Source organism: Aestuariivirga sp., assembly GCF_046294715.1.
Classification (GTDB): Bacteria; Pseudomonadota; Alphaproteobacteria; order Rhizobiales; family Aestuariivirgaceae; genus Aestuariivirga.
This window is the reverse complement of the sequence record NZ_JBKBKI010000004.1, coordinates 1-54,526: the sequence shown is the minus strand read 5'-3', so window position 1 is coordinate 54,526 and position 54,526 is coordinate 1. Positions and strand designations below refer to the sequence as shown.

55 protein-coding genes, 1 tRNA gene and 1 riboswitch (1 of these 57 cut by a window edge) are annotated in these 54,526 nt (G+C 65.7%); of the genes, 25 read left to right on the top strand and 31 right to left on the bottom strand.

What is annotated here, in order from left to right; translation table 11 throughout:
* Positions 1–707: the 5' portion of a thiamine ABC transporter substrate binding subunit gene (gene thiB, locus ACK4HL_RS04275; RefSeq protein ID WP_409756805.1), read on the bottom strand. The gene continues 289 nt to the left of window position 1, outside the view; 707 of the gene's 996 nt are visible here — the first part of the coding sequence; its start codon is at positions 705–707; its stop codon lies off the left edge, out of view.
* 43 nt (positions 708–750) lie between these two features.
* A riboswitch (TPP riboswitch) is annotated at positions 751–857 on the bottom strand.
* A gap of 59 nt (positions 858–916) precedes the next feature.
* Between thiB and ACK4HL_RS04270 the strand changes: the two genes are divergently transcribed.
* The 4 genes from ACK4HL_RS04270 (at position 917) to ACK4HL_RS04255 (ending at position 4,584) form a co-directional block, all read left to right on the top strand.
* A complete protein-coding gene (locus tag ACK4HL_RS04270) occupies positions 917–1,558 on the top strand; it encodes a thiamine diphosphokinase (protein ID WP_409756804.1) in 642 nt (213 codons plus the stop codon).
* The gene (locus ACK4HL_RS04265) at positions 1,551–2,768 is read left to right on the top strand and encodes a class I SAM-dependent RNA methyltransferase (RefSeq protein ID WP_409756803.1); all 1,218 of its coding nucleotides are present in this window, start codon (positions 1,551–1,553) and stop codon (positions 2,766–2,768) included. The genes ACK4HL_RS04270 and ACK4HL_RS04265 overlap by 8 nt, the downstream gene beginning before the upstream one ends.
* Before the next feature lie 313 nt (positions 2,769–3,081).
* On the top strand, positions 3,082–3,276 hold the full coding sequence (locus ACK4HL_RS04260) for a hypothetical protein (RefSeq protein WP_409756802.1): 195 nt from the start codon (positions 3,082–3,084) through the stop codon (positions 3,274–3,276).
* 24 nt (positions 3,277–3,300) lie between these two features.
* Complete coding sequence (locus tag ACK4HL_RS04255; protein ID WP_409756801.1) at positions 3,301–4,584, top strand: flavin monoamine oxidase family protein; 1,284 nt, start codon at positions 3,301–3,303, stop codon at positions 4,582–4,584.
* Here the strand turns inward: ACK4HL_RS04255 and ACK4HL_RS04250 are convergent.
* The 5 genes from ACK4HL_RS04250 to ACK4HL_RS04230 are packed head-to-tail and all read right to left on the bottom strand — an operon-like array spanning position 4,577 to position 9,122.
* Entirely contained in the window at positions 4,577–5,509 is a 933-nt protein-coding gene (locus ACK4HL_RS04250) for a threonine/serine dehydratase (protein ID WP_409756800.1), read from the bottom strand. The genes ACK4HL_RS04255 and ACK4HL_RS04250 overlap by 8 nt on opposite strands.
* The gene (locus tag ACK4HL_RS04245) at positions 5,506–6,444 is read right to left on the bottom strand and encodes a bifunctional 5,10-methylenetetrahydrofolate dehydrogenase/5,10-methenyltetrahydrofolate cyclohydrolase (protein ID WP_409756799.1); all 939 of its coding nucleotides are present in this window, start codon (positions 6,442–6,444) and stop codon (positions 5,506–5,508) included. Before ACK4HL_RS04245 ends, ACK4HL_RS04250 begins: the two co-directional genes overlap by 4 nt.
* Positions 6,445–6,478: 34 nt before the next feature.
* Positions 6,479–7,183, bottom strand: a complete 705-nt coding sequence (locus ACK4HL_RS04240) for a DUF429 domain-containing protein (RefSeq protein ID WP_409756798.1) — start codon at positions 7,181–7,183, stop codon at positions 6,479–6,481.
* Complete coding sequence (locus tag ACK4HL_RS04235) at positions 7,180–7,950, bottom strand: bifunctional hydroxymethylpyrimidine kinase/phosphomethylpyrimidine kinase (protein ID WP_409756797.1); 771 nt, start codon at positions 7,948–7,950, stop codon at positions 7,180–7,182. Before ACK4HL_RS04235 ends, ACK4HL_RS04240 begins: the two co-directional genes overlap by 4 nt.
* Positions 7,950–9,122: an NAD(P)/FAD-dependent oxidoreductase gene (locus ACK4HL_RS04230; protein WP_409756796.1), complete on the bottom strand. Its 1,173-nt coding sequence runs from the start codon at positions 9,120–9,122 to the stop codon at positions 7,950–7,952. The genes ACK4HL_RS04235 and ACK4HL_RS04230 overlap by 1 nt, the downstream gene beginning before the upstream one ends.
* A gap of 126 nt (positions 9,123–9,248) precedes the next feature.
* Between ACK4HL_RS04230 and ACK4HL_RS04225 the strand changes: the two genes are divergently transcribed.
* On the top strand, positions 9,249–10,112 hold the full coding sequence (locus tag ACK4HL_RS04225) for an HpcH/HpaI aldolase/citrate lyase family protein (RefSeq protein WP_409756795.1): 864 nt from the start codon (positions 9,249–9,251) through the stop codon (positions 10,110–10,112).
* Between the two features lie 2 nt (positions 10,113–10,114).
* Positions 10,115–11,161: a MaoC family dehydratase gene (locus tag ACK4HL_RS04220; RefSeq protein WP_409756938.1), complete on the top strand. Its 1,047-nt coding sequence runs from the start codon at positions 10,115–10,117 to the stop codon at positions 11,159–11,161.
* A 4-nt stretch (positions 11,162–11,165) separates the two neighbouring features.
* Here the strand turns inward: ACK4HL_RS04220 and ACK4HL_RS04215 are convergent, their stop codons facing one another.
* Both ACK4HL_RS04215 and epmA read right to left on the bottom strand, forming a co-directional pair.
* Positions 11,166–12,242, bottom strand: coding sequence for a Gfo/Idh/MocA family protein (locus ACK4HL_RS04215; RefSeq protein ID WP_409756794.1), 1,077 nt, complete (start codon positions 12,240–12,242; stop codon positions 11,166–11,168).
* A gap of 66 nt (positions 12,243–12,308) precedes the next feature.
* Positions 12,309–13,343, bottom strand: coding sequence for an EF-P lysine aminoacylase EpmA (epmA, locus tag ACK4HL_RS04210; RefSeq protein WP_409756793.1), 1,035 nt, complete (start codon positions 13,341–13,343; stop codon positions 12,309–12,311).
* A gap of 95 nt (positions 13,344–13,438) precedes the next feature.
* On the opposite strand from epmA, the gene efp reads away from it, so the two are divergent.
* Entirely contained in the window at positions 13,439–14,011 is a 573-nt protein-coding gene (gene efp / locus ACK4HL_RS04205) for an elongation factor P (protein WP_409756792.1), read from the top strand.
* A gap of 63 nt (positions 14,012–14,074) precedes the next feature.
* On the opposite strand, the gene htpG is transcribed toward efp, so the two are convergent.
* Entirely contained in the window at positions 14,075–15,964 is a 1,890-nt protein-coding gene (htpG, locus tag ACK4HL_RS04200) for a molecular chaperone HtpG (protein ID WP_409756791.1), read from the bottom strand.
* A 367-nt stretch (positions 15,965–16,331) separates the two neighbouring features.
* Between htpG and ACK4HL_RS04195 the strand changes: the two genes are divergently transcribed.
* Positions 16,332–16,736 (top strand): DUF2794 domain-containing protein, encoded by a 405-nt coding sequence (locus ACK4HL_RS04195; protein ID WP_409756790.1) that lies wholly within the window; start codon positions 16,332–16,334, stop codon positions 16,734–16,736.
* A gap of 67 nt (positions 16,737–16,803) precedes the next feature.
* On the opposite strand, the gene ACK4HL_RS04190 is transcribed toward ACK4HL_RS04195, so the two are convergent.
* From ACK4HL_RS04190 to ACK4HL_RS04175, 4 genes are all read right to left on the bottom strand, one after another.
* A complete protein-coding gene (locus ACK4HL_RS04190; protein ID WP_409756789.1) occupies positions 16,804–17,526 on the bottom strand; it encodes a Bax inhibitor-1 family protein in 723 nt (240 codons plus the stop codon).
* An 88-nt stretch (positions 17,527–17,614) separates the two neighbouring features.
* On the bottom strand, positions 17,615–17,911 hold the full coding sequence (locus ACK4HL_RS04185; RefSeq protein WP_409756788.1) for a 4a-hydroxytetrahydrobiopterin dehydratase: 297 nt from the start codon (positions 17,909–17,911) through the stop codon (positions 17,615–17,617).
* Positions 17,908–18,450, bottom strand: coding sequence for an RNA 2',3'-cyclic phosphodiesterase (gene thpR, locus ACK4HL_RS04180; RefSeq protein WP_409756787.1), 543 nt, complete (start codon positions 18,448–18,450; stop codon positions 17,908–17,910). The genes ACK4HL_RS04185 and thpR overlap by 4 nt, the downstream gene beginning before the upstream one ends.
* 78 nt (positions 18,451–18,528) lie before the next feature.
* Positions 18,529–19,152 carry an arylesterase gene (locus ACK4HL_RS04175; RefSeq protein ID WP_409756786.1) on the bottom strand — a complete coding sequence of 208 codons (624 nt, stop codon included), beginning with the start codon at positions 19,150–19,152 and terminating at the stop codon, positions 18,529–18,531.
* A 71-nt stretch (positions 19,153–19,223) separates the two neighbouring features.
* Here ACK4HL_RS04175 and ACK4HL_RS04170 point away from each other — a divergent pair, with 71 nt between their 5' ends.
* From ACK4HL_RS04170 to ACK4HL_RS04140, 7 genes are all read left to right on the top strand, one after another.
* Complete coding sequence (locus tag ACK4HL_RS04170) at positions 19,224–19,919, top strand: ABC transporter ATP-binding protein (protein WP_409756785.1); 696 nt, start codon at positions 19,224–19,226, stop codon at positions 19,917–19,919.
* Positions 19,916–22,435: an ABC transporter permease gene (locus ACK4HL_RS04165; RefSeq protein WP_409756784.1), complete on the top strand. Its 2,520-nt coding sequence runs from the start codon at positions 19,916–19,918 to the stop codon at positions 22,433–22,435. The genes ACK4HL_RS04170 and ACK4HL_RS04165 overlap by 4 nt, the downstream gene beginning before the upstream one ends.
* A gap of 32 nt (positions 22,436–22,467) precedes the next feature.
* On the top strand, positions 22,468–23,058 hold the full coding sequence (locus ACK4HL_RS04160; protein ID WP_409756783.1) for a cob(I)yrinic acid a,c-diamide adenosyltransferase: 591 nt from the start codon (positions 22,468–22,470) through the stop codon (positions 23,056–23,058).
* 6 nt (positions 23,059–23,064) lie between these two features.
* Positions 23,065–23,754: a rhomboid family intramembrane serine protease gene (locus tag ACK4HL_RS04155; protein WP_409756782.1), complete on the top strand. Its 690-nt coding sequence runs from the start codon at positions 23,065–23,067 to the stop codon at positions 23,752–23,754.
* Positions 23,755–23,878: 124 nt separating this feature from the next.
* Positions 23,879–24,625 carry an electron transfer flavoprotein subunit beta/FixA family protein gene (locus ACK4HL_RS04150; protein ID WP_409756781.1) on the top strand — a complete coding sequence of 249 codons (747 nt, stop codon included), beginning with the start codon at positions 23,879–23,881 and terminating at the stop codon, positions 24,623–24,625.
* Positions 24,626–24,627: 2 nt separating this feature from the next.
* Positions 24,628–25,569 (top strand): electron transfer flavoprotein subunit alpha/FixB family protein, encoded by a 942-nt coding sequence (locus tag ACK4HL_RS04145; protein WP_409756780.1) that lies wholly within the window; start codon positions 24,628–24,630, stop codon positions 25,567–25,569.
* Positions 25,570–25,799: 230 nt separating this feature from the next.
* The gene (locus ACK4HL_RS04140) at positions 25,800–26,675 is read left to right on the top strand and encodes a 3-hydroxybutyryl-CoA dehydrogenase (RefSeq protein ID WP_409756779.1); all 876 of its coding nucleotides are present in this window, start codon (positions 25,800–25,802) and stop codon (positions 26,673–26,675) included.
* On the opposite strand, the gene ACK4HL_RS04135 is transcribed toward ACK4HL_RS04140, so the two are convergent.
* Positions 26,676–27,341 (bottom strand): TlpA family protein disulfide reductase, encoded by a 666-nt coding sequence (locus ACK4HL_RS04135; protein WP_409756778.1) that lies wholly within the window; start codon positions 27,339–27,341, stop codon positions 26,676–26,678.
* 35 nt (positions 27,342–27,376) lie between these two features.
* On the opposite strand from ACK4HL_RS04135, the gene argH reads away from it, so the two are divergent.
* The 4 genes from argH to ACK4HL_RS04115 all read left to right on the top strand — a co-directional run bounded on the left by argH (position 27,377) and on the right by ACK4HL_RS04115 (position 32,812).
* The gene (argH, locus tag ACK4HL_RS04130) at positions 27,377–28,759 is read left to right on the top strand and encodes an argininosuccinate lyase (protein WP_409756777.1); all 1,383 of its coding nucleotides are present in this window, start codon (positions 27,377–27,379) and stop codon (positions 28,757–28,759) included.
* 13 nt (positions 28,760–28,772) lie between these two features.
* A complete protein-coding gene (lptM, locus tag ACK4HL_RS04125) occupies positions 28,773–28,874 on the top strand; it encodes an LPS translocon maturation chaperone LptM (RefSeq protein WP_409756776.1) in 102 nt (33 codons plus the stop codon).
* A 4-nt stretch (positions 28,875–28,878) separates the two neighbouring features.
* Complete coding sequence (lysA, locus tag ACK4HL_RS04120; protein WP_409756775.1) at positions 28,879–30,156, top strand: diaminopimelate decarboxylase; 1,278 nt, start codon at positions 28,879–28,881, stop codon at positions 30,154–30,156.
* Between the two features lie 79 nt (positions 30,157–30,235).
* On the top strand, positions 30,236–32,812 hold the full coding sequence (locus tag ACK4HL_RS04115; protein WP_409756774.1) for a TIGR02302 family protein: 2,577 nt from the start codon (positions 30,236–30,238) through the stop codon (positions 32,810–32,812).
* Here the strand turns inward: ACK4HL_RS04115 and ACK4HL_RS04110 are convergent.
* The 4 genes from ACK4HL_RS04110 to leuS form a co-directional block, all read right to left on the bottom strand.
* Positions 32,806–33,264 carry a hypothetical protein gene (locus tag ACK4HL_RS04110; RefSeq protein WP_409756773.1) on the bottom strand — a complete coding sequence of 153 codons (459 nt, stop codon included), beginning with the start codon at positions 33,262–33,264 and terminating at the stop codon, positions 32,806–32,808. The two genes, ACK4HL_RS04115 and ACK4HL_RS04110, sit on opposite strands and share 7 nt — an antisense overlap.
* Positions 33,265–33,340: 76 nt before the next feature.
* Positions 33,341–34,378, bottom strand: a complete 1,038-nt coding sequence (holA, locus tag ACK4HL_RS04105) for a DNA polymerase III subunit delta (protein WP_409756772.1) — start codon at positions 34,376–34,378, stop codon at positions 33,341–33,343.
* Positions 34,375–34,881 (bottom strand): hypothetical protein, encoded by a 507-nt coding sequence (locus ACK4HL_RS04100; protein WP_409756771.1) that lies wholly within the window; start codon positions 34,879–34,881, stop codon positions 34,375–34,377. The genes holA and ACK4HL_RS04100 overlap by 4 nt, the downstream gene beginning before the upstream one ends.
* Positions 34,881–37,454, bottom strand: coding sequence for a leucine--tRNA ligase (leuS, locus tag ACK4HL_RS04095; RefSeq protein WP_409756770.1), 2,574 nt, complete (start codon positions 37,452–37,454; stop codon positions 34,881–34,883). Before leuS ends, ACK4HL_RS04100 begins: the two co-directional genes overlap by 1 nt.
* Before the next feature lie 106 nt (positions 37,455–37,560).
* Here leuS and ACK4HL_RS04090 point away from each other — a divergent pair, with 106 nt between their 5' ends.
* Positions 37,561–38,220, top strand: a complete 660-nt coding sequence (locus tag ACK4HL_RS04090) for a YggS family pyridoxal phosphate-dependent enzyme (protein WP_409756769.1) — start codon at positions 37,561–37,563, stop codon at positions 38,218–38,220.
* Here the strand turns inward: ACK4HL_RS04090 and ACK4HL_RS04085 are convergent.
* The gene (locus ACK4HL_RS04085; RefSeq protein WP_409756768.1) at positions 38,217–38,741 is read right to left on the bottom strand and encodes a L,D-transpeptidase; all 525 of its coding nucleotides are present in this window, start codon (positions 38,739–38,741) and stop codon (positions 38,217–38,219) included. The genes ACK4HL_RS04090 and ACK4HL_RS04085 overlap by 4 nt on opposite strands.
* A gap of 104 nt (positions 38,742–38,845) precedes the next feature.
* Between ACK4HL_RS04085 and ACK4HL_RS04080 the strand changes: the two genes are divergently transcribed.
* Positions 38,846–39,532, top strand: coding sequence for a response regulator transcription factor (locus ACK4HL_RS04080; RefSeq protein ID WP_409756767.1), 687 nt, complete (start codon positions 38,846–38,848; stop codon positions 39,530–39,532).
* 98 nt (positions 39,533–39,630) lie between these two features.
* Positions 39,631–40,098: a cyclic nucleotide-binding domain-containing protein gene (locus ACK4HL_RS04075; RefSeq protein WP_409756766.1), complete on the top strand. Its 468-nt coding sequence runs from the start codon at positions 39,631–39,633 to the stop codon at positions 40,096–40,098.
* On the opposite strand, the gene ACK4HL_RS04070 is transcribed toward ACK4HL_RS04075, so the two are convergent.
* The 5 genes from ACK4HL_RS04070 to ACK4HL_RS04050 all read right to left on the bottom strand — a co-directional run bounded on the left by ACK4HL_RS04070 (position 40,093) and on the right by ACK4HL_RS04050 (position 46,116).
* Positions 40,093–40,899: an exodeoxyribonuclease III gene (locus ACK4HL_RS04070; RefSeq protein ID WP_409756765.1), complete on the bottom strand. Its 807-nt coding sequence runs from the start codon at positions 40,897–40,899 to the stop codon at positions 40,093–40,095. The two genes, ACK4HL_RS04075 and ACK4HL_RS04070, sit on opposite strands and share 6 nt — an antisense overlap.
* Positions 40,900–40,954: 55 nt before the next feature.
* The gene (locus ACK4HL_RS04065; protein WP_409756764.1) at positions 40,955–41,602 is read right to left on the bottom strand and encodes a LolA family protein; all 648 of its coding nucleotides are present in this window, start codon (positions 41,600–41,602) and stop codon (positions 40,955–40,957) included.
* Between the two features lie 110 nt (positions 41,603–41,712).
* Positions 41,713–44,271, bottom strand: a complete 2,559-nt coding sequence (locus tag ACK4HL_RS04060) for a DNA translocase FtsK 4TM domain-containing protein (RefSeq protein WP_409756763.1) — start codon at positions 44,269–44,271, stop codon at positions 41,713–41,715.
* A 137-nt stretch (positions 44,272–44,408) separates the two neighbouring features.
* Positions 44,409–45,749 (bottom strand): ammonium transporter, encoded by a 1,341-nt coding sequence (locus ACK4HL_RS04055; protein WP_409756762.1) that lies wholly within the window; start codon positions 45,747–45,749, stop codon positions 44,409–44,411.
* 28 nt (positions 45,750–45,777) lie between these two features.
* Positions 45,778–46,116, bottom strand: coding sequence for a P-II family nitrogen regulator (locus ACK4HL_RS04050; protein ID WP_409756761.1), 339 nt, complete (start codon positions 46,114–46,116; stop codon positions 45,778–45,780).
* Positions 46,117–46,343: 227 nt separating this feature from the next.
* Here ACK4HL_RS04050 and ACK4HL_RS04045 point away from each other — a divergent pair, with 227 nt between their 5' ends.
* On the top strand, positions 46,344–47,582 hold the full coding sequence (locus ACK4HL_RS04045) for an FAD-dependent monooxygenase (RefSeq protein ID WP_409756760.1): 1,239 nt from the start codon (positions 46,344–46,346) through the stop codon (positions 47,580–47,582).
* Here ACK4HL_RS04045 and ACK4HL_RS04040 read toward each other — a convergent pair.
* The 5 genes from ACK4HL_RS04040 to ACK4HL_RS04020 all read right to left on the bottom strand — a co-directional run bounded on the left by ACK4HL_RS04040 (position 47,579) and on the right by ACK4HL_RS04020 (position 50,340).
* The gene (locus ACK4HL_RS04040; protein ID WP_409756759.1) at positions 47,579–47,950 is read right to left on the bottom strand and encodes a gamma-butyrobetaine hydroxylase-like domain-containing protein; all 372 of its coding nucleotides are present in this window, start codon (positions 47,948–47,950) and stop codon (positions 47,579–47,581) included. The genes ACK4HL_RS04045 and ACK4HL_RS04040 overlap by 4 nt on opposite strands.
* Positions 47,943–48,128, bottom strand: a complete 186-nt coding sequence (locus ACK4HL_RS04035; protein ID WP_409756758.1) for a Trm112 family protein — start codon at positions 48,126–48,128, stop codon at positions 47,943–47,945. Before ACK4HL_RS04035 ends, ACK4HL_RS04040 begins: the two co-directional genes overlap by 8 nt.
* Positions 48,129–48,137: 9 nt before the next feature.
* On the bottom strand, positions 48,138–48,806 hold the full coding sequence (locus tag ACK4HL_RS04030; protein ID WP_409756757.1) for an LON peptidase substrate-binding domain-containing protein: 669 nt from the start codon (positions 48,804–48,806) through the stop codon (positions 48,138–48,140).
* A gap of 10 nt (positions 48,807–48,816) precedes the next feature.
* Entirely contained in the window at positions 48,817–49,755 is a 939-nt protein-coding gene (trxA, locus tag ACK4HL_RS04025; RefSeq protein ID WP_409756756.1) for a thioredoxin, read from the bottom strand.
* 93 nt (positions 49,756–49,848) lie between these two features.
* Positions 49,849–50,340: a prolyl-tRNA synthetase associated domain-containing protein gene (locus ACK4HL_RS04020; protein ID WP_409756755.1), complete on the bottom strand. Its 492-nt coding sequence runs from the start codon at positions 50,338–50,340 to the stop codon at positions 49,849–49,851.
* A gap of 110 nt (positions 50,341–50,450) precedes the next feature.
* On the opposite strand from ACK4HL_RS04020, the gene ACK4HL_RS04015 reads away from it, so the two are divergent.
* Positions 50,451–50,525, top strand: a tRNA-Gly gene (locus ACK4HL_RS04015).
* A 284-nt stretch (positions 50,526–50,809) separates the two neighbouring features.
* On the opposite strand, the gene ACK4HL_RS04010 is transcribed toward ACK4HL_RS04015, so the two are convergent.
* Positions 50,810–51,337: a hypothetical protein gene (locus tag ACK4HL_RS04010; protein WP_409756754.1), complete on the bottom strand. Its 528-nt coding sequence runs from the start codon at positions 51,335–51,337 to the stop codon at positions 50,810–50,812.
* 162 nt (positions 51,338–51,499) lie between these two features.
* Complete coding sequence (locus ACK4HL_RS04005) at positions 51,500–52,111, bottom strand: tyrosine-type recombinase/integrase (RefSeq protein ID WP_409756753.1); 612 nt, start codon at positions 52,109–52,111, stop codon at positions 51,500–51,502.
* A gap of 235 nt (positions 52,112–52,346) precedes the next feature.
* On the opposite strand from ACK4HL_RS04005, the gene ACK4HL_RS04000 reads away from it, so the two are divergent.
* Positions 52,347–54,308, top strand: a complete 1,962-nt coding sequence (locus ACK4HL_RS04000; protein ID WP_409756752.1) for an AAA family ATPase — start codon at positions 52,347–52,349, stop codon at positions 54,306–54,308.
* Positions 54,309–54,526 lie beyond the last annotated feature (218 nt).

The window sequence follows — 54,526 nt, the reverse complement described above, 5'->3', positions numbered from 1 at the left end:
GCCGCCTTGTAGCGCGTGCTGTTTTCAGCGATCACGTGGTAGGCGGGCGAGGTGGTGTAGGAGAGCACCATCGGCGCCTCGCCCTTGGTGAAGAGCGCATAGGCCTCCGACCAGCCCGGCGTGACCGTGAGGATGCGGGGCTGGAGCTTCTTCCAGGCCTCCGCCGCCTTCTCGCCATAGACGCTCTTCATCCACAGGAGGAAGCCGAGGCCCGGCGTGGAGGAACGCGGATCCTGCAGCACGATCTTCTGAGCCGGATCGCCGTTCACCAGTTCGTCGAGCGACTTCGGCGGCTGCTTCATCGTCTCGCTGTCGTAGACCACGGCGAAATGCGCATAGTCGAAGGGCATGAAGGTTTCGTCCGCCCACGGAATGGGTGTCTTCGCAAGGCCCACGTCCAGCCCGTGCTTGCCGAAGAGGCCCGTGGCCTCCGCTTCCGCCGTGAGGTTGGTGTCGAGGCCGAGCACCACGTCGGCCTTGGTGTTCCTGCCTTCGAGCTTGAGGCGGTTCAGCATGGCGACGCCGTCGCCAGGCGCCACCCATTCGAGCGTGCAGCCGCACTCCTTCTCGAAGGCCTCCTTCACCTTGGGGCCGGGGCCCCATTCGGAGACGAAGCTGTCATAGGTGTAGACGGTGAGCGTCTCCTGCGCTGCGGCGGGAACCGCAAGGCCAAGAAGCGCGAACAGGGCAGTGAGTGTCTTCTTCATCGTACCTCCATTCGCCGTTGGATGGAGGTTTGGACGTTCTGGGAGAACATCCGCCCGCAATCCCTCCGCCGGCATGATCCGGATCAGGTTCAGCGGGTCCGGGGAATGTCCCCGTCTCAGCCGCCTAGCGCGGCACCCCGTTGAGAGCATGGCGAAAGCTAGGGCTTCGGGCGTGCGCTGGCAAGGCGCATTTGCTAGAAGCCTCGCCGATGACCCGATTTGCAATCCTCCTTGGCGGCGACCTCACGGTGACCGCCCGCCTCAGGGCCCAGATCAGGGGCGCCCGCGTGATCGCCGCCGACAGCGGCATGATGCATGCCGCCACCCTCGGCCTCATGCCCGAACTCTGGGTGGGCGATTTCGATTCCGCCGGCTCCGAACTCACCATGCAATACCGCGACGTGCCGCGCGAGAGCTTCCCCGCCGAGAAGGATGCAACCGACGGCGCCATCGCGGTTGCGGAGGCCATCCGCCGCGGCGCGACCGAGATCGTCCTGCTCGGCGGCCTCGGCGGTCAGACGGACCACACCGCGGGCCTTCTCGGCCAGAGCATCGAGATCGCCCGCAAGGGGCTCGCCTGCCTCCTCTCCAGCGGAATCGAAGAGGCCTGGCCCGTCATCCCCGGAAGCATGGAGGTGGCGCTGCCGCCGGAGACGCGGCTCAGCATCATTCCCTTTTCCGATCTCGAGGGCCTCGACCTTGCAGGCGTCAAGTGGCCGCTCCTGAAGCGCAGCGTGCCGCTCGGCTCGACGCTGACGCTCTCCAACGTTGCGCTCGGCCCGGTCAGGATCGCGGTCTCCTCCGGGCATGGCGTCGCCATCGCCTATCCGCCGCTCGAGTTCCATGTCTGAGATCGCCTTGCGCATCGACGGGATGGGTCGCCGCGGCGAAGGCGTGGCCCATCACGCTGGCCGCGCGCTGTTCGTGCCGGGAACGCTGCCCGGGGAAGAGGTCAGGGCCAGCGGCGAGGGCGAACGGCTCACGCTCGCGGCGATGGAGCGCGCCTCGCCGGACCGCATCGCCCCCTTCTGCAAGCATTATGGCCGCTGCGGCGGCTGCCAGCTGCAGCACTGGCGCGAGGAGCCCTACCGCGCGTGGAAGGCGGCACTGGTGGCGGAGTCCCTCGCCCAGCGCGGCATCGCCGTTGCCGCGCCGGAGATCGTCGATGCCCATGGCGCGGGCCGCCGCCGCGTGAGCCTGCACGTGCGGCGGAAGGGAAGCGACGTGACGGCGGGCTACATGGCGCCGAGAAGCCACGACCTCCTGGACATCGACCGCTGCCCCATATTGGAGCCCGCTCTTGCACCGGCCTTCGACATCGGCCGCGCCATCGGCGGCCGCCTCGGTGACTGCGACGTGGCGCTGACCGCCACGCTGACCGGCCTCGACGCCAGCGTGAAGGCCGGGCGCAAGCTCTTCGAGAAGGAGCACGCGCATCTGGCGTCACTCGTCACGGAACTGCGCCTGGCCCGGCTTTCGGTGAACGGCGAGGTGATCGCCACCGCCGTTCAGCCGCGCGTGGCCGTTGGCCGCGCCGAGGTGGCGCTGCCCCCGGGAGGCTTCCTGCAGGCGACGGCACTGGGCGAGGAAACGCTTGCCCGGCTCGTCGTCGAGGATGTCGGCAGGGCGAAGAGCGTGGCCGATCTCTTCTGCGGCATCGGCCCCTTCACGATCCGCCTCGCCGGGCGGGCGAAGGTCGAGGCCCATGACAGTGACCGCGCGGCGATCGCGGCACTCGCTGCGGCGGCGAAGTCGACCGCCGGCCTGAAACCGCTCACCGCAACCGTGCGCGATCTCTTCCGCGAGCCGCTGGTGCCGAACGAGATGAAGCATCTCGAGGCGGTTGTCTTCGATCCGCCGCGCGCCGGGGCGGAGGCGCAGGCGCGGCAACTGGCGCGCTCGCAGGTGAAGACGGTGGTGGCCGTCTCCTGCGATGCGGGAACATTCGCCCGCGATGCGGAGATCCTGGTCAAGGGCGGTTACGCGCTGCAGCGCCTCACCGCCGTCGACCAGTTCAAATGGTCCTCGCATGTGGAGATCGTGGCGCTGTTCGCGCGATGACCTGTGACGCTGCTGCAACAGCCGCGGCGAATTCCGCGCGCGCACTTCCACACATTGCGAATCGCTGCTAGACGAACGGCTCACGCAAACATCAGGAGGAGTCAGCCATGGAGAACCGTTTTACGCGCTGCTGAACTCCGGGCCGCTTTCGGGGCTCGGGCCTCGGGCGGATAGCGTAAGTTTCGCGCTTCGGGCGCTTTCATTTCATCACTGACCAGAACCGCCGGCCCTTGCCGCGCATGCTCATGCGCGCCACCCGGCATGACGATGTCACGCGCATGGGCACCCCCATGTCTTCGCGATGGAGAAACGCATGTTCTCTCTCAAATTCGACCTGCTGTTCCTCGGCCTCGAGAATGCCAGGGCCGCAGCGAGGAAACTGAACGCCGGGAGGAAGCGGCACGCGCCGCCGGAAGACCCGCGCGAGCTGCAGCGGCTGAAGGACGAGCTCCGCCTCTCGCGCGAGCAGGTGCGCATGCAGGTGACGCGCGGAAGATTGTTGTGGTGAAGTGCCGCGTGCTAGCCTTGGGCCATGAGCGAAACAGACGTGATCGTGGTGGGTGCGGGGCTCGCGGGCGCGGCCGCCGCGCTGAAGCTGGCTCGGGCCGGGAAGCGCGTGAGGCTGATCGAGGCGCGGCCGCGCTGCGGAGGGCGCGGCTATCTGAAGCCCTTCGCGGGCGATGGACAGGAGCTCGAGTTCGGCGGGGCGTGGATCACGCCCTGGCACGGGAGGCTGCGCGCGCTGGTGGCGGAACACGGCCTCTCGCTGCGGCCGCGCCACCCCGTCACCAACCGCCTGTGGCTGCGCGGCGGCGCGCTGCACGCCGACGGCGCCGCCGCACCCGATGAGGTGACGGCGCATGAGCGCGCCATCGCCCGGGTGGCGGCGGACGCGATCCTGCTCAAGAAGGGGATGGCGGAGAACGAGAGGGGCGAGGCGCTGACCGGCATCTCCTTCGCGGCCTACCTCGACCGCCTCTCCTGCCCGAAACCGACGCGCGATCTCTTCTCCGCCTGGTGGACCGTGTCGGGGAGCGGCGATCACGCGGAGGTGGCGGCCTCCGAATTCCTCGCGAGCTGTTCCTATGACAATGGCCTCGCCGAGGGCATGATCAATTTCTGGAGCGACACGGTGGTGCCCGGCATGGGCGTTCTCGCGCAGCGCATGATCGCGGCATCCGGCGCGGAGCTCGTTCTCTCCGCCCCGGTAGAGCAGGTGGCCTCCACCGGTGCCGGCGTGGAGCTTACCGCAGGCGAGGCCAGGCACCGCGCGAGCGCCTGCGTGCTGGCGCTCGGCATCAACCAGCTGCGGGCCCTGCACTTCGCGCCGGAACTCTCCGCGCCAAAGCGCGAGGCGATCGCGCGCGGCCACGGCGGGCGCGCCTTCAAGCTGTGGATCAGGATGCAGGGCGTTCCGGTGGGCACGCTGGTGACGGGCGACGGCAACGGCATCGAATTCGCCTTCGCCGAAAGGCTGGACGAGGACGGCTCAACCCTCGTGGTGGCCTTCGGGCTGACGCGGGATGGCAACCGCCCCGCCGACCCGCAATGGGTGAAGGGGCAAGCCGGGAAGCTCTTCCCCAATGCGCGCGTGCTTGCCCACGACTGGCACGACTGGGTGGATGATCCCTTCGCGCGCGGTACCTGGGTCTCCGCCCTCGCCGGGCACGAGGCGGGGCTCGATGCCGCGAACTGGCAGCCCGAGAGCCGGATCGCCTTCGCCTCCTCCGATTACGCGAGGGACCAGGCGGGCTGGTTCGAGGGCGCGGTGATCGCCGGGGAGGATGCGGCCGAGGCCGTGCTGAAACTCACGTGAAGAGCTGGCCGAAGGCTTCCATCGAGGTGTTGGCGCCGCAGACGACGACGCCCACGCGCTCGTCCTTCTCGGGCCGGTAGGCGCCGGAGAGAAGGGCGGCGAAAGCGGCAGCGCCGCCGGGTTCGGTGACGAGCTGCGTTTCCTGCCACAGCTTGCGCTGCGCGGCGCGAATGTCGTCGTCGGAGACGAGCGCCACGCCGGAGACGTGGTCCTTCGCGATCTCGAACATCAGCCGGCCCACCGTGGTGGCGCCGAGCGAATCGGCGGCAAGGCCCGAGGTCTTCACGGGCACGCGCTCGCCCGCCGCCAGGGAAGCGTGGAGCGTGTTGCAGGAGAAGGGCTCGACACCGACGAGCCTGACGCCCGACTGGTACCACGCCGCGATGCCGCCGATGAGCCCGCCGCCCCCCACCGCGACGAGCAGCGTGTCGAGCCCGGGGGCCTGGTCCTCGAGTTCGCGTGCGAGCGTGCCCTGGCCTTCGAGCGTCGCCTCGGCGTCATAGGCGTGAACGCCGGTGGCGCTGGTCTCCGCGATATGGGCTTCGCAGAGCGCCAGCGCTTCGCTGTAATTCGCCCCTTTCTGCACGATCTCCGCGCCATAGGAGGCGATGCGCGCCACCTTGGCAGGCGAGGCGATTTCGGGAACGAAGATCTTCGCCCTGTGCCCGAGCTGGCGGGCGGCAAAGGCGACCGCCGCGCCGTGATTGCCGCCGGATGCCGTGGCGACGCCCGCAGCACCGACTTCCGCCCCGAGCAGCGTGTTGAAGGCGCCGCGCGCCTTGAAGCTTCCCGAATGCTGCAGGAGCTCGAGCTTGAGCGTGACGGGAAGCGCTACCCCCTCGACCGCCACCTCGACCACCGGCGTGCGCCGGACATGGGGGCCGATCCGCTGCGCGGCCCGCGTGATGGCCTCGCGCGTGATCATTCGGCGGGCGCCACGTTGACGAGACTTTCGGACTTTCCGCCGAACACCTGGTCGTAATAGCGCTTCTGCGCCTGCGCGGCTGTCAGCGCGTTGCGCATCAGGATCGACACGGTGACGGGCCCGACGCCGCCTGGAACGGGCGTGATCCAGCCCGCGGTTTCCGCACAGGCCTCGTAATCGACGTCGCCCACCGTGATGTGGCGGCCGCCCTCCTCGATCTGGTTGATGCCGATGTCGATCACCGCCGCGCCGGGCTTGATCATGTTCGGCGTGATGAAGCGCGGCTTGCCCACCGCCACGAAGATCGCATCAGCCGCGCGCGAGTGGACGGCGAGGTTGCGCGTCATGTGATGGCAGACGGTGACGGTGGCGCCCTCCGCCATGAGCAGGAAGGCGATCGGCTTGCCGACGATTTCCGAGTGCCCGATCACAACCACCTCGAGCCCTTCCAGCCTGAGCCCCGTGCGCTTCAGGAGTTCGACCGAGGCCGCCGCCGTGCAGGGCGCGAGCGAGGTGTCGCGGTAGACGATGTTGCCGATCGAGGCAGGATGCATGCCCTCGACGTCTTTCAGGGGATGCACCGCCGTCTGCAGCTCCCGGATGTCGAGATGGCTGGGCACCGGCCTCTGGATGATGACGCCGGTGACGCGCGGGTCGGTGTTGAGCGCCTGAAGGAGCCCCAGCATCTCGACGCGGGAAACGGTGGAAGGAAGATTGCGCTCCTCGAACAAGATGCCCGCCTTCTCGGCACCCCTGGCCTGGTTGCGCACATAGAGGCTGACGGCGGGAACGTCGCCGATGGTGATCGACACGAGCTTCACCGGCCAGCCCTGGCCTGCGAGTTCCTTCACCCCTTGCGCGACGCTGCGGGTGATCTCCTCGGCGACGGGCTTGCCCAGGAGGGCGTTGTGGCGGATGGCGGTGTGGGCGGTCATGCGCGGCGCTTTCATTCGGAACGGGGCCTGTAAATCACGCGTTGATCTCCATGCGCAAGCCTTTTGCATCGAGCGGAGGAGCCGCGGGGAAGCGGAATGCCTTCCCCTGCGCCAGCCGCCCGGCACTCCAGGCGCAGGCGCAGGCATCGAGGAGGTCGTCCGCGCCGACATCGGCGGCGCGGTGCTTAGGCCCTGAGAGCGCCGCCAGCGGGAATCCCGCCCGTTCGAGAAGGCCGCGGCGGAGAGCAAGGCCCGGCTCATGCGGCCTGCCCTTCACCTTCTTGGGAAGGGCGAGTGCCGATGCGCCGTTCATCGCCCAGAAGGCAAGCTCGGGATGGACCTCGAAGACGCGGGACTGGAGCTCCGGCGTCATCAGCGCATCGATCTCGCGCATCTTGGGGAAGAGATGGAAGCTCTGCTTCGCCACCTTGCGCGGCGGATCGGAATTGGCCTGGTTGGCGCGGCAGGCCTCCCGATACTCCGCGCAGGCGACGGCGGCGCGCGAGGGGACGGAGAACACGCTCGACTGCCGCTGGCCGAGAAGCGCCCTCACCTCACGCTCGACGGCGCGGCCGGACCGCTCCGGGATGCCGATCGGCATGTCGACGGCGATCACGGCGGCATCGAGCGCCATGACCTCCAGGAAGCTGCGGCAGAGATGGTGAGAGACGTCCTCTCCTGCCCAGCGCACCGCGATCCAGCCGCCGGGGCAGCCGTCGACCCCTGCGACCGGCGTCATGGCGCGCGCAGGGCGCCGGTAATATCGAGCACCGCCGTTCCGGCACTCATGGCGATGGCGCGCGAGAGCGTCTTCATGGCGGAGGCCAGTGCCCCCGGTGCCGGCTGGCGGAGGCGCCGGGCGAGATAGAGCCCGCTCAGGAAATCGCCCGTGCCGTGCGGAACGCCGGACAGCCTCGGCGTCACCACGCTGTGCACGTCCTCCGCCGTCACGAGGATCGTGGCGAGCCTGTCGCCCTCAACAGGGATCGAGGTTGCCAGCACTTCGGGGAGGCCGAGCGCGCGCGCCGCGGCGATGGCGCTCGCCTCATCGCTCACGCCGCGGGCGGAAAGCCATGCGAGTTCGAAGGCATTGGGGGTGATCGCCGTGGCGAGCGGCAGGAGCCCGTCGCGGATCGCCTCCGCCACCTCCTGCGGCACATAGAGCCTGCCATTGTCGCCGATCACCGGATCGACGAGGACGAAGCCGGGCGAGATCCGCCGCAGCAGCGCCGCCACTTCCCAGACCTGCGCGGGCGACGCGAAATAGCCTGTGAGCACGCCATCGAGACCACGAAGCGCGCCGAGCCCCTCGAGTGCGGCGAGCATGCGCGACATCACCTCCGGTTCCATGCGCATGCCCTGGGGCGGGCCGTGGCCCGGGTGGTTGGACAGCGTGACGGTGGAAAGACTCAGCACCTCGTGGCCTTCCGCCTGCAGCGCCGGAACCGCGGCGGAATTGCCGACCGGCCCCCAGACAACCTGGCTCGAGACGGCGAGGACCTTCATCAGATCACGTTCTTCTCGAACAGCGGCGCGTTCCGCACAATCCGCTCGTAGCCGAAGCGCGTGAGGTCGATGGTGCGGTAGCCGCCATGGACGACGAGCTCCGCGATGGCATTGCCGGATGCCGGACCCTGCTGCAGCCCATGGCCGGAATAGCCGTTGGCGAAGAGGAAGTTCTTGACCTCCGGGTGAGGTCCGATCACCGCGTTCTGGTCCAGCGCATTGTAGTCATAGTGGCCGGTCCATGAGCCGATCACCTTGATCGCCTCGAACAGCGGCACGCGCTCCGCGAGCCGTTCCCAGATGCGCTCCTCGAACCAGGCATGGTCCACCTCCCAGTCGAAGACCTGCGGTTCCTCGTGTTCCTCGGGCGAGAGGCCGCAAATGAAATTGCGGCCCTCGGGGCGGAAATAGATGCCGCCGGGCTCCACAGTGAGCGGCGCCTTGTGCAGGGCCTCGGTGGCGCCGGGGCAATCGAACACGAAGACATAGCGCTTGCGGGGGCCCACGGGCAGCGGGATGCCCGCCTGTTCCGCGAGCCGCCCCGCCCCGGTTCCCGCTGCGTTGACGAGCATGCCGCAGGAGATGGTCTCGCCCGAGGCGAGCATCACCTCGCTGATGCGGTTTCCGGCCCTCGTCACCGCGGCCACCTCGCCCTGGATCAGGGTGACGCCGCGGGCCAAGGCCGCCTTGCGGAACAGTGCCGCAAGCGAATAGGGATCGACCCAGCCCTCGCCCGAGAGGCCGAAGCAGCCCCCGGCCAGACCCTCCGCGTTGAGCCAGGGAAATCGCGCCGGGAGCTCTGCTCCGCGCAGCAGCACGTTGTCCGCGCCGTTGGCGATCTGCACCGCGTGGTTTTCCTCGAGGATCGGCATGCCGCCTGCGGTCGCAAGAATGAGATAACCCTGCTCCCTGAACCCGACGTCGGCCTCGGGCCCGAACTCTTCCTTGAGGGTCTTCACCACGCCCACACCGAATTTCGAGAGGGCGATGTTCTCCGGCGTCGAGAATTGCTGGCGCAGGCCCCCGCAGGAGCGCGCGGTGCAGCCGGACTGCCAGCTGGTATCCTTCTCCACGATGGCGACGGAGCCGGCAAACCCGTGCTTCTTCAGGTAATAGGCACTGGCGCTGCCGACGATGCCGCCGCCCACGATCACGATGTCGAATTTTGTCATGGGGCGGGACATTGCCGAAACCGCCCCCCTGCCACAAGGGGCGGAGCCATGCGGCTCATCCAAAAGTGGGCTTCCATTCCCGCAATGCGGCGGTTAGCGTTGCACTGCAACAACCCAGGGATTTTCATGACCTTGCGACCCCGACGCAGCGTTCTCTACATGCCAGGCGCCAATGAGCGCGCCCTGGACAAGGCGCGGACGCTCGATGCCGATTCGCTGATCCTCGACCTCGAGGATTCGGTGGCGCCCGACGCCAAGGCGGATGCCCGCGCCAGGACCGCCGCCGCGGTCAAGGCGGGGGGCTATGGCCGGCGCGAGCTCGTCATCCGCATCAACGGCCTCGACACGCCCTGGGGTGTCGAAGACCTGAGGATGGCGGCGGAGGTGAACCCGGACGCCATTCTCGTGCCGAAGGTGGCGCGCCCAGGCGACATCGTGAACGCTTCGAAGATTCACATGGGGCTTGGCGGCGCCGAGGGGACGCGCCTGTGGGCGATGATGGAGACGCCCATGGCGATCTTCAACGTGCGCGAGATCGCCTCCGTTCACGAGGTGGCGCGCCTTTCCTGCCTGGTGCTCGGCACCAACGACCTCCTGAAGGAATCGCGCGCGCGGGCCACCGGCGGCCGCTTCGCCATCCTCCCATGGCTCTCCATGACGCTGCTCGCGGCGCGCGCCTACGGCCTCGACGTGATCGACGGTGTCTACAATGATTTCCGCGACGAGCAGGGCTTCCGCGCCGAATGCGAGCAGGGCCGCACGCTGGGCATGGACGGCAAGACGCTGATCCACCCCGGGCAGATCGCCACCTGCAACGAACTCTTCTCGCCGGCGCCCGAGGAAGTGGCCTGGTCGCGCCGCGTCATCGAGGCCTTCGGCCTGCCGGAGAACGCGGCGAAGGGCGTCATCACCATCGACGGCCGGATGGTGGAGCGGCTGCACCTCGCCATGGCGGAGCGCGTCGTGGCCATCGCGGAGGCGATCGCGTGAGCATCAAGACCAATCCCGGCAATTTCTTCGAGGATTTCCGCCTCGGCCAGAGAATCCGCCACGCCACGCCGCGAACGGTGACGGCGGGCGATGGCGCACTCTACACCGCCCTCTACGGCGGGCGCTTCGCGGTGCAATCCTCCGATGCCTTCGCGAAAGCGGTGGGCTATCCGGCCGCGCCGGTCGACGATCTCCTCACCTTCCACGTGGTCTTCGGCAAGACTGTGCCCGACATCTCGCTCAATGCCGTGGCCAATCTCGGCTATGCCGAATGCCGCTTCCTGAAGCCCGTCTATCCCGGTGACACGCTCTCGACCGTGTCCGAGGTGATCGGGCTCAAGGAGAATTCCAACGGCAAGACAGGCACCGTCTATGTGCGCTCGGTGGGCAGTAACCAGCGGGGCGAGGAGGTGCTCTCCTACGTGCGCTGGGTGATGGTAAGGAAGCGCGACGAGGGAGCCCCGGCTCCGCAGGCGCATGTGCCGCAGCTCGCGAAGCGCGTGGAGCCTTCGGGGCTCGGTGGCGCCTGCCCCGCGATCGACGCGGCAAAATGGGATGATGGGCTTTCGGGTTCCCCGCACCGCTTCGGCGACTACGCCCGGGGCGAGAGAATCGACCACGTCGACGGCATGACGGTGGAGGAGGCCGAGCACCAGCTCGCCACGCGCCTTTACCAGAACACCGCCAGGGTGCATTTCAACCAGCATTCGGAAGCACAAGGCCGCTTCGGCCGGAGGCTCGTCTATGGCGGGCACGTGATCTCGCTGGCCCGGGCGCTGAGCTTCAACGGGCTGGCCAACGCCTTCCACATCGCCGCCGTCAACGGCGGCCGCCACGTGGCACCGCTCTTCGCCGGCGGCACTGTCTTCGCCTGGTCGGAAATCCTCGAGACGGCGGATGTGCCGGGCCGGCAGGACGTGGGTGCGCTCCGCATCCTGACGAGGGCGACGCGCGATCTTCCGTGTACGGGTTTCCCGGTGGAGGACGGCGCGCCGGACAGGCCGGGCGTCGTCCTCGAGCTCGACTACTGGGCGCTGATGGTGCGCTGAGCCGCTACAGCATCAGACGCTTCTCCGCCATGGGGAAGGCCCGCCCCATCTCCTTCACGGGGTGAGACGGCCGCGGCGGCAGCGAGATCTTCTGTGAGCGGCCGGTGCGCGCCGCCTCCTCGATCGCCCGCATGATGGCGACGTCGGCCAGCCCGTCGCCGCCGTCGGGCTCGGGCCGGATGCCCTTCAGGATGCAGTCCGAAAAGTAATGAGCCTGACCGCTGAAATGGTCGTATTGCGGGAAGGATTTCTCCTCCGTCCCGCCCCCGCTCGTGAGCCTGATCTTCATGGCGCGGTCGAACTTGAAGCCTGGAGAGACCTCGATCTGGCCCTTCGTGCCGATGACGCGGTACTGGTCGAGGTCGTCGGCCCCGAAGCTGGCGGTGAAATGGGCAAGCCTGTCGCCCGGGAAACGCAGCGTGGCGGAGACCATCTCCTCGACTTCCGCGAAGCGCTGGTCGCCGGGCGCACTTGCCGCGGCGGCGATCACCTCCGTGGGCTCGGCCTGGAAGAGGTGTCGCACGGCGTTGATGCAATAGACGCCGATGTCCTGCAGCGGGCCGCCCCAGTGCTCGGCCTTGAGGCGGTGATTGCCCGCGCCGACGGGGAAGGAGAACACCGAACTGAAGATGCGCGGCTCGCCGATCTCGCCCCGGCGCACCATGTCGATTGCTTCGAGCGTGCCGGGCTCCGTGTGCAGGCGGTAGGCCGTCATCAGCTGTACGCCGTTCCTCTCCGCCGCCGCGATCATCGCCTCGCACTCCGCCACGGTGACGGCGAGCGGCTTCTCGACCAGGGCGTGGATGCCAGCATTTGCGGCCCGGATTGCGTAATCGGCATGCAGTGAATTGGGGAGCGCGATATAGACGGCATCGACGAGGCCGCTCTTCAGCAGCTCATCATAGCGCTGATAGGGATAGACCTGCCCGATCCCGTAGAATTCCGCGAGCTTGCGCGCATTGGCGGGATTGCCGGAGACGATGGCGGTCATTTCCGAATTGCCGGTCTGGGCGATCGACGGCATGAAGGCGATCTGCGAGATCCAGCCCGCGCCCACCACGGCATAGCGAATCTTCTTCATTGTCTTTTCCTCCCCTTCACGGGCGCGGACCTTATCGCCGGCGCCGGTGTGCGTCGAGGCCGCGAGTCATGCAACGGGCGTCCACAGCACCTGATCGATCCGCGTGGCGCCCGCCGCCAGCATGACGAGCCGGTCGAGGCCGAGCGCCACGCCGGAAGCGGGCGGCATCAGCGCGAGCGCCTCGAGCAGCTCCTCGTCGACGGGGTAGCGTTCGCCATAGGCCTGTTCCTTCACGTCCATCTCGGCCTCGAAGCGGCGGCGCTGCTCTGCCGCATCCGTGAGTTCGCCGAAGCCGTTGGCGAGTTCCACGCCGCAGGCATAGAGCTCGAAGCGCTCGGCGACGCGGGGATCATGCGCGGTGACGCGGGCGAGCGCCGCTTCGACGGCGGGATATTCATGGAGCACGGTGATCCGCCCCTTGCCGAGGGAAGGTTCCACCTTCTCGGAGAGGATGCGGCTGAAGATGTCGGACCAGGAGTCGTCCCTGCCAAACGCCACCGGGGAGAGCGCCGCCAGCGCCTCGCGGTCCGCCGTGCCGTCCGCTCGCAGCGTCGAGAGCAGGTCCACCCCGGCATGGGCGATGAATGCCTCGCTGACGGTCAGCCATTCCGCTTCCGCCACCGGGTCCGCCTCCCGTTCTCGCCAGCGGAAGAGCCGCGTTCCGGCAACCTCGGCCGCCAGACGGACGAGCGCCAGCGTGTCGGCAATGACCGCCCCATAGTCTTCCTCCGCGCGGTACCATTCCAGCATGGTGAACTCGGGGGAGTGCGTCGGTGTCCGCTCGCGGTTCCGCCACACGTGGCCCAGGTTGAAGATGCGGGTTTCGCCCGCCGCGAGCAGCTTCTTGCAGGCGAATTCCGGCGAGGTGTGGAGATAGCGCGGGACCGAGGACCCATCCGGCTGGACGAGCGCGGTGGCGAAGGCGTGGAGATGCGCCTCGTTGCCGGGCGAGACGGCGAGTGCGGCGCAATCGACCTCGGTGAAGTCACGTTCGGCGAACCACGCCCTGATCGCGGCGACGATGCGGTTCCGCATGACGAGGAAGGGGCGCCGGTCGGCATGGCGGGCGGGCGAGAACCAGCGGGAATCGCTCTGGGCCAAGGGGCTGCACCTCCTGGGGGGTTGGCTTCCGGAATGGCCGCTGCTAATACCCCGCGCAATCACATTGGGCAATTCTGCAGAAACGAGAGACAAACGTGGTCAAGGTTATCGCAAGCGGTGTCCGCAAGGGCAATGTCATCGAGCACGAGGACGGCAAGCTCTATGTCGTGCTCAAGGCCGAATCCATGCACCCCGGCAAGGGCACGCCGACCACCACGATCGACATGCGCCGCATCTCGGACGGGGTGAAGACGGTCGTGCGCTACAAGACGACGGACCCCCTCGAGCGCGCCTTCGTCGAGACCATCACCCACTCCTACCTCTACCAGGACGGGGACAACTACATCTTCATGAACCCCGAGAACTACGAGCAGATCCAGGTCTCGGGCGACATGCTGGGCGAGAGCGCCCCCTTCCTGCAAGAAGGCATGGAGTGCCAGATCGCCCTGTTCAACGGCCAGCCGATCTCCATTGAACTGCCGCAGCGCGTGACGCTCGAGATCGTGGAGACGGAGCCCGCGATCAAGAACCAGACAGCCTCTTCCTCCTTCAAGCCCGCCCTGCTCTCCAACGGCGTGCGCACCATGGTGCCGCCGCACATCACCTCCGGCACCCGCATCGTGGTGGCCACCGAGGACGGCTCCTACGTGGAACGCGCCAAGGACTAGGCGATTTCCTGCTCTCCCTCCCTCTCCCGTTGCTCGCAACGGGAGAGGGAGAGATCTCGATCTTCACCCCAACGCCTTCGTCATCACCTCCGCCAGGCGGCGGGCGAAGCCGGCGGGGTCCGGTACCTGCTCGCCCTCGATGATGAAGGCCTGATCGAGCAGGAGCTGGGCGGCATCCTCGACGGAGCCGGCGCCCTTCTCCTTCACTTGCGCCGCCAGCGCCCTGATCAGAGCATGCGAAGGATTGATCTCCAGTATGGGCGAGGAGACCGCGATGCCGGAATCCTTCTGCCGCGCCAGCAGCTTTTCCAGTGTGCGGTCCATCGCGCTGTCGTTGACGATGCAGACGGCGCTCTCCGTGAGGCACTTCGAGCTCCTCACATCCTTGACCCTTTCCCCCAGCGCCTGCTTGAGTGCTGCGGCGAGAACGGCCACAGCGGGTTCGTCCGCCTTCTCCTTCTTCGCCTCGTCCTTCAGCGCGATGAGGTCGAGATCCGCTGCGCCCTGGGTGACGGACTTGAAGGGCTTGCCCTCATAGCCCAGCGCCGTCCTCACCCAGAAGGAATCGACCGGGTCGGTCAGCAGCAGCACCTCGATGTCGCGCGCCCTGTAGCCTTCGAGCTGCGGCGAGGCCTCGGCCTTCGCGGCGTCCTCGGCTGTGAGATAGTAGATCGCGGTCTGGTTTTCCCTGAGCCGCGCGACATAGTCCTTGAGGCTCACGCAACCGCCCCTGGTGGTCTTGAAGCGCACGATCTCGTAGAGCTGGTCCCGCCGCTCCATGTCCTCGTAGAGGCCTTCCTTGAGGACGGGGCCAAACACCTCCCACACCTTGCGGAAGGCGGGCTCCTCCGTCTCGGCTACCTTCTTGAGCTCGGCGAGGACCTTGTTGGTGACCGCCTTGCGGATCGCCGCCACCTGCGGGTTGTTCTGCAGCATCTCGCGCGAGATGTTGAGCGGCATGTCCTCGGAATCGATCACGCCGCGCACGAAGCGCAGATAGGCGGGAAGCAGTTCGACGTCGTCCGCGATGTAGACGCGCTTCACATAGAGCTTCTGGCGCCCGCGCCGCTCCGGGTCGTAAAGGTCGAAGGGGCGTTCGCCCGGCACGTAGAGCAGCACGGTGTACTCGTGCCGGCCTTCGGCGCGGTAGTGCAGCGTGATGGCGGGATCGGAATAGCTGCCCGAGAGATGCCCGAAGAACTCCTTGTGCTGTTCCGCCGTCACCTCGGAGCGGGGCCTCGTCCAGATGGCGCTGGCCGTGTTGATCTGACGCGCGGTCTCGCTGCCGATCGACAGCATGATGGGGTGCGCGATGTGGTCGGAATAGGTGCGGACGACGCTTTCGATCTTCCAGTCCTCGAGGATTTCCTTCGCGTCCTCCTTGAGGTGCAGGACGATGGAGGTGCCGCGCGGCCGATCGCCGGCGGGGGCCACCGTGAAGCTGCCGCTGCCGTCGGAGGACCAGATGAAGGCTTCGGCCTCGCCGGCGCGGCGCGAGATGACGTCCACCTTCGAGGCGACGATGAAGCCGGAGTAGAAGCCGATGCCGAACTGGCCGATGAGATTGAGCTCGCCGTGGCCCGCCTTCGCCGACTCCACGAAGGCCTGCGTTCCGGACCTGGCGATGGTGCCGAGGTTCTCGACGAGCTCGCGCTCGCTCATGCCGATGCCGGTGTCGGCGATGGTGAGCGTCATCTTCTCCTTGTCGGGCGTGATGGTGACGGTGAGGTCGGGAGCTCCCTCGAGAAGCTGCGGCGACGCGATCGCCTCGTAGCGGAGCTTGTCCAGCGCGTCGGCGGCGTTCGAAATCAGCTCCCGCAGGAAGACGTCGCGGTCGGAATAGACCGAGTGCACCATGAGGTGCAGGAGCTTGGCGACTTCCGCCTGGAACTGGTGGGAGGTTGCGGCAGCGTTGGCGCTGGTCTCGGCGGCTGCGGTCGTGTCAGTGGCCATGTCACCCTCTTCACAAGCACGTGATGCAAGTGCAGGGCATATCGGGTGTGCCGCGGGGGCGGTCAAGGGGCCAAAAAACATGCGGCCGGAGCGAGGCATCCGGCCGCAAGAAACCCTTCACTCATACACACTCACCATCCCGGGGATGGAACGGCCCGGCAAGCTTGCAAGCTCCGGGGGGCTGGGGGGCTGAGATTTCCGACGCTCAACGCCAGCCGGGCCTTAGAGGCAACGATATCCTTATCCGCCCGGAGATGGGCGGGAGCTTGATGCAATTGCGGCGGAAAGGTGATTTCCGGCGGCGCGCCTTGCCAATCGGTGGCAACGGGTCCATCTTTCCAGATACGAGGCCCGTCATCAGCCCGTCATGAAACTGGGGGGTGAAAAGTTGGACAAGACCGAAGATATAATCCCCCTCCGGCCATGGGAGCCTGTCCCATCGGCCGGGCCGCAGCCGCAGCACAGGCCGCCGGAGCAGGTGGCCTTCGATCGCAAGGAACTCCAGACCATCTTGGGCTTCTACGGCAGCAAGGTTGCCGAGGGAGAATGGCGCGACTACGCCATGGATTTTGGGCGCGACAAGGCCGTCTTCTCGGTCTTCCGCCGCTCGTCCGAACTGCCGCTCTACCGCATCGTCAAGGATCCCGCGCTGGCCCGCCGGCAGGGCATGTACTCGGTGGTGGCGCAGGGCGGCCTGATCCTGAAGCGCGGGCACGATCTCGCCGCCGTGCTGCGGGTGCTGGTGAAGGCGCCGAAGCTCTCCCAGGTCTGAGGACGCCAGCGTGAAACGAAAAAACCCCGGCCTCGCGGCCGGGGTTCGTGTTCGGGGACTGCCCTGATCACTCCTGGCGCATGATGCCGAGGATGTTCAGGATGTGGATGAACAGCGTGATGAAGCTGCCATAGAGCATGAAGGCGCCGAAGATCGACTTGCCGCGGGCCACGCCCGGGGCATCGCCCTCGATGTACATCTCCTTGATCTGCTGCGTCTCGTAGGCCGTGACGCCGGCGAAGAGCAGGACAACGACCACCGAGGTGATGAGGCTCATCATCGTCGACTGGACGAAGAAGACGTTGACCAGCATGGCGATGATGATGCCGATCGAGGCCATCATGAAGAAGGCGCCGAAGCCCGACAGGTCACGCTTGGTGATGTAGCCCGCAAGACTCGTGGCGCCGAAGGTGACGGCGGTGATCAGGAAGGCGCGGAACACAATGCCGGGATCGATCGCCAGGTAGGTGCCCACCATGGGCGCGATGGCAAGGCCCCAGAGCGCCACATAGCCCCAATAGGCGCCATGCGCGACGGCGGCATTGGCGGAGAAGATCAGGCGGGGCGCAAAGAAGCCCATGCCGAGAATCGCGAAGAAGAAGATCCATTTCAGCGAGTAGACCGCCTGCATCGCGGCAGGATTGGAAGCGACGGCCATCGTGATGATGGCGGTGGCCGCCACGCCGAGCGCCATGTAGTTGTAGACGCCCAGCATGTAGGAGCGCAGGCCCTGGTCGATCTCGGCCCGGGTCTGGGTCCTTACCTGAGGTTGATAGCGAGTTTCGGCCATTTACGTTCCTCCAGAAATGACTTTGCGGGGAATATGGGGAAAATCCGTCTGTTCCACAAGTTACAGGAATTTTAGGCGACAGGATACGTCAGCCGGCGGCGAGCTGGTCCATCTTGCGGGCGAGCGCGATATCCTTTTCGGTGACGCCCCCTGCGGAATGGGTCGACAGCGTCACCTCCACCCGGCCATAGACGTTGCACCACTCGGGGTGGTGATCGGTCTTTTCCGCAAAGAGCGCCACCCGGCTCATGAAGCCCCAGGCCTGCGAGAAGGACTTGAACTGGTAGGTCTTGGTGATGGCGTCCCGGCCTTTCGCCTCTGCCCAGCCGTGCAGCTCGTGCAGCGCCTTCGCCCGTTCCACCCCGACCAATGGCTTCTCCGTCATGCGCCCGCCTGCAGCTGATAGGATTCCTCCACCGCATAGGGACCGCCCCCGCGCGATGGCCGTGAGGAGAACAGCACGAAGCGCGCCACCTCGAAGACCCGGCTCTTGTAGAGGTTATGGGAGGCGACGAAGCTGTGCAAGGCCCGGAGATCCGGATCCTTCATGCGGGCGAGCGTCACGTGCGGCGCGAACTTGCGGCCCTCCGGCGCCAGCCCCAGCACCTGGCAGATCCGCTCATGCATCGCCTGCAGCCGCCGCAATTCCGCGCTTTCCTCCACCCCGACGAACAGCGCGTGCGGCTTGTTTCCGCCGAAGACGCCGCAGCCCGACAGCCGCAGCTTGAAGGGCTTCGCATCGATTCCTTCCAGCGCGTAATCGATTTCGCGCGCCAGGCCTTCGTCGATGTCGCCGATGAAGCGGAGGGTGAGGTGATAGGAGTCCCGGTCGATCCAGCGCGCCCCGCTGATGCCGCCCCGCATCAAGTCGAGGTCGAAGGCCACATCACCAGGGATTTCAAGGCCGGTGAACAGTCGTGGCATGGCGGGCCTCCTTTGCCGTGAAGGATGGGCGGAACGCTCTGGCCCTTACGGTACCGTGATTCTCGCCGATCCAAAGTGCTATTTTCCGCCCGCCCGGCCGAGCAGCGCCTCGACATGGGGCAGGATGCGGGAGACAATGACGTCCACCCCCGCCGGGTTCGGGTGCATGCCGTCGGCCTGGTTGAGCCTGGGCTCGGCAGCCACCCCTTCTAGGAAGAACGGGTAGAGCAGCGCCCCGTGCTTCTGGGCGAGACGCGCGTACATCCCGTCGAAGGCGGCCTGGTAGTCCGGCCCCAGGTTGGGCGGCGCGCGCATGCCGGCGAGCAGCACGGGGAGGTTCTTTTCCCGGAGCTTGCCCAGGAGCTGGTCGAGCGCCGCCTCGGCCTGCGCCACCGGAAGGCCGCGGAGCGCGTCGTTGGCGCCAAATTCGACGATGACCGCATCCACCTCCTCCGACATCGCCCAATCCAGCCGGGACGCGCCGTCGAGCGCGGTATCTCCCGCCACGCCGGCATTGATGACCTTGACGTCAAGGTCCCTCGCGCGGAGAGCGGCCTCGAGCTTCACCGGGAAAGCGTCGGAAGGCTGGAGACCATAGCCCGCCATCAGGCTGTCTCCCAGCGCCAGCAGCGTGACGCTCTGGGCAAGGGCGGTACTGACCATCAGGAAAAGACCGGCGAGGGCGGCGGAAAGTTTCAGCATCCTCCGTCAATTAAGCGCCACGGTTGCCGTGTTCAAGCATCCGGGCCTCGACAATGAGCGTAAGGGAAACCATGTTTGACGCAATGACCGCCACCGCCGTCTCCCTCAAGGACGTTCACCTGACCCTCCCGAGCCGTGCCGGGAACGTGGACATCCTGCGCGGCGTCGACCTCACGGTGAGGCCGGGCGAGGCGCTCGGCATCGTCGGGCCGTCAGGATCAGGCAAGACCACCCTTCTCATGGTGATCGCCGGGCTCGAGCGGGCGAGCCGGGGCGAGGTGACGGTGGCCGGCCAGGCGCTCTCCGACAAGAGCGAGGACGAACTCGCCGCCTTCCGGCGCGACAATGTCGGCATCGTGTTCCAGTCCTTCCACCTGATCCCCACCATGACGGCGCTCGAGAACGTTGCCGTGCCGCTGGAATTCCGTGGCGCTCCGGATGCGATGGGAATCGCCGAGGAGAAGCTGAAGCGGGTGGGGCTCGGCCACCGTCTCAGCCATTACCCGGGCCAGCTCTCCGGGGGCGAACAGCAGCGCGTGGCGATCGCCCGGGCACTCGCCTCGGGCGCCAGGATCATGATCGCCGACGAGCCCACCGGCAACCTCGACCACGTGACGGGCGAACAGATCATAAGCCTGCTCTTCGACCTGAAGCGCCAGGATGGCGCATCGCTCCTCCTCGTCACTCATGACCGCGCGCTCGCCGGGCGCTGCGACCGCATGGCCGAGGTGCTGGACGGCCGGATCGTGGCCGGGGCCCACCCATGAGGCCTGGCCTCTGGCTGCGCTTCGCCGCGCGTGACCTGCGCTCGGGGCTGCAGGGCTTCTGGATCTTCCTGACCTGCCTGGCGCTCGGCACCGGCACCATCGCCATCATCGGCGCGCTCTCCGCCGCCATCCAGCGCGGCCTCGACGAGCAGGGCCAGCCGCTGCTGGGCGGCGATCTCGAATTCGCGCTGATCCACCGCGAGGCGGCACCGGAGGAATTCTCGTTCATCACGTCCAAGGGGCAGGTGAGCAAGGTCGCCACCGTGCGCGGCATGGCGCTCGCGGGCGACAACACCACCCTCATCGAGGCCAAGGCGGTGGACGGCAGCTACCCGCTCTATGGCGCGGTGAAGCTCGAGGGCGGCATGGCGCTCGCCGACGCCATCGCCACGAGAGACGGGATGCGAGGCGCAGCTGCGGACCCGCTGCTGATGGGCCGCCTCGGCATAACGCCCGGAGACCGGATCCGGCTCGGCTCGATCGAGGTCGAAATCCGCGCCCTGATCGAAAGCGAGCCCGACCGGCTTTCGGACGGCATCGTGCTGGGGCCGCGCCTGCTGCTCACCGAAGAGACGCTGCGCGCCACCGGCATCGTGCAGCCGGGAAGCCTCATCACCTGGCGCTACCGGCTCAGGCTGCCGGACACCTCGCTCGATGCCGCCCGCGCGGTGGTGAAGGAGGCCGAGACGAAATTCCCCGACGCGGGATGGCGCATCCGCACCCGCAACAATGCCGCCGCCGGCGCCGACGGTTTCATCGAGCGGCTCGGCTACTTCATGACGCTCGTGGGGCTCGCCTCGCTGATTGTGGGCGGCGCGGGCATCGCCAACGCCGTGCAGGCCTTCGTGACGCGCAAGATGGCCTCGATCGCCACCTTCAAGTGCCTCGGCGCCTCCTCGCGCGACGTGCTCGGCATCTACCTCACGGAAATCCTGATCGTGGCGCTGGTCGCCATCGCCATCGGCCTCGTGGCGGGGGCGGTGGCGCCGCCGCTCATCACGGCCGCTTTCGGCCACCTGCTGCCATTGCCCGTGTCGCACCGTTTCGATCCCGTGCCGCTGGCCTTCGCAGGCGCGCTTGGCCTTCTCGCCACCATCGCCTTCGCCCTCTGGCCGCTGGCGCATACGAGGCGGGTCGCCGCCTCGGCACTGTTCCGCTCCCGCATCGCGCCCGTCCATGGCTGGCCGGGATGGGGCGAGCTTGCGGCCATCGCCGGGGCGCTGGCGCTCATCGCGGCATTGACCTTCCTCTCCTTCGAGAACACCAGGGTGACGTCCTATTTCCTCGGCGGGCTGGTGGCGAGCTTCGTCGTGCTGCTGGGACTCGCGAGGCTCATCATCATGGGCGCGCGGCGCCTGCCGCGGAGCCGCTCCGCCATCTGGCGCTATGCCATCGGCAACATTCACCGCCCGGGCTCGGCGGCGGCTTCCGTCATCCTGGCGCTGGGGCTGGGCCTCACGCTCTTCGTCACGCTCGCACTCACCGACCGCAGCATCTCCACCGAGCTCGCCGCCGGCATCCCCGAGAAGGCGCCCGCCTTCTTCTTCCTCGACGTGCGCAACAACGAGCTCCAGGCCTTCAAAGACGCGGTCGCGACGGAGCCCGGCGTCACCCATGTCAACAACTCGCCCATGCTCAGGGGCCGCGTGGTGGCGGTGAAGGGCGTCCCGGCGGCCGAGGTCAAGGCCTCTCCCGAGTCGAACTGGGCACTGCGCGGCGACCGCGGCCTCACCTATTCCGAGACGCTGCCCGAGGGCTCCAAGCTCGTCGCGGGCGACTGGTGGCCAGCAGATTACAATGGCCCGCCACTCGTTTCCATGGTGGACGAGATCGCCGAGGGAATCGGCGTCGGGATCGGCGACGAGATCACCATCAATGTGCTGGGCCGCGAAATCACGGCGAAGGTGGCCAATCTGCGGAGCGTCAACTGGCGGAGCCTGGGCATCAACTTCGTCATGGTGTTCACGCCGAGCACGCTGAAGGGTGCGCCCCACAGCCACATCGTGACCGTCGAGATGAACGGCGGCGACGAGGCCCGGCTCCTCAACGCCATGGCGCGTGCCTATCCATCCGTCACCGCCGTGCGCGTCAAGGACGCGATCGACATGGTGAGCGGCCTCCTCTCGCAGATGCTTGCGGCGATCCGCGGCGCCAACGCGCTGACCCTGCTCACCGGCGTGCTGGTGCTGGCGGGAGCCCTCGCTGCCGGCCTCTCCGAGAGGCTCTACGAGGCGGTGGTGCTGAAGACCTATGGCGCAGCGAAACGCCAGCTGATTGGCGCCTTCGTCATCGAATATGCCGGGCTGGGCCTTGCCGCCGCAGGCTTCGGGCTTGCCGTCGGCTCCGCCGCCTCCTGGTTCCTCGCGCGCTTCATCCTCGAGATGCCGTGGAGCTTCTCCTTCGCCACGGCGGCGCTGACCGCGCTGATCGCCATGGCGGTGACAGTGGCGGCGGGGCTCACCGTCACCTGGCGAGCCCTTTCGGCACGGCCCGCGCCCTACCTCAGAAACGAGTAGAATTCGCAGGCAAGGCACGTTAGGCAGGGCGCATGGTCGTTCTCAACCGCATCTACACCCGAACTGGCGATGCCGGGGAAACGGCGCTCGGTTCCGGCGAGCGCGTCTCCAAGGCGCATCTCCGCATCCAGGCCTATGGCACGGTGGACGAGACCAACGCCACGCTCGGCATCGTGCGCCTTCACACGGCGACGGACGACATGCGGAAGCTCGACCAGATGCTGGCGCGCATCCAGAACGAGCTTTTCGACCTGGGCGCCGACCTCTGCGTGCCTGACACCGGCAAGGACCTGGGCTACGAGCCGCTGCGCATCCTGCCCAAGCAGTTCGAGCGGATCGAGGCCGAGATCGACGAACTCAACGCCGAGCTCTCGCCGCTGCGCTCCTTCGTGCTGCCGGGCGGCCACCCGGCGGCGGCCCATCTCCACCTGGCGAGGACCGTGTGCCGAAGGGCGGAGCGCCTCATCGTCGAGCTCGCCTCGCACGAGGGCGAACATGTGAGCGAGGGTGCGATCGCCTACATCAACCGCCTCTCGGATTTCTTTTTCGTGGCCAGCCGCTGGTCCAATGCCAGATCCGCGGGCGACGTGCTCTGGGTGCCGGGAAAGACGCGACAGGGATAGGGCGGGATGTTCGTTCCCCTTCACGATTCCACCCCGCTGAAGGTCATCCGCTTCCAGGCCGTCACCCTCACCATCATCGCACTCAACGTCGTGATGTACCTGGCGACCGGCGCCTACGCCTCCGAACAGGTGCTCGCCCTCATCGCAACGGGTTGGGGGGTCGTTCCCGGCGAGATCACCGGCCTGTCCCCGCCGGTCTATTCTTATGAGCCGGTGCCGGAGCCCTTCACCCTCATCACCTACCAGTTCCTTCATGGCGGCTGGTGGCACCTGATCTCGAACATGCTGTTCCTCTGGGTCTTCGCCGACAACATCGAGGACGCCTACGGGCATGTGGCCTTCGCCCTGCTCTACCTCACCTGCGGCGTGCTGGCGGCACTCGCCCATGTGCTGACCATGCCCTATTCGGGAGCGCCGCTGGTGGGGGCCTCGGGTGCCGTTTCCGGCATTCTGGGCTCCTACATCGTGCTGTTTCCCAGGGCCCGGGTTTGGATCTTGCTGTTCCTGCGCCTTCCCCTCAGGATCGGGGCGCTGTGGGTGCTGGGCGGCTGGTTCGGCCTCCAGGTCTTTTCCTGGTGGCTGGAACGCAATTCCGAGACCGGCATCGCCTGGGGCGCCCATGTGGGGGGATTCATCGCCGGAGCGGCCATTACCTATGCCGTCCGCCGCCGCCTCTGGATGCGCCTCGAGGCGTGACGTCTTCGCCCCCGCCTGAATGAAACGTCGCATTCGGCCATCAAGCGGCGTTGCCGGAATTGACTTGAGGGGTTCCCCTCACTAGGGTCCGGCCACTTTTTTGCACTGCCATATCGAGGAAACGATGAAAGTTCTGGTCGCTGTGAAGCGGGTCGTCGACTACAACGTCAAGATCCGCGTGAAGGCCGACGGTTCGGGTGTCGAACTGGCCAATGTGAAGATGTCGATGAACCCGTTCGACGAGATCGGCGTCGAGGAGGCCGTCCGCCTCAAGGAATCCGGCAAGGCGACCGAAGTGGTGGCCGTGTCGATCGGGCCGGCCCAGGCCCAGGAGACGCTGCGCACCGCACTCGCCATGGGCGCCGACCGGGCCATCCTGGTCAAGACAGACGATCTGGTGGAGCCGCTCGCCGTGGCCAAGGTCCTGAAGGGCGTGGTCGAGTCGGAAAAGCCCGAGATCGTCATCCTGGGCAAGCAGGCGATCGACGACGACTGCAACCAGACGGGCCAGATGCTCGCCGCCCTCCTGGGCTGGCCGCAGGCGACCTTCACCTCGAAGCTCGAGCCGGGCGCAGGCGAAGCCCAGATCACCCGCGAGATCGATGGCGGCCTGCAGATGCTGAAGGTGAAGCTGCCCGCGGTCGTCACCACCGACCTCCGCCTCAACCAGCCGCGCTATGCCTCCCTGCCCAACATCATGAAGGCGAAGAAGAAGCCGCTGGACGAGAAGACCCCCGCCGATTACGGCGTCGACACGGCGCCCCGCCTGAAGGTCGTGAAGACCGAGGAGCCGCCGAAGCGCCAGGCCGGCATCAAGGTTGGCTCGCCCGCCGAACTCGTCGCCAAACTCAAGGAAGCTGGAGCAATCTGACCATGGCTGTCCTCCTCATTGCCGAACATGACAATGCCTCGCTCAAGGACGCCACCCACAAGGCGCTGACCGCCGCAGCCCAGATGGGCGGCGAGGTGCATGTGCTGGTGGCCGGCAACAATGCCGCCGGCGCCGCCGCCCAGGCCGCGAAGCTCGCCGGCGTCAGGAAGGTGCTGCACGTCGAGAGCGCCTCGCTCGAGCGCCCGCTGGCCGAGCCGATGGCGGCGCTGATCGTCGCGCTGGCGCCCGCCTACGATCACCTGGTGGCGCCCGCCACCGGCAACGGCAAGAACTTCATGCCGCGCGTCGCCGCCCTTCTCGACGTGATGCAGATCTCCGACATCTCGGAGGTGAAGTCGCCCGACACCTTCGTGCGGCTCATCTATGCGGGCAACGCCGTCCAGACCGTGCAGTCGACCGACCCCAAGAAGGTCGTCACCGTGCGCACCGCCTCCTTCGCCGCCACAGGCGAGGGTGGCTCGGCGGAGGTCGCCAAGCTCGATGCGCCCTCCGACCCCGGCCTCTCCTCCTACCAGGGCGAGAACCTCTCCAAGTCCGACCGTCCGGAGCTCACCTCGGCAAGGATCGTCGTCTCGGGCGGCCGCGGCATGCAGAACGGCGAGAACTTCAAGCTGCTGGAATCGGTGGCCTCCAAGCTCAACGCCGCCGTCGGCGCCTCGCGCGCCGCCGTCGATGCGGGCTATGTGCCGAATGACTATCAGGTCGGGCAGACCGGAAAGGTGGTGGCCCCCGACCTCTACATCGCGGTGGGCATCTCGGGCGCCATCCAGCACCTCGCCGGCATGAAGGACTCGAAGATCATCGTTGCCATCAACAAGGACGAGGAGGCGCCGATCTTCCAGGTGGCCGATTACGGCCTCGTTGCCGATCTCTTCACCGCCGTGCCGGAGTTCGATGCGGAACTCGGCAAGCTCGGCAAATGATACCTCGCCATGGGTGAATGAAAGGGCGGCTGCGGCCGCCCTTTTTCATTGCAGAAAGCAAGCTCTTCACCTCACTCAATTGCTGAGCAAAAACGCTCATTCTGCCACTCATCGCTCAGCGTGGCCGCGATCCCCCGCCCAAAGTGCTATTGCTGCATGTGCGAAACGCTCTTGCTCCGGCCACATGCCCGATATAGGCTCCGGCAGTTTTTCGAAGGCACTCTATTCACATGCAGATCAGGAAAGTCGGCGTCATCGGCGTTGGTCAGATGGGAAATGGCATCGCGCATGTCTGCGCCGTGGCTGGTTATGACGTCGGGCTCTTCGACATCAGCAAGGAACGGATCGAGGCCGGGCTCGCCACCATCAACGGCAACCTCGCGCGCCAGGTGCGATCGGGCAAGCTGAGCGAGGAAGACCGCGATGCCGCCCTCTCGCGCATCCGGGCGGTGCCCACCTACGAAGGCTTCGCCGACTATGACCTGGTCATCGAGAGCGCCACCGAGGACGAGCAGGTGAAGCGCAAGATCTACCAGGCGCTCTGCCCGCATCTGAAGCCGGAATGCCTGGTCGGTTCCAACACATCGTCGATCTCGATCACCCGCCTCGCGGCGGCCACCGACAGGCCCGAGAAGTTCATGGGCATCCACTTCATGAACCCGGTGCCGGTGATGGAGCTGGTGGAGCTGATCCGCGGTATCGCCACCGAGGAGCAGACCTTCGCGGTCGCCAAGGAATTCGCCGCGTCCCTCAAGAAGACCATAGCGGTCTCGGAGGATTTTCCAGCCTTCATCGTGAACCGCATCCTGCTGCCGATGATCAATGAGGCGATCTACACGCTCTATGAGGGCGTGGGCGGCGTGGAGGCGATCGACACCGCGATGAGGCTTGGCGCCCGGCACCCCATGGGACCTCTCGAGCTTGCCGATTTCATCGGTCTCGACACCTGCCTCTCGGTGATGCAGGTGCTCTATGACGGCCTGGCGGACTCGAAGTACCGGCCCTGCCCGCTGCTGGTGAAATACGTCGAGGCGGGCTGGCTCGGCCGCAAGACCAACCGCGGCTTCTACGACTACCGCGGCGAGAAGCCCGTTCCCACGCGCTGATCAGTCGGTCTCGGCGATCGCGGCTTTGACGAGGGCGAAGGCCTCGGGGGCGGCCCAGTTCGCGGGGCCGAGCAGCCGGCCGATCTCCCGGCCCCGGCGATCCACCAGGATCGTGGCGGGAAGGCCCGCCGACTGCAGCTCGCTCACGATCCTCGTGGTCGGCTCCACATAGAGCTTCAGGTTCTCGGCTCCCGTCTCCCTGAGGAAGGCGGAGGACGCTTCCGCCCCCTTCCGGTCGACGCTGATCGCCACCACCTCGAACTGATCCGAGCCCAGCTCCTGCTGCAGCCGGGCGAGATCCGGCATCTCCTTCCGGCATGGCGCGCACCATGTGGCCCAGAGGTTGATGAGCACCACCCTGCCCTTCCAGTTGCTGAGCTTCACGGCGGTGCCCGAGCCGTCGGCGAAGGCCACGTCCGGCAGGGCTTTCCGATCCGGGCGCACCAGGAAGGCAGCGAGCGTGCCGGTGGCGAGTTCGCGGGAGACGCCGGCACCGGCTGCCGGAGCGGCCGGGGCCGCAGCCGCCGGCTCCGGCGGCTCTTCCGCAGGTCCGCCCTTGCGCGTGGTGGCCTCGAACAAGTAATAGCCCGTGATCGCTGCGAGAACGACGAGACCCGCGGCGATCTGCAGCAGGGGGCCGGGTTTCTTCTTCTTTTCAGTGTTCATGCGCAAGGTTTCTCGGGCCGGATGAAGGAATTTCGATGACGAACAAGATGTGGGGCGGGCGGTTTCAGTCGGGACCGGACGCGATCATGGAAGAGATCAACGCCTCGATCGGCTTCGACAGGCGCCTGTTCCGCCAGGACATCGCGGGCTCGAAGGCGCACGCCGCCATGCTGGCGAAGCAGGGGATCATCACGAAGGCCGATGCGGCGGAAATTAGGAAAGGGCTGGACCAGGTGCAAGCCGAGATCGAGGCGGGCACGTTCACCTTCTCGCGAGCGCTCGAGGACATCCACCTGAACGTCGAATCCCGCTTGAAGGAGCTGATCGGCCCGGCCGCCGGAAGGCTTCACACCGCGCGCTCCCGCAACGACCAGGTGGCGCTGGATTTCAGACTCTACGTGCGTGACACGGTTGACCACCTCGACGCCCAGCTGAAGGACCTGCAGCTGGCGCTTGCCGAAACGGCTGAGGCGCATGCGGCAACCGTCATGCCGGGCTTCACCCATCTCCAGGTCGCCCAGCCCGTGACCTTCGGCCACCACATGCTGGCCTATGTCGAGATGCTGGCGCGCGACCGCTCGCGCCTTGCCGATGCCCGCCACCGCATGAACGAGAACCCGCTCGGTGCGGCCGCCCTCGCCGGCACCAGCTTCCCCATCGACCGCCACATGACGGCGGAGACACTGGGCTTCGACCGCCCGACGAAGAACTCGCTCGACACGGTGGCCGACCGCGACTTCGTTCTCGAAACACTTTCCGCCTGCGCCATCTGCGCCATCCATCTCTCGCGGCTCGCCGAGGAGATCGTCATCTGGTCGACGAGCCAGTTCCGCTTCGTGAAGCTCTCGGACAAGTTCACCACCGGCTCCTCGATCATGCCGCAGAAGCGCAACCCCGATGCCGCAGAACTGGTGCGCGCCAAGCCCGGCCGCATCATCGGCGCTCTCGTCTCGCTCCTCACGGTCATGAAGGGCCTGCCGCTCACCTATTCCAAGGACATGCAGGAAGACAAGGAGCCCGCCTTCGACGCCTTCGACAACATGTCGCTGGCGATCGCCGCCACCGCAGGCATGGTGCGGGACATGGTTCCGAACCCGGAAGAAATGCGCAAGGCGGCCGCCGCCGGATTCTCGACCGCGACCGACCTCGCCGACTGGCTCGTCCGTACACTGAAGATGCCGTTCAGAGAGGCCCACCACGTGACGGGAAGCCTCGTGGCGATTGCCGAAAGGGAGGGTGTGGACCTCCCCGAACTGCCGCTCGCCCTCATGCAGGAGATAGAGCCGCGCATCAGCAAGGACGTCTACAAGGTCCTGACCGTCGAAAGCAGCGTCGCCTCGCGCGGGAGCTTCGGCGGCACGGCCCCAAACAATGTGCGGCGCGAGGCGAAGCGCTGGCTGAAGCTGCTCCGGAGCTGAAAGGAAACGCCCGATGAAGATCATTCTCCTTCTCGCAGCACTTTCGGTGAGCCTCGCCGCCTGCGGCGTCAAAGGCGATCCCGAGCCGCCGCCCTCGACCGAGCAGGCGCAGTAAGCAGATGCATCACTTTTCCTATCGCGACGGCGTGCTGCACGCCGAGGACGTGAGCATCGCGAGCCTCGCCGACGAGATCGGCACGCCCTTCTACTGCTATTCCAGCGCCACGCTGGAGCGGCACTACAAGGTGATGCAGGAGGCCTTCGCCGGCACCGATCACCTGGTCTGCTATGCCATGAAGGCCAATTCCAACCAGGCCGTCATCCGCACCATGGCGGAAATGGGCGCCGGCATGGACGTGGTCTCGGAAGGCGAGCTCCGCCGGGCGCTCGCCGCCGGCGTTCCCGCCCGCAAGATCGTGTTCTCGGGTGTCGGCAAGACGGCGCGCGAGATGGCGCTGGCGCTGCGCGAGGGCATCGCCTGCTTCAACGTCGAATCCGAGCCCGAGCTCGAACTCCTCTCGAGCGTCGCGCGCCGGGTGGGGCAGCGGGCCGCCGTGTCGATCCGCGTCAACCCGGACGTCGACGCAAGGACCCACCACAAGATCTCGACGGGCAAGGCGGAGGACAAGTTCGGCATCTCCTACAAGCGCGCGCGCGAGGTCTATGCGCGAGCGGCGGCGCTTCCCGGCATCGACGTCACCGGCATCGACATGCACATCGGGAGCCAGATCACCGAGCTCGAGCCCTTCGAGAAGGCCTTCCGGCTGATGGCCGAGCTGACCGGGGAGTTGAGGGCCGACGGCCACAACATTCGCCACCTCGACCTTGGCGGGGGCTTGGGCGTTCCCTACCGCGGCACCAACGACGTGCCGCCGCATCCGGATGAATATGCCGCCATGGTCAGGCGCACGCTGGGGCACCTCAACCTCAAATATGTGCTGGAGCCCGGCCGCATGATCGTCGGCAACGCCGGCATCCTCGTCTCCCGCGTGATCTACGTGAAGGACGGCGAGGAGAAGCATTTCGTGATCCAGGACGCGGCGATGAACGACCTGATCCGCCCTACGCTCTATGACGCCTACCACGAGATCATCCCCGTGGCTGAGCCTTCCTCCCCCGAAACCATGCTCGCAGACGTGGTGGGCCCGGTCTGCGAGTCGGGGGATTACCTCGCCAAGGGGCGGCGGCTTCCGCGCCTGCAGCAGGGCGACCTGATCGCCACCATGACCGCCGGCGCCTATGGCGCGGTGCAGGGCTCGAACTACAACACCCGGCCGCTTGCAGCCGAGGTCCTGGTGAAGGATGGCAAGTGGGCGCTGGTGCGACCGCGCCAGAGCTATGAGGAACTGATCGGCATGGACCGCGTGGCCTCCTGGCAGGAAAAGGCGAAGGCCTGACGGGCGGGGGGCGGATTTCGGGAAAGTGATCGGGCCTCCGGCACAATTTGGCCCGCATTTGTGTTAGCATGCCAAGAGCATGCCGATCGCCGATGACCAGACCGAGACCGTGAAGCCCCCTGCCGCCGAAGAGGCGCGCATCGCGCGCAAGATCGCTGCGGGCCGCCTCGCGCTGGGCTTCGAAAGGACATGGGCGGCGCTGCACTGGCCGCTCGTCATCCTCGGCGTCGCCGCGGTGCTCGTGGTCGGCGGCATCCTGCCGCTCGTGCCTTACTGGCCGCGCATGGTACTGGTGGGACTATTCGCCCTCTCCCTTCTCTGGTCGCTGAGGGGCCTCGTCCGGGTCGGATGGCCCACGCGCCACGAGGCCATGCGCCGGGTCGAGGCGAAGTCGGGGCTCCCGCACCGCCCGGTCTCCGGCCGCGACGACCGGCTTGCGGATGAATCCTCCGACCCGCTTCAGCAGGCGATCTGGGAGGAGCACAGGCTGCGACAGCTGCGCGGCATGGCCGAACTGAAGGCGGGCCTTCCAGAATCCTCCTGGCGCGACATCGACCCCAGGGCCCTTCGCCTGCCCGTCGGCCTGGCGCTTGTCGCTGCACTCCTGCTCGGACCGGGAGATACGCGCAGCAACCTCGCCGACAGCCTGTCCTTCGCCGCTCCGCCGGCGGCACCGGCATTGAGCCTCGATGCCTGGCTGAAACCCCCGGCCTATACCGGAAGGCCGCCCGTGCTGCTGACGAGCCCCGCCATGGCCGAGCGGCTGAGGCGCGAGCCGGAACTGAACGTTCCCGAAAGATCGGTGCTGTCGATCCGCATCTCCGGGGCGAAGGACCCGAAGCTCACCTTCCACGCGTTCCACGCGCCCGGCGAGGGCGTTGCCTCCGCACCCGAGGTCAGCGGCTTCTCGCCCAAGGTGAAGAGCGAGAAGGGCGTGTTCCAGGCCGAGGTCGAGATGGCGCGGCCGGCCCTCGTCAGGATCACGGATCACGGCAGCGAACTCGCCAGCTGGCACGTGTCGCTCATTCCCGACGCGCCGCCCGCTGTCGAGATCACAGAGGATCCCATCGGCGATTCCTCCGGCATGCTGAGCGCCAAATGGAAGGCCTCCGACGATTACGGCGTCGCCGGTATCACCGCCGACATCTATCTCGCCGACGAGCAGGACGAGGGTGTGGGCTTTTCCGATGCCGGCATCTTCGAGTTCGAGCCGCCGAAGCTCCCCGTGAGCCTGCGCAAGGCTTCACCGAAGGAGGAGGCTGGACAGTCCAAGGCCGATGTGGCGGAACATCCTTGGGCGGGCTTCATGGTGGAGATGACGCTCACCGCGAGCGACGCCGCGGGCAATTCCACGGAGAGCGCCAAGCGTGTGTTCCGGCTGCCGGAGCGCCAGTTCACGAGGCCGCTCGCGCGCGCCCTGATCGAGCAGCGCCGCAGCCTGATCCTATCGCCGGACGATTCCAACGGTGTCGCCGAGTTGCTGGACGCGATCCTCACCTATCCCGAGGGGCTGATCGAGCGGAGCGGCACCCACATCGCCATCGCCGCGGCTCTCTCGCGTCTGCGAACGGCCGAGGACCGGCAGGGCATCGACAGCGTCATCCGCATGCTGTGGGAGATCGCCGTCAACGTCGAGGACGGCATGCTCTCAGACGCCAAGGCGGAACTCGAGGCGTTGCGGAAGGAACTCGAGCGGGCGCTGCGCGAGGGGGCGCCGCCCGAGCGCATCGCCGAGCTGACGCAGAAACTCCGCGAGGCGCTCGACCGCTACATGCAGTCTCTCATGGAGGACATGCAGAAGCGCATGGCGCAGGGCCAGCAGAACCCCGCCCAGCAGATGCCGCAGCAGGGACGCATGGTGACTCCGCAGGACCTGCAGAAGATGCTCGACATGATCGAGAAGCTGGCGCAGAGCGGTGCCAACGAGGCGGCCGAGCAGCTCCTCTCGGAGCTCGAGAACATCCTGCGCAACCTGCAGCCCGGCATGCCGCAGCAGGGACAGATGCAGCAGGGCCCGATGAGCGAGATGATGGACAAGCTCTCGGAGCTGATGCGCGGACAGCAGAAGCTGATGGACGACACACAGCGCATGCCGCAGGACGGCATGGGCGAAGAGCAGCAGCCCGGCGGCGAGCAAGGACAGCAGGGGCAGCAGGGCATGGGCGGCCTCGGCGACCGCCAGCAGGGCCTTGGCCAGATGCTGCAGGAGCTCATGGAGCAGCTGGGGCGGAACGGCATGCAGGCGCCGCGCGCCTTCGGCGAGGCGGGCAAGAGCATGCAGGGTGCCGAAGGCTCGCTGCGCGATGGCGACCGCGACCAGGCGCTCGGCAACCAGGGCGAAGCGCTGGCCAAGCTGCGGGAGGGCGCCCAGGGCCTGGCACGCCAGATGATGCAGCAGATGCAGCAGCAGGGTCAGGGCCAGCAGAACCAGCCCGGAAGCACCGGCGAGGCCCGGGGCGACGACCGCGACCCGCTCGGCCGCCCCATGCCCAACCGCGGCGAGGACACCGGCCCCGACCGCGACATGCTGCCCTCCGAACTCGCCATCCAGCGGGCCCGCGAAATTCTCGAAATGCTGCGCCAGCGAGCCGGTGAGACGGGACTCTCGCCGCTCGAGCGGGGCTACATCGAACGGCTTCTTCGCGGCCTCTACTGAGCGGGTGCCGGTCTCGCCTCGAGGGTGAGGGAGCCGGCCTTCAGCACCCAGCGGCCATTGCGGCGGGCGATCTCGTCCACCCTGAACCCTCCGGGCAGGAATTCCCCGGTCTTCACCGGCACGATGTTCCTGCTGTGGGAGCTTTCGACGGCGACCAGGGCAACTCCCTCCACCACCGCCAGAAGATCGAAGGATCGGGCAATGCGGTAGGCGCGGGCCGGCGCTCCCTGCTCCAATGCCAGCCCGGTGGAGCGGGTGATCAGCGGATCGGCATCGCCAGCCTCCTCCATGATCACGCGTCGCTTGAGGGGCGGGAAGTTGAGGCCCATGTTGGCGGGCGGGTTCTCCATGCGGCTCAGCTTGTCCACCTTGTAGGCGGCGAAGGCGGCAACGCCCAGCGCCAGCGCCACGGAGAGCGCATAGGTGAGCACATCTGAGAACCGTCCGGCCATGAATGTTGCGCGAGCCTTTGGGTGGAGCTTGCCCGGGCTTGCTTGCGCGGAGCCTGATCCGGCGTGCGCCCGTGATTCAGCGGTCGAGCCGAAGCGCCAGGCCCTTCCGGGCGAGCGACAGGAGGCAGCGCCCGGCGACGGCCTCCGCCAGCGCTCCGTTCTGGCGCGCCGCCAGCACATTCGCCGAAAGCGTGCTGCCAGCCGTGACCAGATCGGAGAGACTCCAGACGCGGAGCTGCGCCTGGACCATTCGCTGCCGCTTGAAGAAGACAGGAGGCCGCGCCTGTTTCAGCACCTGCTCTGCCGAAGCGCCGCGATCGACGGCCAGCCGGAAATCCTGCAGCCGGAGGGCATGCTGGTGCACAATGCCGAGGAGCCGTCCGGCATCGGCGCCGCCCAGCACGAGATCGTGGAACAGCCTGTCCGCGACCTCTACTTCTCCCCCGAAGACACTATCGGCGAGTTCGTCCGGCGTGGCGCCCGTCTCGTTGCCGCAGACCGCCTCGACGTCTTCGAGGCTGACGCGCTCGTGGCCCAGGCAATAGAGCGAAAGCTTCTCGGCTTCGCGGCGCACCAGCCCGCGCGAGGTGCCGGCAAGTTCCAGGAAGCGGGCGAGCGCCTCATGACCGATGCGCAGATTGTCGGCGGCCAGGATCTGCTCCGCCATTCCCGCGATTTCGCCGCCTTCCGCCTCGTAAAGCGGCACGATGAGGGCGCGCGGGCTCTTTTCGAACGTGGTGCGCAGCGGGGAGGATTTGGCGAGTGAGCCCGCCTCCGCCACCACGAGATTGCCGCTGGCCTTGCCCTCGAGAACCGGCAGCGCCGCCTTCAGGAATGATTCGCCCGCCCCCTTCACCCATACCGCGCGGCTGCCCCCGAGCATCGACATCGACTGCACCTCGTCGGCGAGGCGGGCGGGGTCCGAGGCGAGATCCTGCTCCTGCAGCGTCACGACCGTGAAGGGATCGTCGAGAGCGCCAGCGACCTTCTTCACCACCCGGCGGGCAAGTTCGCGCACCGCGTCCGGCTCCTCGCCATAGATGAGCACCGCCCCGACCGCTGAATCCGGCTTGCGGAGGAACGCGTCGAGCCCGGCCGGCCTGACCGCCGTCATGGCGTTGCGGGCTTGGACGCGAAATAGGCGGCAAGCCGCGTGCGAATGTCGGCGCTCACCACGTGCACGGCGCGCTCGGTGGCGTCCGTCTCAGCCTGGAGATCGGCGAAGGGCTGGCGGATCACGTCATAGCTCGCCTGGGAAAACGTCTTGCCCTGGTGGACGACGTTGCCGCTCGAACGCTCGACGAGCTCATAGCTGACCGACAGGGTGATGGCATCGCGCGTGACGCTCGGCTGCGACTTCTCGATGACGCCGTTCTTCTTCACCACGGGCTTGAGGAGAAGCGTGTATTTCTCCTCGCCCTTGCCCGCCCGCATGGAGGAGATGAGATCGTTGCGGATGAGCTGCCCGACGCGATCTTCCGCCTCCGGGATTGCAACCGCGGAGAGCGTTGCGGCAACCCCGGCGCTCTCCGAGGAGGAACCGTAGAGCGGCCTGTAGCCGCAGCCGGCGAGTGCCACCGCGGCGGCAAGGAGCAGGATGGCAGGTGCCTTGCGCATCAGCCGACAATATTGGCGATACGGCCGGGCACCACAATCACTTTCTTCACCGGCCGCCCCTCGAGCGCCCTCGCCACCGAGTCGAGTTTGAGCACCAGGTCCTCCACCTGCTTGGCATCGAGGTCCTTGGCGATCGTCACCTCGTCGCGCCGCTTGCCGTTGACCTGGACGGCGATCGTCACCTGGTCATCGGCGACGAGGGCCGGATCCACCTTCGGCCAGGGCGTGTCCACCACGAAGCCCGGCTTTTTCATGGCCTGCCAGCACTCCTCGGCGAGATGCGGCATCATGGGGGCCGACATCAGCACCAGGAATTCGGCGGCCTCCTTGACCGCGGCGGCCTCTGCCTTCCCGCCGGAAAGTGCGGCGCCCAGCGCATTGGCGAGTTCGTAGATCCTGGCGATCGCCCGGTTGAAGCGCAGGGCGGAAAGGTCCTCCGTGACGGCGAGGAGAGCCTTGTGGGCGGCGCGGCGGAGTTCGAGCGAGGCTCCGGTGTCGCTGCCGCCCTGCTGGGCCTGCGCATCGTTGACCAGACGCCAAATGCGCTGCGTGAAACGCCAGGCTCCTTCGGCCCCGGCTTCCGTCCACTCGATGTCACGCTCGGGCGGCGTGTCGGACAGCATGAACCAGCGCGCCGTGTCGGCACCGAAGCGGGCGATGATGTCGTCCGGATCGACGACGTTCTTCTTCGACTTCGACATCTTCTCGACGCCACCCACTTCGAGCGGCTCACCGGTGCTGGCGTGCACCCACTTGCCGTCCTTCTGCACCGCCTCGGCCGGGAGCACCCATTCGCCGCTCCGTGTACGGAAGGTCTCGTGGATCACCATGCCCTGCGTGAACAGGCTTTCGAAGGGCTCCTTGATGTCGAGATGCCCTGTCGCCGCCATCGCCCTGGCGAAGAAGCGGGAATAGAGAAGATGCAGGATCGCGTGTTCGACGCCGCCGATGTACTGATCGACCCCCATCCAGTAATTCGCTGCATGCCTGTCCACCGGCTCATCGGCGCGGGGCGAACAGAAGCGGGCGTAATACCAGGACGAATCGATGAAGGTGTCGAAGGTGTCGGTCTCGCGGCGGGCAGGCTTGCCGCAGGAGGGACAATCGACATGCTTCCAAGCCGGGTGATGCTCCAGCGGATTGCCTGGCTTGTCGAAGCTGACGTCCTCCGGAAGGGTGACGGGAAGTTGCTCCTTGGGCACCGGCACGATGCCGCATGCCGCGCAGTGGATCACCGGGATCGGGCAACCCCAGTAGCGCTGCCGGGAGACGCCCCAGTCGCGCAGGCGGAAGTTCACCTTGCGCTCGCCGATTCCCATCTTCTCCATGCGGGAAGCGATTTCCTCCTTGGCCTCGGGCACGCTGAGCCCGTCGAGAAAATCGGAATTGATGAGGATCGTATTGTCGCCTTCCTTCTCGAGATAGGCCTCGCTGCCGATCTCGAACTGCGCGGCATCCGTGCCCTTGGGCGCCACCACGGGAATGACGGGAAGCCCGTACTTGCGGGCGAAATCGAGGTCGCGCTGGTCATGGGCGGGGCAGCCGAAGATCGCACCCTCGCCATAGCCCATCAGCACGAAATTGGCGGCATAGACGGGAAGCCTGACACCCTCGCGGAAGGGATGGCGCGCATAGAGGCCGAGCGCGTGGCCCTTCTTCTCGGCCCGCTCGATCGTCTCCTCCGAGGTGCCGAGCGCTGCCACCTCGCGGCGGAAGGCGGCAAGCCCCTGGTCGCTGCCGGAGAGCCGCCTCGCGAGGTCATGGTCGGCCGAGATGGCGCAGAAGCTTGCGCCGAAGATCGTGTCGTGCCGCGTCGTGTAGACGGTGAGCCGCTCGTTCAGAAGCTTGCCGGCTTCATCCTCTAGCGCGAAGGAAAAGCGCATGCCTTCCGAGCGGCCGATCCAGTTCTTCTGCATCAGCCGCACTTTTTCCGGCCACTTGTCCAGGCCGTCCAGAGCCGAGAGAAGCTCGTCCGAATAGGCTGTGATCTTCAGGAACCATTGGGCGAGCTCGCGCTTCTCGACGAGAGCGCCCGAGCGCCAGCCGCGTCCGTCGATCACCTGCTCGTTGGCAAGCACCGTGTGGTCGACCGGGTCCCAGTTCACCATCGAAACCTTGCGCTCGACGAGGCCCGCTTTCATGAAGTCGATGAACATCGCCTGCTCGTGGCGATAGTAGGAGGGATCGCAGGTGGCGATCTCGCGGCTCCAGTCGAGCGCCAGGCCCATGGACTGGAGCTGCCGCTTCATCGTCGCGATGTTCTCATAGGTCCAGGACTTGGGATGGACGCCCCGGTCGATGGCCGCGTTCTCGGCGGGCATGCCGAAGGCGTCCCAGCCCATGGGATGAAGCACGTTGTAGCCGAGCGCCCGGCGAAACCGCGCAATCACGTCGCCCATCGTGTAGTTGCGCACGTGACCCATGTGGATGCGGCCCGAAGGATAGGGGAACATTTCGAGCACGTAGTACTTCGGGCGCGAGGGATCTTCCTTGGCCTCGAAGCTCTTGTACTCGGTCCAGTGCTTCTGCCAGCGCGGCTCGGCTTCGCGCGGGTTGTAACGTTCGGTGCTCAAGGCGGCTGATCCTGTGGAAAGCGGGCTTTCTGGCCGTTGCTGGTACCAGTCCTTGAAATGGCCTGCAAGCTTGGCCTAAATCCGCCGGATTGCAGGAGCTTAGCGCATGGTGCACGAGGGTCTGAAACGGGTCTTGAACGGTGTCGTGCAAGCCGCGCGTGCCGGTGGCCGCGGTCCGGAGGCGGTAACGCTCATCGCCGTCTCCAAGACCTTCGAGGCCCCCGAGATCGTTCCCGTCATCGAGGCGGGGCAACGCGTGTTCGGGGAGAACCGCGTCCAGGAAGCCAAGGCGAAGTGGCCGTCCCTCAGGATGCGCTGGCCCGACATCGAGCTGCACCTGATCGGTCCCCTGCAGTCAAACAAGGCGGCGGAGGCGGTGCAGCTCTTCGATGCCATCCACACCATCGACCGTCCGAAGATCGCCGAGGCAGTTGCCAGGGAGATGCGAAGGCAGGCCAAGCCGCTGAAGCTCTTCGTGCAGGTGAATACCGGGCGTGAGCCGCAGAAGGCGGGAATCGACCCCGATCAGGCCGATGCCTTTCTCAAGGAATGCCGCGAGACCTTCGGCCTCGAGATCTCCGGTCTCATGTGCATTCCCCCGCTCGAGGAGGACCCGAAGCCGCATTTCGCCCTGTTGGCAGAGACCGCGAGGCGAAACGGCCTCACCCAGCTCTCGATGGGCATGAGCGGCGATTATCCCGACGCCATCGCTGCGGGCGCCACCCATGTGCGGGTGGGCTCCGCCATCTTCGGGTCACGCGGCTAGATCACGATCCGGGTCTTCGGCCCCACGTGCTGGAGAATGATGCGCATGTCGCGGAGCGACACGGCGATGCATCCGGCTGTGGGTCCGCCATCCGGCTGCCGCAGGTGGAAGAACACGGCACTGCCATGCCCCTGGATGCGCGGGCGTTCATTGTGGGAGAGCTCCACCACGATGTCGTAGAGATGATCGTCGCGCTGCATCGTCTCGTGGGAGGTCGCATAGGGAATGCGGACGAGCCTGTTGTAATTGCGGTCGCCCACCGTTTCGCACCACCCGTCATGGGAACGAAGCGCCCGTGGTCTAAGGCCCGAGCGCGGCGGGGCGATGCGGTCGGCGCGGTAGAACAGGCGGCGGAACTGCCAGCATCCCTTGGGACTGGCACCATCGCCCTCCCGCTTGATGTAACTGGCACCGGAACGCCCAAGCGAGCATGGGAAAGTGAGTTCTCCCACGATCAGCAGGCCGCGGGTTGCCCGCGCATTCAGGGTTTTGACACGGATGGTCTTGAGGGGTCTGGTCACGATAACGTTTGTTGCTACAGGGGCTTGAAAAGGGCACGGCTCAGCCTAACATCCCAAGAGGGGTGGGCAAGTGATTTCAAGGACTTCCGGCAACAGGGGTTGCAATGAGCGCCACGAAGAAGATCCTCATCGTCGATGACGACGACCTGCTGCGCGAAACGCTGAAGGAGCAGTTCTCGCTTCACGACGAGTTCCTCGTGGCCGAGGCTGGCACCGCCGGCGCGGGCATCAAGGCCGCAAAGGCAGACCATGCCGACCTCGTGATCTTGGACGTCAACCTTCCAGACATGGATGGCCGGGAAGCCTGCAAGATCATGAGGCGGAACGGCTACAAGGGCCCCGTGATCATGCTCACCGCCCAGACCTCCGAGGCGGACACCATCCTGGGTCTCGATTCGGGCGCCAACGACTATGTCGCCAAGCCTTTCCGCTTTGCCGTGCTCCTGGCGCGGATTCGCGCCCATCTGCGGCAGCACGAGCACAGCGAAGACGCCGTATTCAAGGTCGGCCCCTACACCTTTAAGCCTTCCGCCAAGATGCTGGTGCGGGACGACAACCGCAAGATCCGCCTGACCGAGAAGGAAACCGCCATCATCAAGTTCCTGCTCCGCTCAGGCGAGCAGATCGTGAGCCGAGACGTGCTCCTCCAGGATGTCTGGGGCTACAATGCGGGGGTGACGACCCATACGCTCGAGACCCATGTCTACCGGCTGCGCCAGAAGATCGAGCGCGACCCGTCCCATGCGGAAATTCTCGTCACCGAGGGTGGCGGCTACAAGCTCGTGCCCTGAGCTTGGACAATGCACCTCTCTCATGTAAAGGGAGGCAGCAGGGGTCCATGGGGTGAGATGAGAGTGGAAGCCGCAGAGCCGAGGCTGGAGCGCGCGAGATGAGCGTGCGCGCCGATGTGGAAACCTTTCGCAGCATTCCGATCTTCGCGGAGTGCGACCCTGTTCACCTGCAGCTTCTGGCCTTTTCCGCCGCGCGCCAGGCCTTCGAGACCGGTGAGCGCCTCATCACGGAAGGAGAGCGCGGCAGCGCCGCCTACCTGATCCTGAATGGGCACGTCGATCTCTCGAGCGCTCTTGCCGGCCGCATCGGCACGGCAGGCCCGGGAGCACTGCTGGGCGAGATCGCCATGATCGGCAACACGGCTTATTCGCTCACCGCCCGGGCGTCGGAACCCTTGTCCACGGCACGGATCGAACGTGCGCTGTTCATGCGGGTCGCCCAGGAATTCCCGGATTTCGGCGCGGCGGTGTTCAACGCCCTGGCGCGGAAGCTCGATCTGTCGGTGAGCGATCTCGACCTCGCGCGCCGCGGCTTCGAGCAGGCGCGGTCCTTCCGGAGCCTATAGGGCGAAGCGCGCCATTACCGGCACGTGGTCGGAGGGCTGCGCCCAGCCGCGCGCCTCCTTCAGCACTGCGATCTCCCTGCATTGCGGCGCCAGGCCCGGGGTCGACCAGATGTGGTCGAGCCGGCGTCCCCGGTCGCTCGATGCCCAGTCGCGTGCCCGATAGCTCCACCAGGTGTAGAGTTTCTTCTCTGCCGGCACGTGCTGGCGCATGAGATCGACCCAGTTGCCCTTTCTCTGGATCCGCAGCAGCCCTTCCGTCTCGATCGGCGTATGGCTCACCACCTTGAGCAGATCCTTGTGCGACCATACGTCGTGCTCGAGCGGCGCTATGTTGAGATCGCCCACGACGATGCCCTCATGTCCTTGCGGCACGCAATCCTTGCCGAACCAGTCCTCGAGCTCGTCGATGAACTGGAGCTTGTGCGCGAACTTGTCGTTGATCGCGGGATCCGGCTCGTCCCCGCCCGCCGGAACATAGAGATTGTGGATGGTGACGGGTCTTGGCCCTTCGAGTGTCACCGAGATGTGGCGGCAATCCTCCTTGCCGCAAAAGGGGCGCGTCGACTGCGCCAGGAAGGGCCGCCGCGACACGATAGCCACGCCATGATAGCCCTTCTGCCCGAATTCGGCGATATGCTGGTATCCCATCTCGCGGATGGGGCCTGAGGGAAACTGCCCCTGTGGGCATTTCGTCTCCTGCAGGCAGAGAACGTCCGGCCGCCAGCTTTCGAGGAGCTTGGTGACGAGGCCGATCCGCAGGCGGACGGAGTTGATGTTCCAGGTGGCGACAGTGAGCGACATGGCAACGCCATAGCCCCGCCGCAGCGGGGATGGCAAGAGCCCGCCCGCACCGCAGCTACTTGTTCTTGTTACGCTCGCGCTCGATCTTAACGACGAAGAGCTGCGGGTCCGGGTCAACGCCGGCTTGCACGTTCTCGAGGCTCACAGTCGTGCGGCGGCCCTTTCCGTCGATCACCACCCACTGCTGCAGGGCATTGCGCGTCTGGTCGAAGACCAGCGTCAGCTGACCGCTGCCCAGCGTATTCTCCTTGTCTTCCAGCGTCACTGCCAGGATGCCATCCTGGTTCTGGAAATCCAGCACCTTGGTGTCCTTCAGAATGTCCACCTTCTTGGCGAGTACGAGACGGAGCGGCGTCTGCGACAGCGGAAACTGGTCGCCCTTCTCTTTCTTGACATTCTTGACGGTGAGCCACGTTCCATCCGACACGATCAGGAACGGGTTGGGCGGGGCATACTCGAATCGCATCTTGCCGGGCTTCGAGATGTAGAAGACGCCGCGCGAAAGATTGCCCTTGGGGCTTATCTGCGTGAACTCCCCCTGCAGCGTCTTGAAGCTGTTGAGGTAGTCAGAGATGCCGTTGACCGCGGCTTGCTGCTCCGGCGTAAGCGACATGGCGCGGGCCGGCGAGACCGCGAAGGCGGCAAGGGCTGCGAAGGCAGCTCCTAGGAAGGCACGGCGCGAGAACTGCGTGAAGCTTGTCATCCTGTTCTTTCCGGAATCGGGGCGGAAATTGCCCCGGCCTTGTATGTCATGCGAGCTTTATCCGCAAGAACGGGCCGATTTTGAGGCAAGAGGGCACCGGGGCCTCGCGCTCAATCCCGCGCGCTGTCTCCTGGCACGAGGATCTCGCGCTTGCCGGTGGCATTGGCAGGCGAGATCAGGCCCTCCTTTTCCATGCGCTCGATGAGGCTCGCCGCCTTGTTGTAGCCAATCTGCAGCCGGCGCTGCACATAGGAGGTTGAGACCTTCTTGTCACGCAGCACCACCGCGACGGCCTGGTCGTAGAGATCGTCACCGGAGCCCCCGGCGTCACCGCCCATGGCACCAGGTTCGCCATACTCCCCCTCCTCCGGCTCCTCGGTGACGGCCTCGACATATTCGGGCGCACCCTGGGACTTGAGATGGCTCACGATCTTTTCGACCTCGTCGTCCGCAACGAAGGGTGCGTGAAGCCGCGAAATCCTGCCGCCTCCCGCCATGTAGAGCATGTCGCCCTGGCCGAGGAGCTGCTCGGCACCCTGCTCACCGAGAATCGTGCGGCTGTCGATCTTGGAGGTGACCTGGAAGGAGACGCGCGTGGGAAAATTGGCCTTGATCGTGCCGGTGATGACGTCGACCGAAGGGCGCTGGGTCGCCATCACCACGTGGATGCCGGCGGCACGCGCCATCTGCGCGAGGCGCTGCACCGCGCCCTCGATGTCCTTGCCCGCCACCATCATCAGGTCCGCCATTTCGTCGATGATCACGACGATGTAGGGCATCGGCACCAGATCCATGTTCTCCTTCTCGAAGACGGGCTCGCCCGTGTCCGGGTCGAAGCCGGTCTGCACCGTGCGCGAAATCTGCTCGCCCTTGGCCATGGCCTGCTTCATGCGCGCGTTATAGCCGTCGATGTTGCGCACCCCGACCTTGGACATCTTGCGGTATCGCTCCTCCATCTCGCGAACCGCCCACTTGAGCGCCACCACCGCCTTCCGCGGATCGGTGACCACCGGCGCGAGGAGATGCGGAATTCCTTCATAGACCGATAGCTCGAGCATCTTGGGGTCGATCATGATGAGCTTGCAGCGCTCCGGCGGCAGCCGGTAGAGCAGCGACAGGATCATGGTGTTGATGCCGACCGATTTGCCCGAGCCCGTGGTTCCGGCGATGAGGAGATGCGGCATCCGCGCCAGGTCGGCGAAAACCGGCTCGCCGCCGATGTTCTTGCCGAGCGCGATGGCGAGGTTGAGGTTCGACTTCTCGAAGGCCTCCGAGCCCAGCATCTCGCGCAGATAAACGGTCTCGCGCTTGACGTTGGGTAGTTCGATGCCGATGGCGTTCCGGCCCTGCACCACGGCGACGCGCGCCGAGATGGCGCTCATCGAGCGGGCAATGTCGTCCGCCAGGCTGATCACGCGCGATGACTTTATTCCTGGAGCGGGCTCGAGCTCGTACAAGGTGACGACCGGCCCCGGCCGAACCTTGAGAATCTGGCCCTTGACGCCGAAATCATCGAGCACGCCTTCCAGCATGCGGGCATTCTGCTCCAGCGCCTCGTCCGAGAGTTCGGCGGGCTTGCCGACGCGCTTGGGCTCGGCGAGAAGCGTCAGCGGCGGAAACTCATACTCCTCGGCCCCGGAGAAGGAGAAGCCGGGCTGCAAGTCCTTCCTCAGTTTCTTTCCGGGCTTGAGCGGCCTGTTGGTGCGGGTGACCTTGGGGGTGGACAAGATCGGCCCCCCTTCGTCCTCTTCCCCGTCCTCGTATGCCTCTTCGCCGTCGGGCTCCTCCTCCGGCGGCTCGTCCCACTCCCCTGCCGACGGCCCGCCACGGCGGAGCGATGGCGCCAGCACCGGCTCTATGCGCAGGCCCTGCCTGCCGCCGCGGCGCGGGCTACCCTCCGGCTGGGGCGCCAGGCGGCGGATGATGTCGTCCTCCCCCGCCTCCTCCTCCAGTTCGGCCTCGGCGCGGCGAAGTTCGCGCCAGCCAGCCCAGAGCTCGGCCACGCGGCGGGCGAGCGCGCGGAGGAATCCGATCACAACGACGAAGGCCTGCCTGCCCCGCCCCGGAGCGGCGGCGGCCTTCCGCACCGCCTGGGCGCGGCCAATCCCCATTGCCTTCAGTCCCAGGGCGACGGCCGAGGTCATCATGAGGAGGCCCGCGATGAGCTTGGCTACGACTCCGGTCAGCGCGGCGGAAAGGAGCATCATGAGCAGGTTCAGCAGAACGTCGCCAGCATTGCCGCCGAGCCCGGAAATGAGTGACCAGCTCGAAGGTGCCGGAATGGCGGACAGCCCGGCACTGGCCGTCAGCGCGCAGCCAAGCCAGCAGGCCAGGGCGCGAACCGGCCGCCGCGGCATCTCATGGGACATGAGGCTCACCGCCCAGCGCATGGGGATGGCGATGAACGGCAGGACACCGAGTCCGAAGAACTGCATGAGTTCGTCCGCCACGACGGCGCCGGGATAGCCGAGCCAGTTCTTGGCCGCCCTGTCCAGTGCATGGTTGAGAGACGGGTCGTCGACGGACCAGGAGGCGAGCGACAGGCCGATGGCGATCAGGACGAGGAACAGCGTCGCGCCCGCTGCTTCGAACAGCCGCCGCTTGAGGAAGATGCGAACCGCGGCCGGAACGGCACTGTCGTCGGTGTCGTAGGAAGGATGATACGCCATCGGGAACCTCCGCCGGGGAAGAGACTTCACCGGCCGTAACACATCGTTAAGGCCATTCTGGCGGGTCGTGGTTAAGGCGCCGTAAAACGAAAGGGCCCGGCAGCAGCCGGGCCCTGGCCCTGCGAGCGGGCAATCGGTCAGGAGTGGTAGGCCACCTCGCCATGCGTCGGCAGGTCGAGGCCCTGGGTTTCCACGTCGGGCTTGACCCTGAGGCCGATGACGAGATCCACCAGCTTGAACAGGACGGCGGAGGCGATGGCGCACCAGACGACGGTGATCAGCACTGCCGAGAGCTGGATCATGAACTGCCCTGCGATCGAGTAATCGGCACCCTTGATGCCGCCAAAGGCCGCGGCACTGAAGATCGCGGTGCCCAGCGCGCCGACGATACCGCCAACGCCATGGATGCCGAACACGTCGAGCGAGTCGTCATACTTGAGCTTGATCTTCACGACCGCGACGAAGAAGTAGCAGACGAGGCTTGCCAGGGCGCCGAGCACGATGGCGCCGACCGGGCCGATCGTGCCGCAGGCAGGGGTGATCGCAACAAGTCCGGCGATCATGCCCGATGCACCGCCGAGGACCGAGGCCTTCCCGCGATGGGCGGTCTCGATCACGGCCCAGGCCACCATGGCGCCCGCCGTCGCGACGAAGGTGTTGATCATGGCGAGCGTTGCACCGGCGTTGGACTCGAGGTTCGAGCCGACATTGAAGCCGAACCAGCCCACCCACAGGATCGATGCGCCGATGAGTGTCAGTGGCAGGGAGTGGGGTGCCATCATGTCCCGACCATAGCCCTTGCGCGGGCCGATCATCAGGCAGCCGACGAGAGCCGCGATCCCGGCATTGATGTGCACCACGGTGCCGCCCGCAAAGTCGATGGCGCCCATCTTGAAGAGGTAGCCGTTGGCATCCCACACCATGTGGGCGACGGGGAAATAGACGAAGGTGGCCCACAGCACCGCGAACGCGATTACCGCGGAGAACTTCACGCGCTCGGCGAAGGCGCCGATGATGAGGGCGGGCGTGATGGCGGCGAATGTCATCTGGAAGGTGATGAAGAGATACTCGGGGATGACCACCCCTTGCGTGAAGGTGGCGGACATGGACTCGACCGTGACGCCACTGAGGAAAAGCTTGCCGAAGCCGCCGAAGAACGCGTTTTCGCTGCCCCCGAATGAGAAGGAATAACCGTAGACGATCCAGACCACCATCATCACCGAGGCGATCATCGCCGTCTGCATGAGGATCGACAGGATGTTCTTGGCGCGCACCAGGCCGCCATAGAACAGGGCAAGGCCCGGCAGCGCCATGAACAGCACGAGCAGGCTCGACGTCATCATCCAGGCGACGTCGCCCTTGTCCATGACTGGTGCGGGGGCGGGCGCATCCTGCGCCAGGGCCGGGAGCGCTGCGGCTGCAAGAAGAGCGGCGGCGAGAGCCGGCAGCCGCCCGAAGCGGAAATCAATGCGTGTCATGTTTCGAGAATCCCTTTTCCTAGGTCTGTCAGAGCGCGGCGGAGCCGCTTTCGCCGGTGCGGATGCGAACCGCCTGTTCGAGAGGCAGGAGGAAGATCTTGCCGTCGCCGATCTGGCCGGTCTGTGCCGAAAGCTGGATGGTCTCGACGACCTTGTCGGCCAAGCTTTCATCCACTGCGAGCTCGAGCCTCACTTTCGGCACGAAACTCACCGTGTATTCTGCCCCGCGGTAGAATTCGGTATGGCCCCGCTGGCGGCCGTGGCCCTTCACCTCGGTCACGGTGATGCCCTGGATGCCAAGCGCACCGAGCGCCTCGCGGACCTCCTCCAGCTTGAACGGCTTGATGATGGCAATCACGAATTTCATTGGTCACCCCCTTTGATCTCGCAAGTGCAAAACAAAAAACGTGCCAATCTGCGGGTTGATTCTAAGCTATTGATTTCGTTACGGGCGAAGCCAGGGAGTCGGGCTCTCACAGACTAGTTATGCTCATTAATTGGGCAGATAGGATATCCTGCCTGATATCTAGTCGCAGTAATCCGCGACTCAGCACCACCTGTATTTCGGAACGGAAATGACGGAGAAGAACTCTCATGACCGACACCCCGGACATCGTCGTGATCGGCGCCGCCCTGAACGGGCTGGCCGCGGCGCTTGCACTTGGCGGCCGCAGCGCCAAGCGCCCGCTGGACGTGGTGGTGGTCGACGCCAAGGACCCCAGGGGCTTCGCCAGCAACAACTTCGACGGGCGGGCCTCGGCCATCACCGCCGCGGCGCGCCGGATGTTCGAGGCCCTGGGCGTGTGGGAGAAGGTGGCGGGCGAGGCTCAGCCGATGGCCGACATCATCGTGACCGACAGCGCAACGCCGGGCGGCGCCAGGCCCGTGCTGCTGCATTTCGGTGCGGAAGACATGAGAGGCGGCCCCTCTGCCCACATGATCGAGAACCGCCACCTCTATCGTGCCATGCTCGAGGAGGCCGAGGCTTCCCCTCACATCCGGCTCCGCACCGGACAGGCGGTGGAGAGCTATTCCTTTGGGCCCGGCCTCGCCGCCGTTCGGCTGGCGGACGGAAGCCTCCTGCGCGCCGCTCTGATCGTCGCCGCCGACGGACGTAATTCGCCGGCCCGCGAGGCCGCCGGCATCCGGCTTGTCGGGTGGCCCTATGACCAGATGGGCCTCGTCGCAACGGTCGAGCACGAGTTGCCGCACGACGGCCGTGCCGAAGAGCATTTCACGCCTTCAGGCCCCTTCGCCATCCTTCCGCTTCCGGGAAATCGCTCCTCCCTCGTCTGGTCCGAGCGCAGCGAGGCCGCACAGCGGATGCTGGCACTTCCCATGGAGGAATTCGAGAAGGAACTGAAGCTGCGCTTCGGAACGCACCTGGGCGAAGTGAAGCTCATCTCCGGCCGCCACGGCTATCCCCTCGCCATGTACATCGCCACCACCTTCACGGCCCCGCGCCTGGCGCTCGTCGGCGATGCCGCCCACGTGCTGCACCCGCTGGCGGGGCTGGGCTTCAACCTTGGCCTGCGCGACGTGGCAGCCCTTGCCGAATGCATCCACGATGCGGCGGGGCTTGGCCTCGATATCGGCAGTGAGGCCGTGCTCGACCGCTACACCCAGTGGCGACGCTTCGATACCGTGGCGACGGGGGCGGCAATGGACGGCATGAACCGGCTCTTCGCCAATACCAATCCCGTGCTGACCCTGCTTCGCCGGGCTGGCCTCGTTGCCGTGAACCGCATGGGGCAGCTCAAGTCCGTCTTCGTGGCGGAGGCGGCGGGGCTCTCGGGCGACCTGCCCAAGCTCCTGCGGGGCGAGAAGGTCTAGCCCCTGCTGAAACCCGCCGCGGCGAGCTTGTCGAGATAGGTCCGCCAGATCGTGTCCTTCTCGCGGCCGAGCTTCAGGAGATAAGGCCAGGTGTAGAGCCCCGTGCTATGCCCGTCGTCGAAGACGATCCGCACGGCATAGCTCCCGACCGGCTCCAGCCGCCGGATCCTCACGTTGCGCTTGCCCCAGACGAGCTGCTCCTGCCCGGGACCGTGGCCCTTCACTTCCGCGCTGGGGCTTTCCACCCTCAGGTATTCGGCGGATAGCGCCAGCTCTTCCCCCGTGTCGAAGCTGACGCGAAGCTCCGCTCCGTTCGATGCGAGGCGCAGTTCCTGGGGCCAGGGATCATTTGCGGAAGGATCACTCACGGTCGAGTTCCCGCGCCTCCTCGGCAAGCATGATCGGGATTCCATCGCGGATCGGGTAAGCCAGCCTGGCGGCCTTCGAGATCAGCTCCTGGCGCGCCGCGTCATACTGCAGCCTGGTCTTCGTCACCGGGCAGACGAGAAGCTCGAGGAGCCGGGGATCGGTGCGGATGTCAGCCACGGATGAGCGTCATTGCAGCTTGTGCTTTCCATCGGGCGCCATGCGGCTGAGCGCGATTTCGGTCAGCGCCACCAGCATGTCGGCTCTGGCCCTGAGGTCGGGAGCCTCAAGCAGCGCCTGCTTCTCCTCCGGCGGGTAGGGCGCAAGGAGCGACAGCGTGTTCACCAGCACGTCGCTCGGTGCGGTTTCGACCTCCTCCCAATTGGCGCGCATGTTGTTGGCGGTGAGATAGTCGCGAAAGGCCTTGATGAGGGCTGGACGGTTCACTTCGCTCGCCCCCGCATCGAGTCGGAGATCGATGGCGAAGGGATGGTAGTTGGCAACGACCTGACGGAACGCGGTTTCAGCCTCGACCTCCTTCACCACCTGAAAGCGGCTGACGCCGGTGAGCGTGATCAGCATCCGGTCGTCTTCGGTTTCGGCATAGGAGACGATGCGGCCTACGCAACCCACCTTCATGAGGCCCGGGTTCCCCTCCGCCTCCTGGCCTGCGGCGGGCTGGATCATGCCGATCAGCCGGTCGTTCGAAAGCGCATGGTCGACCATGGCCAGGTAGCGCGGCTCGAAGATGTTGAGAGGCAGGTCTGCCCGGGGCAGGAGAAGGGCACCCGCCAGTGGGAACACGGGGATCTGCCGGGGCAGATCCTCCGGCGTCCGGTAGCGATCGAGAAAGCTCATCGCCCTTCCTTCAGGAGAACAGGACGGAGGAAAGCTTGCGCCGGCCCGCGATGGTGAACTCGTCCTTCGGCCCCCAGGCTTCGAAGAACTTCACCAGCTGCTTGCGCGCCGCCTCGTCGTTCCAGTTCCGCATCTTCTTGATGATGTAGATCAGGTGATCGGTGGCCTCGCCCCGTTCGCCGGCCCCATTGAGCAGAACGGCGAGATCGAGGCGGGCCTGGAAATCATCCGGATTCTTCTCGATCTGGGCCTTGAGCGTGCCGATCTCCGAGACGTCCACCGGGTTGAGCGCCATGTCGAGTGCGGCCCTCGCACTCAGCACGTCGGGATCGGAGGCCTTGGCTGGTGGCACCAGGGCGAGGGTCGCCCGGGCATTCTCGAGATCGCCGACGGCGATCTGGCAGCGGGCGAGGCCCGCAAGGGCACCCGCGTGCTCACGGTCGACCTGCAGCACCTGCGCGAAGACCTGGGCGGCCGCCTGGTAATCCTGGGCTTCGAGCGCGCTCCTTCCCTCCTGAACCGCGGCTTCGATCTCCTCCGCCAGGCTGCCCTGGCCGCCCAGCCGGTCCACGAACTGCTTCAGCTGGCTTTCCGGCAGCGCGCCCATGAAGCCATCGACCGGCTGTCCGTTGACGAAAGCATAGACGGCGGGAATGGACTGGATGCGCATCTGCCCTGCGAGCTGCTGGTTCTCGTCGACGTTGATCTTGACCATGCGGACCTTGCCGTTGGCCTGCCGAACCACTTTTTCAAGCGCGGGGCCCAGCTGCTTGCAGGGTCCGCACCAGGGGGCCCAGAAATCCACGATCACCGGCACCTGGCGCGAGGCCTCGATGACGTCGCGCATGAAGTTCTGGGTGTTGGACTCCTTTATCAGGTCGCCCGCCGGCGTTGCGGAGCCGTTGCCAGCACCGTTTCCGGAATTCTGTCCGCCGAAAATCATGCTCATGGGAGTGTCCTTCACATCGCGTAAGCTCCTTAGATGGAGCAAACGGCCTGCGTTTTCAATGCGGCAGGTCAAGGCCCTGCATGAGGCCAAGTGTCATGCCACCGCCACGACCTTCGGCTCGTGCCCGCAGGAGCGGATGAAGCTCACGAGATCGGCCGAGGCGATGGTGGTGGTCGCGGTGTTCTCGAGCGGGTGGTAGTTGAGGAACTCATGCGCCATCATGGCCGCATCGAGCACCACATTCACCCGCTTCGCCCTGTCGTTGATCAGGGCGAAGGGCGTCACCGAACCCGGCTCTACCCCCAGCACCTCCTTGAGCAGGTCCGCCTTGCCGAAAGACAGCCGCCGCGACCCGATCTTCGAGGGCGCCGCCTTGAGGTCGATCTCGGCATCCTCCAGGCAGACGATGAGCCAGATATTGCCCTTGTCGTCCTTCAGGAACAGGTTCTTGCAATGGCCCCCCGGTATTTCACCGCGCAGCGCGCGGGCCTCATCGACCGTGTAGACGGGAGCATGGTCCTTGGTTTTCGTCTCGATTCCCAACGACTTGAAGCGGTCGATCAGGTCCTGGCGGGTCGCTGGCATGCGGCCGAACATCCTTCATGAAAGGGGTTATGATCTTGTTCTTGCATTTGGCGGTGAGTTAGGCAATAACGCGCCCACCCGCCGGCGACATGCCGGTAAGGCCAATGGAAGCGGGCGTAGCTCAGGGGTAGAGCATAACCTTGCCAAGGTTAGGGTCGCGCGTTCGATTCGCGTCGCCCGCTCCAAAATCTCTCGGAAATATCAGTGACTTAAGGGTCTTGCCGTTAACCGGCTGGATTTCCGCGACCTGCTGTGGAAGCAGGGCGGAAGCAGTTGGGAGTAAGTTCGGGTCATCTCCAGCAATGGCAACCGGACCTTCTGTCTGTCTCTCAGATGAACTGTTTGGGTTGGGATTTGGGTAGTACCCAGTCAATCGAGTGAGCCTCATGGAGCTCAACCGTTGCGCCGACTCACCGGTCGACTGTTCCCCATCTGGTCGCATGGCGTCCCAGACTAATGTCGGGGCGACCTAACGGCTGCGACGCAGCGCGGCCATCTGGTCGATGAAGTTCCATGACAAGCCATCACCGGGCGTGAAGGTGACCCGCTTGAAGTCGTAGCGGGCGACCCGAAGTCTGTCGCTTGACGTATCGGTCACGGCTTGGACGTGGATCTTGCCGGACCGGCCGGTCACGGGTGTGCCACGATAGACCGAGGACGGCGTTGGTTGCTCCGTCCACACGTGGGAGACAGCCTCGGCAAACTGCTCGGGCTCCGCTCCGGCGGGCGGCTTCACGAGCATGTGGGCATGCCAGCCTCCCGCGGCCTCCTCGAATGAGACCGTGCCCTGCATCCGGTTGGATCCGTTCTCGGGCATGTACCAGTTACGTCCGAGGAAGACGCGGTTCACCCGGATGTAGAATTCCCGGATGTGGTGCTCGAGCTCCCTCCGCGTTCGGCCGGGCGGAAGTTCGACCGTGATGTGGAACCTCGCGAAGTGCTCTCCGGCGAACCTCGCCAGCGATTCCCGATACTCTCTCTTCGATGTGATCGTCACGCTTTGACCGTCCTTCGGGGTATTTATTGCGACGGACGAGCCGGACCGGCGGATCGGAAGGAAAAACCTGCGCAAGGCACAGTGGTCCGTCCGTGCCCTCCAGATGCCCCGTGGTGCCCGTTTCGGGTCGGCCATGGCGATCCCAGGGAAATCCCGGAAACCTCACCACGACACACCCTCGAGGATCCTGGCCAGCCTCAGCGGGTTGTTGTCCACGTACATGGCCGTCGTCCGGATGTTCGAGTGCCCGGCGAGGACCGAGATGGCCTTGAGGTCGATCCCGCGCTCCGCGAGTCCGGTGATGAAGGTCCTCCGGCCGGAGTGGGAGCTGGCCCTGGGGATGCCTGCCTCGACATAGAGCTGCTTCAGGAAGCGGGCCATCGAGGCGGCGGTCAGGTGTCCGCCCTTCTGGCTGCGGAACAGTGGCGCGTCCGGCCTTCGTCCGTCGGGGTAGCGCTGGGCGAACTGGGCGAGGACCTGCCGGAGCCTCGGCGAGGACAGGAACACGTCGCGGGTCCTCGATCCCTTTGTGTAGGCGGCCTTGAGGTGCAGGACGTCTCGGACTCGGCAGACGTCGTCGAACACGTCGCCCCATCGGAGCGAGGCGATCTCCTGGGCGCGGAGGCCGAGGTAGAACGACAGGTGGAAGGCGACCTCGGCCCTCGCGGAGAACCTGGGCCGCGACTTCAGGAGCCTGACGACCCGCTTGATCTCGTCAGGTCTGAGGATCGGGGCGGGTCCGCTCTGTCCCGCAGGTCGGCCACGTCGAGGCATGTACTTCCCTTTTTCTTCAGTCTACGGACGATTTTATCTGGTTCCGGTTCCGATGAAAATGGAAAACCTCTCGATCATTGGTAGAGTCAATCTGTACACCAAATGGGTACACTGTCACACTTTCCTACTCATCGCACACACGGGCTGCACTTTAATGACTTTTTATGTACACTTTAACAAATGGCGTTAGCGGTCTTTTGTTGGAGACCTCGCGCCCAGAACCTGAGGAACGCAGATGAAGCTGAAGGAATATACTGTCCGCGAATTCCGGAGTGTTTGGGATTCAGGCCCCATCAAAGTTGATGAGAAAGTCACCTGTCTCGTCGGAAAAAATGAAGCCGGAAAGACGACGCTTCTGACAGCGCTCTACCGTACGAATCCAATCATACCTGCCCATGCGGTGTTCGATGAGACTTACGACTACCCTAAGCGGGAGGTCGAGGATTATCGTTTCGCCGTCGAAAATGGGGACCGTGACGATGCCATTGTCGTTGAATGCCTATATGAACTTGACGAGGAGGATGCGGCGGCCGTCACCTCCGTGTTCGGACCCCAGGTTCTTAAATCTCGGGACCTGAAGCGCAATACCTACTACGGCAAGGCCATCAGCACAGTCACAGTTGAGTGTGACGGCGCAGCGGCTCGTAAACATCTAGCAGACAATCCTGGGGTGGCCGACGAAACCAAGACAGCACTTAGAGAGGCTGCGGATTGGGGAACATTCGCTGCGGTATTGGACGCTGTTGAAGCGACCGAAGCTATCAAGTCGCTCAAAGCACTTGTGGCCAAGATCACGGCCAAGGGCTTTTCAGCTTATATTGAGTCGCTGATTTGGCCACGCGCACCGAAGTTTCTCTACTTCGACGAGTACTACCAGATGGAAGGTCAAGCCAATCTTAATGCTCTGATTGGTCGTCAGGATACCAATACTCTCTATGATTCCGATCATCCGCTGCTAGGACTGATCAATCTGGCTCGCCTTGATCACCGGAAGCTTGTTGACACGAAGAACACCACTGAACTGAAAAACAAGCTTGAGGGCGCTGGAAATCACCTCACCAATCGGATCGTCAAGTACTGGTCCCAAAATCGCCATATCCAAATGCGTTTTGATGTCCGCGATGCAAAGCCCGAAGACCCCGAAGGTATGCGGCAGGGCATCAACGTATGGGGCGAAGTGTACGACACGGTACATTGGGCACACACGCCGCTGCGTACACGTTCACGCGGGTTTGTCTGGTTCTTCTCGTTCCTTGCTTGGTACGAGGATATTAAGCGCCAGAAACAGAACGTCATCCTATTGCTGGACGAACCGGGTCTTTCGCTGCACGGGCGGGCGCAGGCCGACCTTCTCAGATACTTCGAGGCAGAGTTGGCCGATCATCAACTGATCTACACCACACATTCGCCCTTCATGATCGACCCGACGAGATTTGACCGGGTACGAATTGTGCAGGATTCAGGCATCGACGCGAAAGAACCTCTGTCCAAGGCACAAGATGGCACCAAGGTTCTTACTAACGTATTCGATGCGACTGACGATAGCTTGTTTCCCTTGCAGGGTGCCCTCGGTTATGAGATTCAGCAGACACTGTTTATCGGACCGAACTCGCTCGTGGTCGAGGGTCCCGCGGACATGCTATTCCTGAGGGCAGTGTCCGCGCAGCTTGAGCGCGAAGGTCGCACAGGGCTTTCAGAACATTGGGTGATTACGCCCACGGGCGGCAGCGGAAAAGTACCGACTTTCGTTTCGCTGCTCGCACCGCAAAAGGGCATGAATGTCGCCACGTTGCTCGACATTCAGAACAGTGACCGCGCACTGATTGAAGATCTCTACAAAAAGAAGCTGCTGAAGAAGCAACAAGTCACGACCTACGCGGACTTTGCCGGAACGAAAGAGGCCGACGTTGAGGATATGTTCGATCGCGACTTTTATCTGAGTCTTGTCAACGCCGAGTTTGCCAAGGAGTTGAGAGCTCCGATCCCGGTTTCCGCACTCAACGCCAAGGAGCCGCGCACGGTACGCGCCATAGAAGCCTATCTCGAAAGTAATCCGCTCAAGTCGGGCACGTTCGGCCATTACCGCCCGGCCCGGTATTTCTCCGAGAATACAGCCTCGCTTTGGCCGAACGTTTCCAATACCTCGAAGGATCGCTTTGAGGCAGCGTTCAAGCACTTGAATGCGCTCTTACAATAGGCGCTGGCGGCGTTCGCGCAATACCAAAGCTTCTCGACACTACCTCGGCTTAAACTTGGTGTTCCACCGCCCTGGCCACTAACAGCTGAGGCCCTGATGGTGTGAGCCCCTTCTACGATCCATCCGTGAGTAGAGTCTCGGCGGTATGATTGCCCTGTTGGGCGGTTGATGCAATGGCCATGGGCGCGGAGCCCTCAGGCTGCGCAGCGTCCGATGGC

Coding starts and splice junctions, on each gene's coding strand:
- ACK4HL_RS04270 (WP_409756804.1), top strand. CDS start 917: ATGACCCGATTTGCAATCCTCCTTGGCGGCGACCTCACGGTGACCGCC.
- ACK4HL_RS04265 (WP_409756803.1), top strand. CDS start 1,551: ATGTCTGAGATCGCCTTGCGCATCGACGGGATGGGTCGCCGCGGCGAA.
- ACK4HL_RS04260 (WP_409756802.1), top strand. CDS start 3,082: ATGTTCTCTCTCAAATTCGACCTGCTGTTCCTCGGCCTCGAGAATGCC.
- ACK4HL_RS04255 (WP_409756801.1), top strand. CDS start 3,301: ATGAGCGAAACAGACGTGATCGTGGTGGGTGCGGGGCTCGCGGGCGCG.
- ACK4HL_RS04250 (WP_409756800.1), bottom strand. CDS start 5,509: ATGATCACGCGCGAGGCCATCACGCGGGCCGCGCAGCGGATCGGCCCC.
- ACK4HL_RS04245 (WP_409756799.1), bottom strand. CDS start 6,444: ATGACCGCCCACACCGCCATCCGCCACAACGCCCTCCTGGGCAAGCCC.
- ACK4HL_RS04240 (WP_409756798.1), bottom strand. CDS start 7,183: ATGACGCCGGTCGCAGGGGTCGACGGCTGCCCCGGCGGCTGGATCGCG.
- ACK4HL_RS04235 (WP_409756797.1), bottom strand. CDS start 7,950: ATGAAGGTCCTCGCCGTCTCGAGCCAGGTTGTCTGGGGGCCGGTCGGC.
- ACK4HL_RS04230 (WP_409756796.1), bottom strand. CDS start 9,122: ATGACAAAATTCGACATCGTGATCGTGGGCGGCGGCATCGTCGGCAGC.
- ACK4HL_RS04225 (WP_409756795.1), top strand. CDS start 9,249: ATGACCTTGCGACCCCGACGCAGCGTTCTCTACATGCCAGGCGCCAAT.
- ACK4HL_RS04215 (WP_409756794.1), bottom strand. CDS start 12,242: ATGAAGAAGATTCGCTATGCCGTGGTGGGCGCGGGCTGGATCTCGCAG.
- htpG (WP_409756791.1), bottom strand. CDS start 15,964: ATGGCCACTGACACGACCGCAGCCGCCGAGACCAGCGCCAACGCTGCC.
- ACK4HL_RS04195 (WP_409756790.1), top strand. CDS start 16,332: ATGAAACTGGGGGGTGAAAAGTTGGACAAGACCGAAGATATAATCCCC.
- ACK4HL_RS04190 (WP_409756789.1), bottom strand. CDS start 17,526: ATGGCCGAAACTCGCTATCAACCTCAGGTAAGGACCCAGACCCGGGCC.
- ACK4HL_RS04185 (WP_409756788.1), bottom strand. CDS start 17,911: ATGACGGAGAAGCCATTGGTCGGGGTGGAACGGGCGAAGGCGCTGCAC.
- thpR (WP_409756787.1), bottom strand. CDS start 18,450: ATGCCACGACTGTTCACCGGCCTTGAAATCCCTGGTGATGTGGCCTTC.
- ACK4HL_RS04175 (WP_409756786.1), bottom strand. CDS start 19,152: ATGCTGAAACTTTCCGCCGCCCTCGCCGGTCTTTTCCTGATGGTCAGT.
- ACK4HL_RS04170 (WP_409756785.1), top strand. CDS start 19,224: ATGTTTGACGCAATGACCGCCACCGCCGTCTCCCTCAAGGACGTTCAC.
- ACK4HL_RS04165 (WP_409756784.1), top strand. CDS start 19,916: ATGAGGCCTGGCCTCTGGCTGCGCTTCGCCGCGCGTGACCTGCGCTCG.
- ACK4HL_RS04160 (WP_409756783.1), top strand. CDS start 22,468: ATGGTCGTTCTCAACCGCATCTACACCCGAACTGGCGATGCCGGGGAA.
- ACK4HL_RS04155 (WP_409756782.1), top strand. CDS start 23,065: ATGTTCGTTCCCCTTCACGATTCCACCCCGCTGAAGGTCATCCGCTTC.
- ACK4HL_RS04150 (WP_409756781.1), top strand. CDS start 23,879: ATGAAAGTTCTGGTCGCTGTGAAGCGGGTCGTCGACTACAACGTCAAG.
- ACK4HL_RS04145 (WP_409756780.1), top strand. CDS start 24,628: ATGGCTGTCCTCCTCATTGCCGAACATGACAATGCCTCGCTCAAGGAC.
- ACK4HL_RS04140 (WP_409756779.1), top strand. CDS start 25,800: ATGCAGATCAGGAAAGTCGGCGTCATCGGCGTTGGTCAGATGGGAAAT.
- ACK4HL_RS04135 (WP_409756778.1), bottom strand. CDS start 27,341: ATGAACACTGAAAAGAAGAAGAAACCCGGCCCCCTGCTGCAGATCGCC.
- argH (WP_409756777.1), top strand. CDS start 27,377: ATGACGAACAAGATGTGGGGCGGGCGGTTTCAGTCGGGACCGGACGCG.
- lptM (WP_409756776.1), top strand. CDS start 28,773: ATGAAGATCATTCTCCTTCTCGCAGCACTTTCGGTGAGCCTCGCCGCC.
- lysA (WP_409756775.1), top strand. CDS start 28,879: ATGCATCACTTTTCCTATCGCGACGGCGTGCTGCACGCCGAGGACGTG.
- ACK4HL_RS04115 (WP_409756774.1), top strand. CDS start 30,236: ATGCCGATCGCCGATGACCAGACCGAGACCGTGAAGCCCCCTGCCGCC.
- ACK4HL_RS04110 (WP_409756773.1), bottom strand. CDS start 33,264: ATGGCCGGACGGTTCTCAGATGTGCTCACCTATGCGCTCTCCGTGGCG.
- holA (WP_409756772.1), bottom strand. CDS start 34,378: ATGACGGCGGTCAGGCCGGCCGGGCTCGACGCGTTCCTCCGCAAGCCG.
- ACK4HL_RS04100 (WP_409756771.1), bottom strand. CDS start 34,881: ATGCGCAAGGCACCTGCCATCCTGCTCCTTGCCGCCGCGGTGGCACTC.
- ACK4HL_RS04090 (WP_409756769.1), top strand. CDS start 37,561: ATGGTGCACGAGGGTCTGAAACGGGTCTTGAACGGTGTCGTGCAAGCC.
- ACK4HL_RS04080 (WP_409756767.1), top strand. CDS start 38,846: ATGAGCGCCACGAAGAAGATCCTCATCGTCGATGACGACGACCTGCTG.
- ACK4HL_RS04075 (WP_409756766.1), top strand. CDS start 39,631: ATGAGCGTGCGCGCCGATGTGGAAACCTTTCGCAGCATTCCGATCTTC.
- ACK4HL_RS04070 (WP_409756765.1), bottom strand. CDS start 40,899: ATGTCGCTCACTGTCGCCACCTGGAACATCAACTCCGTCCGCCTGCGG.
- ACK4HL_RS04065 (WP_409756764.1), bottom strand. CDS start 41,602: ATGACAAGCTTCACGCAGTTCTCGCGCCGTGCCTTCCTAGGAGCTGCC.
- ACK4HL_RS04060 (WP_409756763.1), bottom strand. CDS start 44,271: ATGGCGTATCATCCTTCCTACGACACCGACGACAGTGCCGTTCCGGCC.
- ACK4HL_RS04055 (WP_409756762.1), bottom strand. CDS start 45,749: ATGACACGCATTGATTTCCGCTTCGGGCGGCTGCCGGCTCTCGCCGCC.
- ACK4HL_RS04050 (WP_409756761.1), bottom strand. CDS start 46,116: ATGAAATTCGTGATTGCCATCATCAAGCCGTTCAAGCTGGAGGAGGTC.
- ACK4HL_RS04045 (WP_409756760.1), top strand. CDS start 46,344: ATGACCGACACCCCGGACATCGTCGTGATCGGCGCCGCCCTGAACGGG.
- ACK4HL_RS04030 (WP_409756757.1), bottom strand. CDS start 48,806: ATGAGCTTTCTCGATCGCTACCGGACGCCGGAGGATCTGCCCCGGCAG.
- trxA (WP_409756756.1), bottom strand. CDS start 49,755: ATGAGCATGATTTTCGGCGGACAGAATTCCGGAAACGGTGCTGGCAAC.
- ACK4HL_RS04020 (WP_409756755.1), bottom strand. CDS start 50,340: ATGCCAGCGACCCGCCAGGACCTGATCGACCGCTTCAAGTCGTTGGGA.
- ACK4HL_RS04005 (WP_409756753.1), bottom strand. CDS start 52,111: ATGCCTCGACGTGGCCGACCTGCGGGACAGAGCGGACCCGCCCCGATC.
- ACK4HL_RS04000 (WP_409756752.1), top strand. CDS start 52,347: ATGAAGCTGAAGGAATATACTGTCCGCGAATTCCGGAGTGTTTGGGAT.